55 protein-coding genes and 1 pseudogene (1 of these 56 running past the window's edge) are annotated in these 55,514 nt (G+C 71.8%); 18 read left to right on the top strand and 38 right to left on the bottom strand.

Annotation, left to right across the window (positions count from 1 at the left end):
• On the bottom strand, nt 1-70 hold the 5' end (the start) of the coding sequence (locus tag ACWEK3_RS20070) for a ferritin-like fold-containing protein (RefSeq protein ID WP_376396737.1). 677 nt of this gene lie to the left of the window's left edge; only the first 70 of its 747 coding nucleotides appear in the window; the start codon lies at nt 68-70; the stop codon falls past the left edge of the window.
• Between the two features lie 490 nt (nt 71-560).
• On the opposite strand from ACWEK3_RS20070, the gene ACWEK3_RS20065 reads away from it, so the two are divergent.
• Both ACWEK3_RS20065 and ACWEK3_RS20060 read left to right on the top strand, forming a co-directional pair.
• Nucleotides 561-3,068, top strand: a complete 2,508-nt coding sequence (locus ACWEK3_RS20065) for a DEAD/DEAH box helicase (protein ID WP_453250239.1) — start codon at nt 561-563, stop codon at nt 3,066-3,068.
• Nucleotides 3,069-3,236: 168 nt separating this feature from the next.
• A complete protein-coding gene (locus ACWEK3_RS20060; RefSeq protein ID WP_453250238.1) occupies nt 3,237-4,124 on the top strand; it encodes an alpha/beta fold hydrolase in 888 nt (295 codons plus the stop codon).
• Here the strand turns inward: ACWEK3_RS20060 and ACWEK3_RS20055 are convergent.
• Nucleotides 4,121-5,017: an NYN domain-containing protein gene (locus ACWEK3_RS20055; RefSeq protein ID WP_450543282.1), complete on the bottom strand. Its 897-nt coding sequence runs from the start codon at nt 5,015-5,017 to the stop codon at nt 4,121-4,123. The two genes, ACWEK3_RS20060 and ACWEK3_RS20055, sit on opposite strands and share 4 nt — an antisense overlap.
• 195 nt (nt 5,018-5,212) lie before the next feature.
• Between ACWEK3_RS20055 and ACWEK3_RS20050 the strand changes: the two genes are divergently transcribed.
• Complete coding sequence (locus ACWEK3_RS20050) at nt 5,213-5,365, top strand: hypothetical protein (RefSeq protein ID WP_100568199.1); 153 nt, start codon at nt 5,213-5,215, stop codon at nt 5,363-5,365.
• Between the two features lie 99 nt (nt 5,366-5,464).
• Here ACWEK3_RS20050 and ACWEK3_RS20045 read toward each other — a convergent pair whose 3' ends face one another.
• The 3 genes from ACWEK3_RS20045 to ACWEK3_RS20035 form a co-directional block, all read right to left on the bottom strand.
• Nucleotides 5,465-6,070 (bottom strand): MarC family protein, encoded by a 606-nt coding sequence (locus tag ACWEK3_RS20045; protein WP_365424524.1) that lies wholly within the window; start codon nt 6,068-6,070, stop codon nt 5,465-5,467.
• 54 nt (nt 6,071-6,124) lie between these two features.
• A complete protein-coding gene (locus ACWEK3_RS20040) occupies nt 6,125-6,982 on the bottom strand; it encodes a PHP domain-containing protein (RefSeq protein ID WP_453250237.1) in 858 nt (285 codons plus the stop codon).
• Between the two features lie 166 nt (nt 6,983-7,148).
• Nucleotides 7,149-7,790: a DUF6758 family protein gene (locus tag ACWEK3_RS20035; protein WP_225075451.1), complete on the bottom strand. Its 642-nt coding sequence runs from the start codon at nt 7,788-7,790 to the stop codon at nt 7,149-7,151.
• Between the two features lie 149 nt (nt 7,791-7,939).
• Here ACWEK3_RS20035 and ACWEK3_RS20030 point away from each other — a divergent pair, with 149 nt between their 5' ends.
• Entirely contained in the window at nt 7,940-9,196 is a 1,257-nt protein-coding gene (locus tag ACWEK3_RS20030; RefSeq protein WP_450543278.1) for an MFS transporter, read from the top strand.
• Nucleotides 9,197-9,226: 30 nt separating this feature from the next.
• Here ACWEK3_RS20030 and ACWEK3_RS20025 read toward each other — a convergent pair whose 3' ends face one another.
• Complete coding sequence (locus ACWEK3_RS20025) at nt 9,227-9,811, bottom strand: suppressor of fused domain protein (RefSeq protein ID WP_453250236.1); 585 nt, start codon at nt 9,809-9,811, stop codon at nt 9,227-9,229.
• Between the two features lie 490 nt (nt 9,812-10,301).
• Here ACWEK3_RS20025 and ACWEK3_RS20020 point away from each other — a divergent pair, with 490 nt between their 5' ends.
• A complete protein-coding gene (locus ACWEK3_RS20020; protein WP_450543274.1) occupies nt 10,302-11,417 on the top strand; it encodes a magnesium and cobalt transport protein CorA in 1,116 nt (371 codons plus the stop codon).
• A 22-nt stretch (nt 11,418-11,439) separates the two neighbouring features.
• Nucleotides 11,440-11,952, top strand: coding sequence for a hypothetical protein (locus ACWEK3_RS20015; protein WP_390873909.1), 513 nt, complete (start codon nt 11,440-11,442; stop codon nt 11,950-11,952).
• A 33-nt stretch (nt 11,953-11,985) separates the two neighbouring features.
• Here ACWEK3_RS20015 and ACWEK3_RS20010 read toward each other — a convergent pair whose 3' ends face one another.
• Nucleotides 11,986-12,732: a hypothetical protein gene (locus ACWEK3_RS20010; protein WP_450543272.1), complete on the bottom strand. Its 747-nt coding sequence runs from the start codon at nt 12,730-12,732 to the stop codon at nt 11,986-11,988.
• Nucleotides 12,733-12,951: 219 nt separating this feature from the next.
• Here ACWEK3_RS20010 and ACWEK3_RS20005 point away from each other — a divergent pair, with 219 nt between their 5' ends.
• Genes ACWEK3_RS20005 through ACWEK3_RS19995 form a run of 3 tightly spaced genes read left to right on the top strand, consistent with a single transcriptional unit; the run spans nt 12,952 to nt 15,997 of the window.
• Entirely contained in the window at nt 12,952-14,235 is a 1,284-nt protein-coding gene (locus ACWEK3_RS20005) for a magnesium transporter MgtE N-terminal domain-containing protein (protein ID WP_361414356.1), read from the top strand.
• Nucleotides 14,225-14,821, top strand: a complete 597-nt coding sequence (locus tag ACWEK3_RS20000) for a DUF1003 domain-containing protein (protein WP_376545666.1) — start codon at nt 14,225-14,227, stop codon at nt 14,819-14,821. The genes ACWEK3_RS20005 and ACWEK3_RS20000 overlap by 11 nt, the downstream gene beginning before the upstream one ends.
• 42 nt (nt 14,822-14,863) lie before the next feature.
• Nucleotides 14,864-15,997: an Mrp/NBP35 family ATP-binding protein gene (locus ACWEK3_RS19995; protein ID WP_450543270.1), complete on the top strand. Its 1,134-nt coding sequence runs from the start codon at nt 14,864-14,866 to the stop codon at nt 15,995-15,997.
• A gap of 114 nt (nt 15,998-16,111) precedes the next feature.
• Here the strand turns inward: ACWEK3_RS19995 and ACWEK3_RS19990 are convergent, their stop codons facing one another.
• The 5 genes from ACWEK3_RS19990 to sigE all read right to left on the bottom strand — a co-directional run bounded on the left by ACWEK3_RS19990 (nt 16,112) and on the right by sigE (nt 21,901).
• Nucleotides 16,112-16,783: a hypothetical protein gene (locus tag ACWEK3_RS19990; RefSeq protein ID WP_390727597.1), complete on the bottom strand. Its 672-nt coding sequence runs from the start codon at nt 16,781-16,783 to the stop codon at nt 16,112-16,114.
• Between the two features lie 203 nt (nt 16,784-16,986).
• Nucleotides 16,987-17,460 (bottom strand): sec-independent translocase, encoded by a 474-nt coding sequence (locus ACWEK3_RS19985; protein WP_450543268.1) that lies wholly within the window; start codon nt 17,458-17,460, stop codon nt 16,987-16,989.
• Between the two features lie 177 nt (nt 17,461-17,637).
• Nucleotides 17,638-19,350: a trypsin-like peptidase domain-containing protein gene (locus tag ACWEK3_RS19980; RefSeq protein ID WP_453250235.1), complete on the bottom strand. Its 1,713-nt coding sequence runs from the start codon at nt 19,348-19,350 to the stop codon at nt 17,638-17,640.
• An 899-nt stretch (nt 19,351-20,249) separates the two neighbouring features.
• Complete coding sequence (locus ACWEK3_RS19975) at nt 20,250-21,203, bottom strand: zf-HC2 domain-containing protein (protein ID WP_453250234.1); 954 nt, start codon at nt 21,201-21,203, stop codon at nt 20,250-20,252.
• The gene (gene sigE / locus ACWEK3_RS19970) at nt 21,200-21,901 is read right to left on the bottom strand and encodes an RNA polymerase sigma factor SigE (protein WP_453250233.1); all 702 of its coding nucleotides are present in this window, start codon (nt 21,899-21,901) and stop codon (nt 21,200-21,202) included. Before sigE ends, ACWEK3_RS19975 begins: the two co-directional genes overlap by 4 nt.
• A gap of 245 nt (nt 21,902-22,146) precedes the next feature.
• Here sigE and ACWEK3_RS19965 point away from each other — a divergent pair, with 245 nt between their 5' ends.
• The gene (locus ACWEK3_RS19965) at nt 22,147-22,845 is read left to right on the top strand and encodes an O-methyltransferase (RefSeq protein WP_361427233.1); all 699 of its coding nucleotides are present in this window, start codon (nt 22,147-22,149) and stop codon (nt 22,843-22,845) included.
• A 99-nt stretch (nt 22,846-22,944) separates the two neighbouring features.
• Here the strand turns inward: ACWEK3_RS19965 and ACWEK3_RS19960 are convergent, their stop codons facing one another.
• The gene (locus tag ACWEK3_RS19960; RefSeq protein ID WP_003966491.1) at nt 22,945-23,112 is read right to left on the bottom strand and encodes a DUF3117 domain-containing protein; all 168 of its coding nucleotides are present in this window, start codon (nt 23,110-23,112) and stop codon (nt 22,945-22,947) included.
• 400 nt (nt 23,113-23,512) lie between these two features.
• Here ACWEK3_RS19960 and chcB point away from each other — a divergent pair, with 400 nt between their 5' ends.
• Complete coding sequence (chcB, locus tag ACWEK3_RS19955) at nt 23,513-24,316, top strand: 2-cyclohexenylcarbonyl CoA isomerase (protein WP_450543260.1); 804 nt, start codon at nt 23,513-23,515, stop codon at nt 24,314-24,316.
• 38 nt (nt 24,317-24,354) lie between these two features.
• Here the strand turns inward: chcB and ACWEK3_RS19950 are convergent, their stop codons facing one another.
• On the bottom strand, nt 24,355-24,939 hold the full coding sequence (locus ACWEK3_RS19950; protein ID WP_390727627.1) for a DNA-3-methyladenine glycosylase I: 585 nt from the start codon (nt 24,937-24,939) through the stop codon (nt 24,355-24,357).
• An 11-nt stretch (nt 24,940-24,950) separates the two neighbouring features.
• Complete coding sequence (locus ACWEK3_RS19945; protein ID WP_453250232.1) at nt 24,951-25,304, bottom strand: DivIVA domain-containing protein; 354 nt, start codon at nt 25,302-25,304, stop codon at nt 24,951-24,953.
• A gap of 193 nt (nt 25,305-25,497) precedes the next feature.
• Between ACWEK3_RS19945 and folP the strand changes: the two genes are divergently transcribed.
• Nucleotides 25,498-26,358 carry a dihydropteroate synthase gene (gene folP, locus ACWEK3_RS19940; protein ID WP_365774112.1) on the top strand — a complete coding sequence of 287 codons (861 nt, stop codon included), beginning with the start codon at nt 25,498-25,500 and terminating at the stop codon, nt 26,356-26,358.
• 82 nt (nt 26,359-26,440) lie between these two features.
• Here the strand turns inward: folP and ACWEK3_RS19935 are convergent, their stop codons facing one another.
• Together ACWEK3_RS19935 and dapE are read right to left on the bottom strand one after the other, a co-directional pair.
• Complete coding sequence (locus ACWEK3_RS19935; protein WP_361426326.1) at nt 26,441-27,199, bottom strand: LOG family protein; 759 nt, start codon at nt 27,197-27,199, stop codon at nt 26,441-26,443.
• Between the two features lie 154 nt (nt 27,200-27,353).
• A complete protein-coding gene (dapE, locus tag ACWEK3_RS19930) occupies nt 27,354-28,433 on the bottom strand; it encodes a succinyl-diaminopimelate desuccinylase (RefSeq protein ID WP_453250231.1) in 1,080 nt (359 codons plus the stop codon).
• 94 nt (nt 28,434-28,527) lie between these two features.
• Between dapE and ACWEK3_RS19925 the strand changes: the two genes are divergently transcribed.
• Nucleotides 28,528-29,511: a heavy metal transporter gene (locus ACWEK3_RS19925; protein WP_453250230.1), complete on the top strand. Its 984-nt coding sequence runs from the start codon at nt 28,528-28,530 to the stop codon at nt 29,509-29,511.
• Between the two features lie 222 nt (nt 29,512-29,733).
• Nucleotides 29,734-30,105, top strand: coding sequence for an ATP-binding protein (locus tag ACWEK3_RS19920; protein ID WP_453250229.1), 372 nt, complete (start codon nt 29,734-29,736; stop codon nt 30,103-30,105).
• Between the two features lie 98 nt (nt 30,106-30,203).
• Here the strand turns inward: ACWEK3_RS19920 and ACWEK3_RS19915 are convergent, their stop codons facing one another.
• Both ACWEK3_RS19915 and fdxA read right to left on the bottom strand, forming a co-directional pair.
• Entirely contained in the window at nt 30,204-31,325 is a 1,122-nt protein-coding gene (locus tag ACWEK3_RS19915) for a bifunctional succinyldiaminopimelate transaminase/glutamate-prephenate aminotransferase (RefSeq protein WP_453250228.1), read from the bottom strand.
• Nucleotides 31,326-31,437: 112 nt separating this feature from the next.
• Entirely contained in the window at nt 31,438-31,758 is a 321-nt protein-coding gene (gene fdxA, locus ACWEK3_RS19910) for a ferredoxin (RefSeq protein ID WP_100568222.1), read from the bottom strand.
• A 140-nt stretch (nt 31,759-31,898) separates the two neighbouring features.
• On the opposite strand from fdxA, the gene ACWEK3_RS19905 reads away from it, so the two are divergent.
• Nucleotides 31,899-33,038 carry a GNAT family N-acetyltransferase gene (locus ACWEK3_RS19905; protein WP_453250264.1) on the top strand — a complete coding sequence of 380 codons (1,140 nt, stop codon included), beginning with the start codon at nt 31,899-31,901 and terminating at the stop codon, nt 33,036-33,038.
• 29 nt (nt 33,039-33,067) lie between these two features.
• The gene (locus ACWEK3_RS19900; RefSeq protein WP_450543248.1) at nt 33,068-33,919 is read left to right on the top strand and encodes a SirB1 family protein; all 852 of its coding nucleotides are present in this window, start codon (nt 33,068-33,070) and stop codon (nt 33,917-33,919) included.
• Between the two features lie 45 nt (nt 33,920-33,964).
• Here ACWEK3_RS19900 and ACWEK3_RS19895 read toward each other — a convergent pair whose 3' ends face one another.
• The 7 genes from ACWEK3_RS19895 to mshB form a co-directional block, all read right to left on the bottom strand.
• A complete protein-coding gene (locus tag ACWEK3_RS19895; RefSeq protein WP_225075431.1) occupies nt 33,965-34,579 on the bottom strand; it encodes a response regulator transcription factor in 615 nt (204 codons plus the stop codon).
• Entirely contained in the window at nt 34,576-35,787 is a 1,212-nt protein-coding gene (locus tag ACWEK3_RS19890; protein WP_450543246.1) for a sensor histidine kinase, read from the bottom strand. The genes ACWEK3_RS19895 and ACWEK3_RS19890 overlap by 4 nt, the downstream gene beginning before the upstream one ends.
• The gene (locus ACWEK3_RS19885) at nt 35,784-36,524 is read right to left on the bottom strand and encodes an ABC transporter permease (RefSeq protein ID WP_453250227.1); all 741 of its coding nucleotides are present in this window, start codon (nt 36,522-36,524) and stop codon (nt 35,784-35,786) included. The genes ACWEK3_RS19890 and ACWEK3_RS19885 overlap by 4 nt, the downstream gene beginning before the upstream one ends.
• Entirely contained in the window at nt 36,521-37,450 is a 930-nt protein-coding gene (locus ACWEK3_RS19880) for an ABC transporter ATP-binding protein (protein WP_453250226.1), read from the bottom strand. The genes ACWEK3_RS19885 and ACWEK3_RS19880 overlap by 4 nt, the downstream gene beginning before the upstream one ends.
• Before the next feature lie 147 nt (nt 37,451-37,597).
• Nucleotides 37,598-39,829, bottom strand: coding sequence for a hypothetical protein (locus ACWEK3_RS19875; protein WP_453250225.1), 2,232 nt, complete (start codon nt 39,827-39,829; stop codon nt 37,598-37,600).
• A gap of 159 nt (nt 39,830-39,988) precedes the next feature.
• Nucleotides 39,989-40,381 (bottom strand): DUF6113 family protein, encoded by a 393-nt coding sequence (locus ACWEK3_RS19870; protein ID WP_453250224.1) that lies wholly within the window; start codon nt 40,379-40,381, stop codon nt 39,989-39,991.
• 20 nt (nt 40,382-40,401) lie between these two features.
• Nucleotides 40,402-41,301: an N-acetyl-1-D-myo-inositol-2-amino-2-deoxy-alpha-D-glucopyranoside deacetylase gene (mshB, locus tag ACWEK3_RS19865; protein WP_450543237.1), complete on the bottom strand. Its 900-nt coding sequence runs from the start codon at nt 41,299-41,301 to the stop codon at nt 40,402-40,404.
• Nucleotides 41,302-41,385: 84 nt separating this feature from the next.
• Between mshB and ACWEK3_RS19860 the strand changes: the two genes are divergently transcribed.
• A complete protein-coding gene (locus tag ACWEK3_RS19860) occupies nt 41,386-41,835 on the top strand; it encodes a hypothetical protein (RefSeq protein ID WP_453250223.1) in 450 nt (149 codons plus the stop codon).
• A 66-nt stretch (nt 41,836-41,901) separates the two neighbouring features.
• Here the strand turns inward: ACWEK3_RS19860 and ACWEK3_RS19855 are convergent, their stop codons facing one another.
• The gene (locus ACWEK3_RS19855) at nt 41,902-42,096 is read right to left on the bottom strand and encodes a hypothetical protein (protein ID WP_361413222.1); all 195 of its coding nucleotides are present in this window, start codon (nt 42,094-42,096) and stop codon (nt 41,902-41,904) included.
• A 198-nt stretch (nt 42,097-42,294) separates the two neighbouring features.
• On the opposite strand from ACWEK3_RS19855, the gene ACWEK3_RS19850 reads away from it, so the two are divergent.
• On the top strand, nt 42,295-44,424 hold the full coding sequence (locus ACWEK3_RS19850; RefSeq protein ID WP_453250222.1) for an alpha/beta fold hydrolase: 2,130 nt from the start codon (nt 42,295-42,297) through the stop codon (nt 44,422-44,424).
• Between the two features lie 99 nt (nt 44,425-44,523).
• On the opposite strand, the gene ACWEK3_RS19845 is transcribed toward ACWEK3_RS19850, so the two are convergent.
• The 11 genes and pseudogenes from ACWEK3_RS19845 to ACWEK3_RS19795 all read right to left on the bottom strand — a co-directional run.
• The gene (locus tag ACWEK3_RS19845) at nt 44,524-45,618 is read right to left on the bottom strand and encodes an ABC transporter ATP-binding protein (protein ID WP_450543230.1); all 1,095 of its coding nucleotides are present in this window, start codon (nt 45,616-45,618) and stop codon (nt 44,524-44,526) included.
• Nucleotides 45,599-46,585 carry an ABC transporter ATP-binding protein gene (locus ACWEK3_RS19840; RefSeq protein WP_450543228.1) on the bottom strand — a complete coding sequence of 329 codons (987 nt, stop codon included), beginning with the start codon at nt 46,583-46,585 and terminating at the stop codon, nt 45,599-45,601. Before ACWEK3_RS19840 ends, ACWEK3_RS19845 begins: the two co-directional genes overlap by 20 nt.
• 7 nt (nt 46,586-46,592) lie before the next feature.
• On the bottom strand, nt 46,593-47,558 hold the full coding sequence (locus ACWEK3_RS19835; protein WP_450543226.1) for an ABC transporter permease: 966 nt from the start codon (nt 47,556-47,558) through the stop codon (nt 46,593-46,595).
• Nucleotides 47,551-48,474 carry an ABC transporter permease gene (locus ACWEK3_RS19830; protein WP_365426275.1) on the bottom strand — a complete coding sequence of 308 codons (924 nt, stop codon included), beginning with the start codon at nt 48,472-48,474 and terminating at the stop codon, nt 47,551-47,553. Before ACWEK3_RS19830 ends, ACWEK3_RS19835 begins: the two co-directional genes overlap by 8 nt.
• Nucleotides 48,475-48,480: 6 nt before the next feature.
• Nucleotides 48,481-50,094 carry a peptide ABC transporter substrate-binding protein gene (locus ACWEK3_RS19825; protein ID WP_453250221.1) on the bottom strand — a complete coding sequence of 538 codons (1,614 nt, stop codon included), beginning with the start codon at nt 50,092-50,094 and terminating at the stop codon, nt 48,481-48,483.
• 122 nt (nt 50,095-50,216) lie between these two features.
• The gene (locus tag ACWEK3_RS19820; RefSeq protein ID WP_450543222.1) at nt 50,217-50,618 is read right to left on the bottom strand and encodes a VOC family protein; all 402 of its coding nucleotides are present in this window, start codon (nt 50,616-50,618) and stop codon (nt 50,217-50,219) included.
• Nucleotides 50,619-50,702: 84 nt separating this feature from the next.
• Nucleotides 50,703-51,863, bottom strand: a complete 1,161-nt coding sequence (locus ACWEK3_RS19815; RefSeq protein ID WP_384440958.1) for an ABC transporter ATP-binding protein — start codon at nt 51,861-51,863, stop codon at nt 50,703-50,705.
• A complete protein-coding gene (locus ACWEK3_RS19810) occupies nt 51,856-52,914 on the bottom strand; it encodes an ABC transporter ATP-binding protein (protein ID WP_384440955.1) in 1,059 nt (352 codons plus the stop codon). The genes ACWEK3_RS19815 and ACWEK3_RS19810 overlap by 8 nt, the downstream gene beginning before the upstream one ends.
• 11 nt (nt 52,915-52,925) lie before the next feature.
• Nucleotides 52,926-53,876: an ABC transporter permease gene (locus tag ACWEK3_RS19805; RefSeq protein WP_450543219.1), complete on the bottom strand. Its 951-nt coding sequence runs from the start codon at nt 53,874-53,876 to the stop codon at nt 52,926-52,928.
• Entirely contained in the window at nt 53,869-54,801 is a 933-nt protein-coding gene (locus ACWEK3_RS19800; protein ID WP_384440949.1) for an ABC transporter permease, read from the bottom strand. The genes ACWEK3_RS19805 and ACWEK3_RS19800 overlap by 8 nt, the downstream gene beginning before the upstream one ends.
• Nucleotides 54,802-54,946: 145 nt before the next feature.
• Nucleotides 54,947-55,514, bottom strand: a pseudogene (locus ACWEK3_RS19795) (ABC transporter substrate-binding protein); the annotation flags it as partial.

Below are 55,514 nucleotides of genomic sequence, written 5' to 3'. Positions count from 1 at the left end.
CCTGGGCGGCGATGCCGGTGGGTTCGGCGGGCGCGTCGGAGGCGTTGTCAGACTTGTCAGAGCTCGTCATGAAGCGCACAATAGCCCGCTCTCCTCGCCTGCGAAGGACCTGCTCAACCAGTGTGACGACGGCTACGTGACCGAATCGGCCATCACGTGTGCGCGTTTCCGGGGTATGGTGGTAATGCGCCTGCTGAGTACGCCGACGTGTTTCGGCGTATGTCGACAGGCCGCACGCATGAGGATGCCCGGTCGGTGGCCCGATCGGCTCCGACCCGACAGCCCTCCCTGACCGTACGGCACTGTGCGTACGACGATCGGAGGGACCTCCAAGCGGTTCGAGCGCTAGAGCGTCGGCTGTGGTCCCGTGCCACACGGCCCGCCCGCGTGGGCGGCCGACGTCCCCGGCCCGGTCAGACACGACCCCCGCGCTCGCCTCGCACCGCGCACACAGAAGAGGCAGCACCCTGACTACGACGTTCCGAGCACTCGGGATCCTCCCCGAGACCGCCGAGGCCCTGGAAGCCGTCGGCATCACCACTCCCTTCCCCATCCAGGAGATGACGCTGCCCGTGGCCCTGACGGGCACGGACGTCATCGGCCAGGCCAAGACCGGCACCGGCAAGACGCTCGGCTTCGGCCTTCCGCTCCTCGAGCGCGTCACGGTCCCCGTCGACGTCGAGGCGGGCCGCGCGCAGCCCGAGGCCCTCACCGACACCCCGCAGGCGCTCGTCGTCGTCCCCACGCGCGAGCTGTGCGTCCAGGTCACCAACGACCTGCTGACCGCGGGCAAGGTGCGCAACGTACGCGTCACCGCGATCTACGGCGGCCGGGCCTACGAGCCCCAGGTGGAGGCCCTGAAGAAGGGCGTCGACGTGGTCGTCGGCACCCCGGGCCGCCTGCTGGACCTCGCCGGCCAGAAGAAGCTGAACCTGAAGCACGTCAAGTGCCTGGTGCTCGACGAGGCCGACGAGATGCTCGACCTGGGCTTCCTGCCCGACGTCGAGAAGATCATCAACATGCTGCCGGCCAGGCGGCAGACCATGCTGTTCTCGGCCACCATGCCGGGCGCGGTCATTGGTCTGGCCCGCCGCTACATGTCGCAGCCGACGCACATCCGCGCCACCGCGCCGGACGACGAGGGCGCGACGGTCGCGAACATCAAGCAGTTCGTCTACCGCGCGCACTCGCTCGACAAGCCGGAGATGGTCGCCCGCATCCTCCAGGCCGACGGCCGCGGGCTGGCGATGATCTTCTGCCGGACGAAGCGCACGGCCGCCGACATCGCCGAGCAGCTCCAGCGCCGCGGCTTCGCCTCCGGCTCGGTCCACGGCGACCTCGGTCAGGGCGCCCGCGAGCAGGCGCTGCGCGCCTTCCGCAACGGCAAGGTCGACGTGCTCGTCTGCACCGACGTCGCCGCCCGCGGCATCGACGTCGAGGGCGTCACACACGTCGTCAACTACCAGTCGCCCGAGGACGAGAAAACGTACCTGCACCGCATCGGCCGTACGGGCCGCGCGGGCGCGAAGGGTACGGCGATCACGCTCGTCGACTGGGACGACATCCCGCGCTGGCAGCTCATCAACAAGGCGCTGGAGCTGGACTTCAACGACCCGATCGAGACGTACTCCACCTCGCCGCACCTCTTCGCCGAGCAGGGCATCCCCGAGGGCACCAAGGGCGTCCTGCCGCGCTCGGAGCGCACCCGTGCCGGACTGGAGGCGGAGGAGCTGGAGGACCTCGGCGAGACCGGCGGTCGCGGTGCACGCGGTCGCGGTGGCCGGGGTGGCCGGAGCGAGGCCCACCCGGCGGACCGTGAGCGTTCGGCGGAGCGCGAGCGCCCGGCACGTACGCCGCGCCGCCGTCGCCGCACCCGTGGCGGCGCTGCGTTGGACCCGGCAGCGGTCACGCCTGCCGACGGCACGTCGGCCGACGCCGTGCCGGTCGAGTCCACGGTCGCGGAGGAGGCATCCGCCACACGCACCCCGCGCCGCCGGCGCCGTCTGCGCGGCGGTGCGCCGGCGCAGCCGGTGACGGCCGGCGAGCCGACGGGACCGTCCGAGCCCGCTGAGCCCGTCGAGTCCGCTGCGTCCGCCGAGTCCGCGGTGACGACGGCCGAGGGCCCCGCCCTCGACGCCACCGAGGCGCCCGCGAAGTCGCGCCGCCGCCGCACCCGCGAGTCGGCGGAGCAGGCGGTCACGACGGCCCCGGCCGAGACCGTGACCGAGGCCGCCCCGGAACCGGCGGCTCCGGCCGAGACCGGCGCCGAGACGGCCCTGGCCACGTCGGAGTCCACCGCCGACGAGGCGAAGGTCAAGCCGCGCCGCCGGACCCGCAAGGCCGCGGCCACCGCACCGGAAGCCGCCGTGGACACCGCCGAGGGCACCGCCGACGAGGCAGAGACCAAGCCCCGTCGCCGTACCCGCAAGGCCACGGCCGCCACGGACGCGCCGGAAGCCGCTGCCGAGGCCAAGCCGCGCCGCACCCGCAAGGCCGCCGACACGGTCGGCGCGGAGATCCCGGCTCAGGTGGCCGACGGGCCCGACAGCGCCGCCGAGGTGGCGGTCGGCGTCGCCGAGGCTACGGAGGCCAAGCCGCGCCGCCGCACCCGCAAGGCCGCGGCCACCGCGCCCGAGACCGTGACGGACACCGCCGAGGGCACCACCGGCGAGGCGGAGACCAAGCCGCGCCGGCGGACCCGCAAGGCCGCCGACACGGTCGCCGCACCCGTCACCGACGAGGCCACGGCAGTCAAGCCCCGCCGCACCCGCAAGGCCGCGGCCACCGCGGACGCGCCGGAAGCCGCCGTGGACACCGCCGAGGCCAAGCCCCGCCGCACCCGGAAGGCGGTCACGGCGACGGCGGAGGCAGAGGCAGAGGTCAAGCCGCGCCGCCGGACCCGCAAGGCCGCCGAGGCCCCCGCGGAGGCCGTCGACACGGCCGCCGAGCCGAAGCCGCGCCGTACGCGCAAGACGGCGGCCGCCGCCAAGGCAGCGGTGGACGCCGCCGAGATCCCGGCGCAGACCACCGGGAAGACGGCCACCGCGGTGGAGTCCACGGAGGCCTGATCCAGCGCTCCAGGCGCCCGTACAACCCGGCGGCCCGGCCCACTCCGTGTGGGACCGGGCCGCCGGCGTACACGGCAGGACACGGCCGGTCCACCCCGACCGCCGACCGGTTCACCCGAACTGCCATCCCCACGCCCCCGAGGGCGCCGTGCCCGATAGCCTCGGCGCATGAGCAGGCCTCCTACGTTCGTCCCGCCGCCGGGGGCGCGCGCCTACCGGCTGCGCACCGCGCGCGGCGAGTTCGCCGTGGTCGACGCGCCCGTCGCGGCCGGTGCCGAGCCGCGGGGCACCGCGCTGCTGCTGCCGGGGTTCACCGGGAGCAAGGAGGACTTCAACCCGCTGCACGAGCCGCTCGCGGCGCGCGGGTACCGCACGGTGGCCGTGGACGGCCGCGGGCAGTTCGAGTCGGACGGGCCGGTGGACGACGACTCCGCGTACGCCCAGAGGGAACTCGCCCGGGACGTCCTCGCGCAGGCGGAGGCGCTCGGCACGCCGCTGCATCTGCTCGGGCACTCGCTGGGCGGGCAGATCGCACGCGCGGCCGTGCTCCTCGACCACTCCCCCTTCGCCTCGCTCACCCTGATGGCCTCCGGCCCGGCGCAGATCTCCGCCTCCCAGCAGCAGCGCGTGAAACTGCTGCGGGACGCGCTCGGCGTGATGTCGATGGCCGAGGTGTGGGAGGTCATCCAGGCGATGGAACCGCCCGAGGAGACCGACACCGGCGCCGGACTCGACGCGGGCCTCGACGACCGCGCGGACCTGCGCCGCCGCTGGCTGGGCCACAAACCCGCCCAACTGCTGGCGACCGGGCTCCAGTTGTGCACCGAGCCGGACCGCGTCGCCGAACTCGCCGCCCTGTCGCTGCCGTTCCACGTGCTCTCGGGCGCGCGGGACGACACCTGGCCGGTGCCCCTCCTGGACGACATGGCCCGGCGGCTGGGCGCCCGGCGCACGGTCGTCGAGGGGGCCGAGCACTCCCCCAACTGCGACCAGCCGCTCGCCACCGCCCACGCCCTCGCCGGCTTCTGGGACACGGAGGACCGGACGGCCGGCTAGAACTGCGTCTGAAGGTGCTCCCAGAAGCCGTCCCGCAGCGCGCGTCGCAGGTCCGCCTGGCCGCGCAGGGAGTACTGGAGGATGCCCTCGGCCTCGACCAGCAGGTCCTGGTCCACCGACCCCGGCAGATACGGATGCCCGGGGAGCAGTTCCGCCAGGGTTTCGCGGCCGCGCGCCGCGAGCCACTTGGCGGCGATCTGCGCGCCCACGAAGCGGACGTTCTCGCGGGTCGGGCGGGCCGTCTGAGCGGGGTCGTACGCGGGGGCGGTGCGCCGGGAGACGTACGGCTTGAAGAACTCGAGGTCGAGGGTGCGCTGGCTGTCGACCTCCCAGAGCAGCGGCTCGGCCTGGTTGCGGGCGTCGGGGGCCTCGATGCCCCACAGGTGCACCCGGGCGCCGTAGCCCTGGGCGGCCTCCACCGCCGACACCAGGTCCTCGTCGCCGCCGAGCAGCGCGGCGTCGCTGATGGCACGGTGGCGGGCCAGTGACTCCAGGTCCGTGCGTATGAGGGAGTCCACGCCCTTCTGCTGGTTGTTGGCGTTGAGGTTGCCCAGGCGGACCTTGACGTCCGGCAGTTCGGCGATCGACTGCTGCTCGGCTGTGTGGATGCGGCGCCGGGCGCCGTCGTACCAGTAGACGCGCAGCAGGCGGCTGTCGGCGAAGATGGTGCGGGCCCGGTCGATGAGCGCGTCGATCAGCCCCTCGGCGTCCAGGTCGAAGGCGCGGCGGTCCTCCGTCCCGGCCACCAGCCGCCCCGCCGCCGCGTAGAGGTACCCGGCGTCGACGAAGATCGCATGGGTCGAGGGCGTCTTCGCCACCTCGGCGAGCATGCGTTCCAGCAACTCGTTCGTGCGGTCGATGCGGGCGGACAGCCCCGCGAGGTCATCGTTCATCGCCTTCCATTGTCCCGGCGGTCACGCTGCGAACACAACCGGTCCCGGTCGGTCAATTGAAGCTGTCTTACCGGTCACTGATTAGACATTCGAAAAATTTCCTTAGCGTAGGGAATGTTTGCATCGTGCAGGTCGTTGAACCCGGGTGAAGCCAGTAGTTCTCCTCAGGAGGATGACCAGACGAAGGGAGAGGCAATGCGCTTCGAAATCATGCGACTCGACGAGGTCGACGGCACGCCCGTGGACTGCACCGTCGTGGACGCCGCCTCCGTCAACCGGATCGTTCAGCAGGCCGCCGCTGTCGGGCAGCGACTGTGGATCCGCCCGGCCGAGACCACGGCCTCGTGACAGAGGCCGAGACCCCGGCCTCATAACAGACGCGGACCACCGCAGAAGCTTCGAAGCCCCCGTACGGCTGCCGTACGGGGGCTTCGCGCATGTACGCGCTCAGGTGCCCTGGATCACCTGCGTGACCCCGTTGATGATCTGCTGCACCGCGATCGCGGAGAGCATCATGCCCGCCAGCCGTGTCACCAGGACCACACCGCCGTCCTTGATGACCCGGATGATCAGCAGCGAGTAGCGCATGACCAGCCACAGCACCACATGGATCGCGAGGATCGCCGACCACACCGAGACCTGGCCGGCCACGCTGTCGGCCTTCTCCACAGCGAGGATCACGGACACGATCGCGCCGGGACCGGCAAGGAGCGGCATGCCGAGCGGGACCAGCGCGACGTTGACGTCCTTGGTCTGCTTGGGTTCGTCGGTCTTGCCGGTGAGCAGGTCGAGCGCGATCAGCAGCAGGAGCAGCCCGCCGGCGATCATCAGCGCCGGGACGGACACGTGCAGGTAGCCCAGGATCTGGTTGCCGAGCACGCCGAAGACGGCGATGACCCCGCCGGCCACGCAGACGGCCTGGAAAGCCATCCGCTTCTGCGTCTTGGCCGGTCGTCCGGCGGTCAGCGCGAGGAAGATCGGGGTGATCCCGGGGGGATCCATGATGACGAAAAGGGTGAGGAACAGGGAACCGAAAACGGCAGCGTCGAACATCGGTGAGAGGCCTTGAGGAAGAGAGAGGTGACGTGAGGGCGGGGGAGGCGGGCCTCAGACCCCGCCGGTCCCCGGGACCGGGAAGGCGCCGGTGGCCCGCCGCGTGATCTCCCCGTACACGTCGGGATGCGTCGTGAACTCACCGAGCGGGACGGTCTTGCGGCTGCCGTGGTAGTCGCTGGAGCCGGTCGCGAGCAGACCCAGTTCGCCGGCCAGCCCGCGCAGCCGCGCACGGGCGTCGGGGTCGTGGTCCATGTGGTCGACCTCGAGACCGTCCAGCCCCGCCGCGGCCATCTCGGCGATACGGGGCTCCGGCACCGTACGGCCCCGCTTGGCCGCCGCCGGGTGGGCGAAGACACACACTCCGCCCGCGCCCTTGACCAGCCGGATCGCCTCGAAGGGGTCCGTCTCGTGCTTCTCGACCCAGGCGCGGCCGCCGTCGGCCAGCCAGTCCAGGGTGAAAGCGTCGCTCACGGTGGGTACGACGCCGAGCTCCACCAGCGCCGAGGCGACGTGCGGCCGCCCGACCGAGCCGTCGCCGGCGATCCGCGCGACCTGCTCCCAGGTGACCGGCACGCCCAGCGCGTTCAGCTTGGCGATCATGGCCTTGGCCCGCGGGACCCGGTCGTCGCGGACCAGCTCGCGCTCGGCGAGCAGCGCGGGCTCCGCGGGGTCGAAGAGGTAGGCCAGCAGGTGCATGCTGATGCCGTCGACACGGCAGGAGAGCTCGGCACCGGTGACGAGGGTGAGCCCCTCGGGGAGCGCGGTGATCGCCTCGGCGTACCCACGAGTGGTGTCGTGGTCGGTCAGCGCGACGACGTCCAGACCCGCCGCGGCGGCGTTGCGCACCAGCTCGGCAGGGGTGTCCGTGCCGTCGGACGCGTTGGAGTGGGTGTGCAGGTCGATGCGCACGACACGGACTCCAGGCTCTGACGGGACGGAAGGGGACACCTCAGGATAACGGGCGCCCAGGGGTGCCGTGTCACACCCGCGAGAGCTGTGCGCCCCCTACGACTCACGCACTCCTGCGGCTCACGCACCCCCGCGCTCACGCACTCCCTGCGGCTCCCGGCGGCCCCTACGGATGGAGAAGTCGCGGCGACAGCGCCCCGCACGGGACCAGTTCGAGTTCGGCGCCCGCGTCCCGCAGGTCGGCCAGTACCAGCTCGTCGTACATCAGCAGCCCGGACTGCTCGGGCCACACCACCGCCCACAGCCACAGCCCGAGCGCCTCGCCCGCGAAGACCGCACGGTCGTCCGGGGCGCCGGACACGTGCCACAGCGGGGTGGGGCGGCCGCCGGCCAGGACCTTGGCGTCGGGCGGCTTCTCCACGTCCAGGTAGGTGCCGGGGTCCGGACCGTCGATGCCGGCGTAGCGCGCGCCGAGGCCGACGCCGAGTTCCTCGGCGACCAGGATGAGTTCCCCCATGCCGCCGAGCGGACCGGGTCCGGAACAGGCCACGGCCGTGGCCCGGCCGCCGCTGCGGTCGTCCCCGGCATAGACCACGCCCGTGAACAGCCAGCCGACCGGCAGGGGCCACGGCATCCACACGGGCACCTGGGTGCGCCGCACCACGACACCGAGGGCCTCGACGCTGGGCGGGATCACGGGCTGCAGCGGATACACGGTCCCGTGCACGTCGCACTGCCAGGAATCGCTGAAGAGTCCGGGAGCCCTGACCCGGCCACCGCACTTCGGGCAACTGGGTTCGCCCCTCATAGGGCCCCACGGTCCTACCCCGGCAGCGCCACGTCAAGGACGATCACCCGTCCGGCCCGGGCACCCGGCCACGCTCAACTAGATGCATGTTGCATCAATTAGGGTAGCTAACTTATTATGTGTAAACAGCAACGATCGGAGGGAGCAGCATGCACAGCAGCACAGGAGGTCCCGCGGAGGGCGACGACCCGTTCGACGCGGGCGCGGGAAGCATCCTGCGACAGCCCAGGGCGGTCTGGGCGACGGCCGGCGCGTCCGTCGTCGCCTTCATGGGCATCGGGCTCGTCGACCCGATCCTGCCCTCCATCGCCAAGGGACTGAACGCCACCGCGAGCCAGGTCTCCCTGCTCTTCACCTCGTACTTCCTGATCACCGCCTTCGCGATGCTGGTGACGGGCTTCGTCTCCAGCCGCATCGGCGGCCGCAAGACCCTGCTGCTCGGCCTCGCCTTCGTGGTGGTCTTCGCCGGACTCGCCGGCACCTCGGGCTCCGTCGCCCAGCTCGTCGGCTTCCGGGCCGGCTGGGGCCTCGGCAACGCGCTCTTCGTCTCCACCGCCCTCGCGGTGATCGTCGGCGCGGCGGCGGGCGGCAGCGCGGCGGCGATCCTGCTCTACGAGTCGGCGCTCGGCCTCGGCATGGCCTGCGGCCCGCTGCTCGGCGCGCTGCTCGGCAACGCCAGCTGGCGCTATCCGTTCTTCGGCACCGCGTTCCTGATGGCCGTCGGCTTCCTGTGCATCACGGCGTTCCTGAAGGAGCAGCCGAAGCCGGCCCGCAAGACCTCCCTGCTGGACCCGGTCAAGGCGCTCGGCCACGGCGGCCTGGCCTCGGCTGCGGTCTCGGCGTTCTTCTACAACTACACGTTCTTCACCGTGCTGGCCTTCACGCCGTTCGTGCTGAACATGACCCCGTACAAGTCGGGTGCGGTGTTCTTCGCCTGGGGTGTGCTGCTCGCGCTGTTCTCGGTGGTGGTGGCGCCGCGCATGCAGGCGCGGTTCGGTTCGCTGAAGGTGCTCGGCGGCTCGCTGGTGCTGCTGGCCGCCGACGTGGTCGTCCTCGGCTACGGCGACCACACCACCGCCGTCGTCTGCACCATCCTGTCCGGCGCCTTCATCGGCGTGAACAACACCGTCTACACCGAGCTGGCCCTCGGAGTGTCGGAGGCCCCCCGTCCGGTGGCGAGCGCGGGCTACAACTTCGTGCGCTGGTTCGCGGCCGCGGCCGCGCCCTTCTTCGCGCCGAAGATCGCGGAGTGGACGGACATCCACGTGCCGTTCGTGGTCGCGGGAGCGACCGCGGTGGCGGGCGCGGTGGTGGTCGCCGTCCGACGGCGAGCCCTCGACCACGAGGCGGAGGAGCTCCAGCCGCGGCACGCCACCGAGGACAGCGTCACGGTCTTCGCCAACTGACGCCGACCGGCGGCCTGTTGGTGAGCTTGCTCACTCCAGCGGGACGGAACCGCGGGCGGGGTCCCGCAGGTCCGTCCCGTGGCTCAGCCAGCGCTCGCGCAGGGCCTGCGCGCCGTGCACCCGCTTCCAGGCGGCCTCGTTCGGGGTCATCGGCAGCAGCGGCAGGAACCGTACGGGGTCCAGCGGCTCGTCGAGTTCCAGGTCCTCCACCAGGCCGCCCGGCTCGGCCACCAGGACCGAGGTGAAGGACGCGCCGGGCCACAGCGGCTCGCCCACGTCGAGCGAGGCACCCGGCGCCACGACCACGCCCTCGACCTGCGGAGACGCTCCCAGCACGGCAAGCGGGCGGAGCACCTTGTCGGTGTCGGCGAGTCCGGCGCGGACGGAGAGGACCAGTTCCACGCGCGGCCCCTTGACCGGGTCGGCGAGCAGCGCGGTGGGGTCGGACATGGGCCGCGTGGACATGCCGAGGGTGGCGTACCGGACGATGTCCCCCTCGTGGAAGCGCAGCACCTCGAGCCGGTCCGTGCCGAGGAAGGTGACCGCGGCGCGGGCGTCCGGTTCACCCAGCGCGGAACACAACCGGGCCTCTACCAAAGGAAGAACATCAGCCATGCGGCGAGCATAGAACTCGTCAGCGGCAGGCAAAGCGGCACCTTGACACACCGGGCTGCTGATACTCTTGGCCGGTCGTCCGGGGCAGCGCGCAGCGGGATGCCCCCCAGGTGTTCAGCCCTGGGAGGTCTCGATCCGGCCCTGACGCCGAAGGGACTCCCTTACGAGGGACCGGCCGGAGGAGGTGGGGCTGTCATGGATCGAAGTCGACCGTGCAGTAGCACCCGCTCTTCCCGCCGCTGATGTCGTCGCTCTGACTCCGGTCGGCCGCCACCTCTCGCGTTCGTGCCCTCGCGCACGTCATACGGAAGAGCACTTCGTTTCGTTTGATCTGTCTGATCTGAACCAGTGACGAAGCTCGCCACCGCGACGGTGCGGTGCTCCCCGCTTTGTGGACGTGCCAAACATCCTTGAGGCCACCACGTCCTCATTCCGGGCAGTTCCAACCGCCGTCGGCGGCCCTCGTCGCTCACTGCGAAGGAGCCCCGCCATGTCGATGATCCGCGACCTGCGTTCCGTGGTCCGCCCCTCCCGCACGGCCGCGCGCCAGGACGACGGCGCGTACGACACCACGCGCGACCCGGCCACGCCCTCGGCCATCGTGGACTGCGCCGTCTACCGCGACGGCTCCCGTGTCCCGACCGACCGCCCGCTCACCCCGCAGGAGGCGATGCGCCAGGTGCGGCGCGACGGGGGCTTCGTGTGGATCGGCCTGCACGAGCCGAACGAGGCCGAGTTCGCCGGTATCGCCGGGGAGTTCGGGCTGCACCCGCTGGCCGTGGAGGACGCGGTCACGGCCCATCAGCGGCCCAAGCTGGAGCGCTACGACGACACGCTCTTCACGGTCTTCAAGACCATCCACTACGTGGACCACGACGAGCTGACCGCCAACAGCGAGATCGTGGAGACCGGCGAGGTGATGTGCTTCACCGGCCGGGACTTCTTCATCACCGTCCGGCACGGCGGGCAGGGCTCGCTGCGCGCGCTGCGGCACCGGCTGCAGGACGACCCCGAGCTGCTGGCCAAGGGCCCCTCCGCGGTGCTGCACGCCATCGCCGACCACGTCGTCGACGGGTACATGGCGGTCGCGGACGCGTTGCAGGAGGACGTCGACGAGGTCGAGACGGAGGTGTTCTCGCCGGGCCGGGGCGGCACCCCGCGCGGCACCGACGCCGGCCGGATCTACCAACTCAAGCGCGAGGTACTGGCGTTCAAGCGGGCGGTGTCGCCGCTGCTGCGGCCCATGCAGCTGCTGAGTGAGCGTCCGATGCGGCTGATCGACCCGGACATCCAGAAGTACTTCCGGGACGTGGCCGACCACGTGGCCCGTGTGCAGGAGCAGGTCATCGGCTTCGACGAGCTGCTCAACTCCATCCTCCAGGCCAACCTGGCGCAGGCGTCCGTCGCCCAGAACGAGGACATGCGGAAGATCACGGCCTGGGCCGCGATCATCGCCGTACCGACGATGGTCTGCGGGGTCTACGGCATGAACTTCAAGTACATGCCCGAGCTGCACCTGAAGTTCGGCTACCCGCTGATCGTGGCGGTCACCGCCGCGATCTGCCTGGGCATCCACCGCACGCTCAAGCGCAACGGCTGGCTGTGAGCGGGCTCGTTACTCTTCTGCCATGAACACCGAGCTGCTCGACCAGGCCCTCGTCGAGGAGGCCACGAAGAAGTCCGGCCTCATCTGGGTCAAGGGCCCCGGCGTCCCGGCGCGTGCCCTGTGGCACGTCTGGCACGAGGGCGCCGCGTGCGTGGTGGGCGACGGGCCCGGCGAGCAGCCGCTGCCCGGACTGGCCGACGGGGCCGCCGCCGAGGTGACGGTGCGCAGCAAGGACAAGGGCGGCCGCCTGGTCACCTGGGCCGCGCGGGTCGTGGAGGTCGCGCCGGACACCCCGCGGTGGCAGGAGGTCGTGGCCGAGCTGAAGGGGAAGCGGCTCAACGCGCCCGACGGCGAGGCCATGACGGCGCGCTGGGCCCGCGAGTGCCGGGTACTGCGCCTGGAGCCCACGGGGACGACCGCGCCGCTGCCGGAGGGCTCGCTGGCCGACGCACCGCTGCCGACCCCGGCGACGACCCGCCGGCCGGTCCCGGCCGGGCTGCCGAGGCTGCTGGTGAAGCGACGGCGCCGGAAGTAGCCTCCTCCAAAAAACCGGGGAGGGGCACGGAGGTCAGGACGTCGGCAACTGCTTGCCGTAGTCGACCGTCTCGTCCTTCGCCGGCTGGGCCACGGCGAAGTCCTTGCCCCAGTCCGAGAAACTCAGCGTCCCCGCGTCGCCCGCGCGCACCAGGCGCAGCGGATAGGGCGTGCCCTCCAGGGAGACGTCCAGGGTGCCGCCGGAACCCTTGCCGCCGGTGATGCGGATCGTGCGGACGCCCGCCTGCGCGTGGTGCCCGTCGGTCGCCAGCGCGCCGTGCAGTGTCAGCAGCCCGTCGAGGAGGACGTCCTTGTCCGTGAAGCCGCTGAACCGCTTGTACGCGGGGTCGCCCTGCGGCACCTTCACGTACTTGCCGTCCAGCTTGTCGGCGGCCCCGGTGGCCTTGCCGCTGCCGTCGACCTTCCCCCAGAACTCGGCGTCCGCCTTCAGGTACAGCTGTTCCCCGACCCGCAGCAGCCCGAAGGTCACCCCCTCCGAGGTGACCGAACCGGAGCCGCCGTCGTCCTTCAGACGCATGTCGAGCCGGTACGTACGGCCGTTGCTGACCACGTTCCCGGACAGGTGCACGGTATCCGCGGTGGCGGCCGCCGCCTTCGTCCTGGCCTGGATCTTGTCGGCCGGGAGTCTGCCCACCCCGTTGGTGCCCGCGTTCGGATCGTCCCCGGAACACCCCGTCAGACCCGCGCCCGCGACGACCAGAGCACACAGCGCGCTCGTCAGCGCGGCCCGGCGGGTACGGCCCTGGGGAATCACGGTCACAGGTGGAGCTGCCTTTCTGACGGGTGTCCTGAGCGGCGTACGGCAGCGTACCGGGGCCGAGGGCGCCCGGCGGACCCGGCTCGTCCGGACCCTCACCAGGGCGTATCCGAGGTGGACGGGCTAGCCTGAAGCGCACCTGAGCGGGCATTTGGGAAAAGAAACCCGGCACACACGACACGCAACACACGCACCACACAGCAGTGCAAAGGAGGCGCAGCCATGGCAGCGGGCGCCCCCCGGATCTTCGTATCGCATCTCTCCGGAGTCGCCGTCTTCGACCCGACGGGCGACCAGGTGGGCCGCGTCCGCGATCTGGTCGTCATGCTGCGCGTCGGGCGCCGGCCGCCCCGTCTGCTCGGGCTGGTCGTCGAACTCGCCACCCGGCGCCGCATCTTCCTGCCCATGACCCGGGTGACCGGCATCGAGTCGGGCCAGGTCATCACCACAGGCGTGCTCAACGTCCGGCGCTTCGAGCAGCGCCCCACCGAACGTCTCGTCTTCGGCGAACTGCTCGACCGGCGGGTGACGCTCGTGGAGACCGGCGAGGAGGTCACGGTCCTGGACATGTCGGTGCGGCAGCTGTCCGCGCGCCGGGACTGGGAGGTCGACCGTGTCTTCGTGCGCAAGGGCAGGAAGGGCGGCGCGTTCCGGCGCAACCGGGGAGAAGCCCTGACCGTGGAGTGGTCCGCGGTCACCGGCTTCTCGCTGGAGGAGCACGGGCAGGGCGCGGAGAGCCTGCTCGCCACCTTCGAGCAGCTGCGCCCCGCCGACCTGGCCAACGTGCTGCACCACCTGTCCTCCAAGCGGCGTGCCGAGGTCGCCGCCGCGCTGGACGACGACCGGCTCGCGGACGTCCTCGAAGAGCTCCCGGAGGACGACCAGATCGAGATCCTCGGCAAGCTGAAGGGCGAGCGCGCGGCCGACGTGCTGGAGGCGATGGACCCGGACGACGCCGCCGACCTGCTCGCCGAGCTGCCGCAGGAGGAGCAGGAGCGGCTGCTGGGGCTGATGGAGCCCGCCGACGCGGCCGACATGCGCCGGCTGATGTCGTACGAGGAGCACACCGCGGGCGGCCTGATGACGACCGAACCGATCGTGCTGCGCCCGGACGCGACCGTCGCCGACGCCCTGGCCCGCGTCCGCAACCGCGACCGCTCCCCCGCGCTGGCCGCCCAGGTCTACGTGTGCCGCCCGCCCGACGAGACCCCGACCGGGAAGTACCTGGGCACGGTGCACTTCCAGCGGCTGCTGCGCGACCCGCCCTACACCCTCGTCGGCTCGATCCTCGACGACGACCTGCAACCCCTCGCGCCCGACGCCACGCTGCCGGTCGTCGCCGGGTTCTTCGCGACCTACGACATGGTGGCGGCGCCCGTCGTCGACGAGTCCGGCTCGCTGCTCGGCGCGGTCACCGTGGACGACGTCCTGGACCACATGCTGCCGGACGACTGGCGGGAGACGGAGTACGACCTGGACGAGGGGGCGGCGACGCATGGCGGCTGAGCGAGAGGTCATCCGCGAGCGGCCGGTGGGGGCCACCGCCGCCGGGCGGCCGCGGGCCGGTCGGCTGGACCAGCCGCGCCCGCCCCGGCGCCGGCTGCTGCCGGAGTGGGACCCGGATGCCTTCGGGCGGCTGTCCGAGCGCATCGCGCGGTTCCTGGGCACCGGGCGGTTCATCGTCTGGATGACGGTGGTGATCATCGTCTGGGTGCTGTGGAACGTGGCCGCGCCCCGGCATCTGCGGTTCGACGAGTACCCGTTCATCTTCCTGACCCTGGCCCTGTCCCTTCAGGCCTCCTACGCCGCCCCGCTGATCCTGCTGGCGCAGAACCGGCAGGACGACCGGGACCGGGTCAACCTCGAACAGGACCGCAAGCAGAACGAGCGGTCGATCGCCGACACCGAGTACCTGACGCGCGAGATCGCCGCGCTGCGCATGGGCCTGGGCGAGGTGGCGACCCGCGACTGGATGCGCTCGGAGCTCCAGGACCTGGTCAAGGAGCTGGAGGAGCGGACCGTCGACGGTCACCGCCGGCACGGGGTATTCCCGGCGGATCACCCGCACGCACGTGACATGGACGACCGGTGACGGGGTCCCGGGGCCCGCACGGAGCGCCGTACCATCGTCCTTATGGCTACGGAAGACGCGGTGCGCGCAGCTCTGGCGACGGTTGACGATCCCGAGATCCACCGGCCCATCACCGAGCTCGGCATGGTCAAATCGGTCGAGATCGGCACGGACGGAGCGGTCGCGGTCACCGTCTACCTGACGGTCTCCGGCTGCCCGATGCGCGAGACGATCACCCAGCGGGTGACCGACGCCGTCTCCCGCGTCGAGGGCGTCACCCGGGTCGACGTCACGCTCGACGTGATGAGCGACGAGCAGCGCCGGGAGCTGACGACCGCGCTGCGCGGCGGCCAGGCCGAGCGCGAGGTCCCCTTCGCCAAGCCCGGCAGCCTCACCCGCGTCTACGCCGTCGCCTCCGGCAAGGGCGGCGTCGGCAAGTCCTCGGTGACGGTGAACCTGGCGGCGGCGCTGGCGGCCGACGGTCTGAAGGTGGGCGTGGTCGACGCCGACATCTACGGCCACAGCGTGCCGCGGATGCTGGGCGCGGACGGCCGACCGACCCAGGTCGAGAACATGATCATGCCGCCGTCGGCGAACGGCGTGAAGGTCATCTCCATCGGCATGTTCACCCCGGGCAACGCGCCGGTCGTCTGGCGCGGGCCGATGCTGCACCGCGCGCTCCAGCAGTTCCTGGCGGACGTGTACTGGGGCGACCTGGACGTCCTCCTGCTGGACCTGCCGCCCGGCACCGGCGACATCGCGATCTCCGTGGCCCAACTGGTGCCGAACGCCGAGATCCTGGTGGTGACGACGCCTCAGCAGGCGGCGGCCGAGGTGGCCGAGCGGGCGGGCTCCATCGCCGTGCAGACCCACCAGAAGATCGTCGGCGTGGTCGAGAACATGTCCGGCCTGCCCTGCCCGCACTGCGACGAGATGGTCGACGTCTTCGGCACGGGCGGCGGCCAGGCGGTCGCCGAGGGTCTGACCCGCACCACCGGTGCCACGGTCCCGGTACTCGGCTCCATCCCGATCGACGTCCGCCTGCGCGAAGGCGGCGACGAGGGCAAGCCGGTCGTCCTGACCGACCCGGACTCCCCCGCGGGCTCGGCCCTGCGGGCGATCGCCGACAAGCTCGCGGGCCGGCAGCGGGGCCTCGCGGGACTGTCGCTGGGGATCACCCCGAGGAACAAGTTCTAGGCCGTACGAGGGCCGTGGCGGCCCGTACCGCCCGTACGGCGACAGGGGCGCCGTCCCGCGTGGACGGCGCCCCTTCGTGCCGTGTCCGCCGTGTACGCCGAGTGCCGTGTGAGGTCAGGCGTACGCGTTGATGTCCTTGATCATGGCGAAGCCGAGCCCGTACGCGCTCATGCCCCTGCCGTACGCCCCCACGTGGACGCCCTGGGAGGTGGAACCGGCGAGCACCCAGCCGAACTCCGACTCCCGGTAGTAGAACGGCGTCGGGACGCCGTCCACGGGCAGGGAGAGCGTGGACCACTCCGGGCCGGACAGGTCGTCGGCCAGCTCCCACGCGGTCTCCGTCTGCTGCTCCAGCCAGTCGTCCCGCAGGGTGTGGTCCACCTGCCCGGGCCAGGTGAAGGACAGCAGGCCCACCGCGGCCAACCAGGCCGCCGAGGAGACCGAGGTGGCCTCCAGCTGGCCCGTGCCGTCGGCGAGGCGCCGTACGGGTTGGGCTGCGACGGTGACGACGACCGCGAACCTCTCCTTGGGCTCGTCCGGCGATCCGGACACGGACTCGTTGCGTACGGACGGCTCGTCGCCGTGCCCGGTCGAACCGTGTTCCACGGAACCGTCGGCCGAAGTGCCGACCTGCATCAGCCAGCGCGGCCCCGTGAAGGCCTCGTCGAGGCCGTACCAGGGAAAGGGCGCCAGCAGGTAACCGTCGGCCGTGCGCCGGGCGAAGGGTGACTGTTGTCCGCCCTCCGCGGCCGGCGCCTGCGCGCCTGCCCGACTTGTCGTCTCCATGTGCCCGGTGGCCTCCTCGCTCTCGTCGAACCGGGGTGTCCCGCCCCCCTTCGGGCGTACTCGTCCGGTCCGCACAACAACTCGGCAGCATATCCATCCCGCTTCGGGCAGCCGGGAAACCTCTCGGCGCGTGGGTCGCGGGTACCGCCGTTTCACGCCGCGCACGGGCCGTGCGCGGCGTGAAACGCGTCACATGGGACGGGTCAGGTGGCGTCCGCGTCGAAGGGCGGGCGCTCCTCCTGAGCGGCGGCCTCGGGCTTCTTGGTCATGTCGATCCGGCCGCCGGCCGAACCCGAGGACCCCGAAGAGCCCGCGGACCCCGAAGAGGACGTGGAGGACGCCGAGGAGTCGTACTCGTTGCCGTTCACCGCGTCCGTGACCTCGGCCATCTCCTTCTTCAGGTCGAAGCCGTTGCGGATCTCCTTGAGCCCCAGGTCGTCGTTGTCCAGCTGCTTGCGGATGAACGTCTTGGGATTGAGGTCCTCGAACTCGAAGTCCTTGAATTCCGGGCCGAGTTCGCTGCGGATGTCCTGCTTGGCGCTCTCCGAGAACTCACGGATCTTCCGGATCGTGCGTGTCACGTCCTGGATGACCTTCGGGAGCTTTTCGGGACCGAACACGAGCACGGCCACGATGATGATCGTCAGCAGCTCGAGCGGTCCTATGTCATTGAACACCTGAAGCTCCTTGCGATGTCCTCGGTCCTCGGCCCTCGGGTGGTCCGGTCTGTGTGGGGCTGTCCGTGGTCCGGGCCGGATCCACGGTACCCGGCCAACGTGCCCGACCGGTACTGCCCCGAGGTGTCGGACTGCGTGTACACGACGGGTTTTCCGGCTTGTTGCGCACGTTTTGTGTCAGTTGCTGTTCGAGGACCCGAGTACCAGGGAGACCTTCCGTGCCTTTCCGTCGCGTTCGACGGTCAGCTCCAGACGGTCGCCGGGGCGGTGGGCGCGTGTCTTCACGATCAACTCCTCGCCCGAGTGGACGCGCTGGCCGTCCACCGCGGTGATGACGTCTCCGGCCCTGATGCCCGCCTTGGCACCGGGACCGCCGGAAGTGACCGGCGGTCGGCCGTCCCGGCCCTTGGCGCCGACCCTGGCTCCGTCGCCGGGGTAGTTCATGTCCAGGGTCACCCCGATCACCGGGTGGCTGGCCTTGCCGTGGTTGATCAGCTCCTCGGCGACGCGCCTGGCCTGGTTGACGGGGATGGCGAAGCCCAGGCCGATGGAACCGGCCTGGCCGGTCTGCAGGTCGGAGCCAGTGTCCGCGGAGCGGATGGCGGAGTTGATGCCGACGACCCGGCCGCGGGCGTCGAGGAGGGGGCCGCCGGAGTTACCCGGGTTGATCGGGGCGTCGGTCTGGAGGGCGTCGACGTAGGACACGTCGCTGCCGTCGCCCTTCTCGCCGCCGGCCGTGATGGGGCGCTCCTTGGCGCTGATGATGCCGGAGGTGACGGTGTTGGCCAGGTCGAACGGCGCGCCGATGGCGACGACCGGGTCTCCCACCTGCACGTTGTCGGAGTTGCCGAGCGGGATCGGGGTCAGGCCGCGCACGCCGCGGACCTGAACGACGGCGAGGTCGTATCCGGCGTCCCGGCCGATGATCCTGGCCTTGGCAGTCTGGCCGCCGCTGAAGGTCACCGATATGTCGCCGCCGGAGGCGGCGTTCTCCACGACGTGGTTGTTGGTGAGGACGTGGCCGAGGCGGTCGAGCACGAACCCGGTGCCGGTGCCCTGCTCGCCGGAGCCGCTGACGTGCAGCGTCACCACGCTGGGCAGGGCCCGCGCGGCGATCCCGGCCACACTGTCCGGGGCGCGTCCGGCGGGCTCCTTCCCGGCCTGCGGCAGCTCCACGGTGCCCACGCCGCCGTTGCGCTCGAGGTACGCCCCGGCCAGCCCGCCAAGCGCTCCGGACACCAGCGCGAGCACCACGGCCCCGCTCACCAGCGCCCGTGTGACCCGCCGGTGCCGCTGCTCGACGCTGAGCACACCGACCCCGCTCTGCTGCAACGGCGCGGCGACCTGGCCACCGGCCCAGGGGTCGTAACGCCCCCAGGGGTCGGCGGGGCCGGCCCCGGGGTGGGTCTCCGCAGCGCCGGAGGCGGGCATGCCGTGCCCGTCACCCACTGCCTGGGCGGGCACACCGTGCGACGGGTCGCCCCCGAGCGGGGTTCCTTGCGGCACGCCCGCCGGCATCGCGTCCGCGGGCGGCGCCTCCTGCGGTGCGGCGGCCGGGGCCTGCGGCTGCGAGGGGAGGCCGGAGGGCGCGGGGTGCGTGGGAGCCGGAGCGCCCGGCTGGGGCACCGTGGGCGCCCCGTACGGCTGGGCGTCCACGGCGGGCGAGCCCTGGGGGGCGGGTGCAGGGGTGCCGGAGGAGAGGGCGGGTGCGCCCTGGGCGGGCGTCACCGCCGGGTGCTGCACGGGCGGGGCGGGAGCCCAGGGACCGGGCTCACCGTACGGAGGGGTGCTGTAGGGATCGGGATCGTGCAACGGCCTGGGCCGCTCGCCGGAGACGACGGAGGCGTCAACGGCCCCGGACGCCCCCTCCACGGGCCGGTTGGCACCCATCTCGGCGGACACCCCGGGAACACCGGGCCCGACCGGAGTCACCGGCGCGGCAGGTACGGCGGGCGCAGCGGGCGCAGCAGGCTCGCCGGGCGCCGCGGGCACGGCAGGCACAGCGGGTGCGGCAAGCTCGCCGGGCACCCCAGGCTCGGCAGCTGCGGCGGGCGCCGCAGTAGGTGCGGCAGGCTCGCCGTGCGCCGCAGCCTCACCAGGCGCCGCAGACACGCCAGGTGCGCCGGGCACACCACGCTTGGCGAGTACGGCAGGCTCACTATGCGCCGCAGGCTCGGCAGGCACGGCAGGTGCGGCGGGTGCGGCGAGCTCGCCGGGCACCCCAGGCATGGCAGGCGCAGCAGGTACGGCAGGCTCGCCGGGCGCCGCGGGCACGGCAGGTGCGGCGGGCGCAGCCGACGCTGCCGGTGCCGCCGATGCGTGGTCCGTTTCGGCGGCAAGGGCGGACAGGGCGTCCTCCGCCCCGGTGGATGCCGGGCGGGGCCGAGCGAGTTCGAAGTCGCCCGTGTCGGGGGCGGCGCCGGAGGCCTGGAGCGGGCGGTCCAGTTCGTAGTCACCGTCTGCGTCGGTGCGTGCGGGGGCCGCGCCCTGCTCCTCATCGACCACGGACCCACCGGCTGCCACACTCTGGGCGGACGTCCCGGCCGCGTCGGCGGCCGAGGCGGGACCGGACGTGCCCTCCGGCCGGTCGTCCGGAGGGACTGCGCGGCTCCACCACTTCGGGCGGGCGGACTTCGTGGGCTTGCCCTCGTTCATGTTCTCCCCACAGCGGGTCGCGGCACGGCTCGTCGTTCGGTGGCCGTGCGTCGTCGACTCCGCGCCCCGACAGGTGTCATGGGCGCGACCACTGTGGATTCAACCAGGTTCCCGGGCCGGGGCGCAGGGACCGGTCAGTGCGCGGTGTAGGAGGAAGCGGTGGGAGAGGGCGCGGTGAGCAGGCCCGGGGTCGTGAGTCCCGGGTCGGCGGACCACGAGGTCAGGGAGATCGGCGGGGTCGCGGTGAGCGGACGTATCAACGGCGACATGACGGCCGCGCCCGCGACCACCGGGGTGGTCAGCGGATGCATCACGTTCTGCGTCTGCCCGCCGGGAGGCACGGCCCCCGGCAGCAGCGGTGCGGCCGGCGGCGCTGAGACAGCCTGCGCCGAGCCCGACGACCGCTGCCCCTGGCCCGACTGCGGCGCGGCCGACTGGCGGCGCCGCGCGGTGTCGGAGGCCGACGCCGCGCCCGCACCCGCCGTGCGCGCCGGAGTCACGTTGCTGCCGGTCCCGGAGCCGCGCGCCTCCGTCGCGGTGTCACCCGCCGAGCCGGTGGTCACCCCGCCCAGGGCGACCGCGGCCAGCGACACGGCCCCGGCGGCGACGAACGCGAACCGCAGCCCTCGCGAGGCGGACCGCTCGCTGTCGGGACGGCTGACGGGGTGGATCCGGAAGCCGCGATCCTCGGCAGGGACGGCGGGATGCGGCCGGGCCGGCACATACCCGAACTCGAACTGCTCGCCGCGCTCCACCCCGAACACCCCGGAGCCTGAGGACAGCCCTCCGGGCAGCCCTCCGCCGCCCAGCGGCGAACCACCACCACCGCCGCCGGTACCACCCCCCGGGAGGCCCTGGAGGCGGGCCAGGAAGCTCTCGGAGGGAGGCGGTGGGGCCGCCTGGGCGAAGACGTTCTTCAAACGGCGCTGTGCGTCGACCTCCGCCTTGCACTTCGGGCAGGTGGCCACGTGCGCCAGGACACGCTCACGCGTGTCGTGACCGAGCTCGCCGTCCACGAGGGCGGCGAGCCGGTCTCCCAGATGCTGTTCCGCGAGGCGCCCCGCGGGGTCCGGTCGTGATCCACTCACGCGGTCGCGCCCCCTCCCCCCAACACGGGGACCGGGGCCACGAAGCCGCGGCGCTCGGCCCGGGCCTGCGGCGAGCGGTGCGCAAGGGCCTTGCGCAGCTGCGAACGGCCGCGGTGGATGCGGGAGCGCACCGTACCGAGCTTGACGCCCAGGGTCGCGGCGATCTCCTCGTACGACAGTCCTTCGATGTCGCACAGGACGACGGCGGCACGGAACTCGGGCGCGAGGGTGTCCAGGGCCTGCTGGACGTCCGCGTCGAAGTGCGCGTCGTTGAAGAGCTGCTGCGGAGTGGGCTCCTTACTGGGCAGCCGCTCGGCCGCGTCGTCGCCGAGGGCGTCGAAGCGGATGCGCTGCTTGCGGCGGACCATGTCCAGGAAGAGGTTCGTGGTGATGCGGTGCAGCCAGCCCTCGAACGTGCCCGGCGTGTAGGTCGACAGGGAGCGGAAGACGCGGACGAAGACCTCCTGGGTGAGATCCTCGGCGTCGTGCTGGTTGCCGGTGAGGCGGTAGGCCAGGCGGTAGACACGGCCGCTGTGCGTGCTGACGATCTCCTCCCAGGTGGGCGGAGTCCACGCCTGCCCGTCCGCGTCGGTCGAGAAGGTCGCGGTATGGGTGGATTCGGCGGTGTGGCTCACGTCAGCAGCGGTGTTGGTCACGGATTTCGGCCTGCCCGCCGATCCGAGAAAGCGCCGTAGCACTCTTCCCCGATCTGCAGGCGCAGCCGCACCTCCCCTGTCGGCTCTGGTGGTGTCCAGTGGAGCCCCTACCATAGCCACCTCGCCCGTTAGCTCCGGATAAGCAGTTTTACGAGAATTTGACACGTGCTGGCACGGCTGGTGCGACTGCGTCAGCACTTGCTCGGTGTCCCGATCCATCCCATACCCCCCGTCCACGCCTTCCTCGCGCCCCGTGTCACTTCCTCACCCTTCAAACGACCGGTCCCATCTGCGGGTTCCCGGCCCCAACGGATACAGTCACGCCCAGGCAACCACGGGGACAGGAGAGGGTCATTACCGGCAACCGGCAGACGAGCTGGGCGTTCGCCGACGCCTATGTCGCCGAGGACGACGCGCTGCGCTGGGCCCGTGAGCGGGCCCGCGATGCAGGGCTGCGCTCGGTGTCGCCCGGCGCGGGCGCCGCGCTGCGGTTGCTGGCCGCCACCGTGGACGCCAAGGCGGTCGCGGAGATCGGCACCGGCACCGGGGTCTCCGGGATCCACCTGCTGCACGGCATGCGGCCGGACGGGGTGCTGACCACCGTCGATCCCGAGCCGGAGCACCAGCAGTTCGCCCGCCAGGCGTTCCGCGCCGCGGGCTTCGCCGGCAACCGCGCCCGCTTCATCCCCGGCCGCGCCCTGGACGTGCTGCCCCGGCTCGCGGACGCGGGATACGACCTCGTGTTCTGCGACGGCGACCGGCAGGAGTTCCCCGAGTACCTCGCTGAATCGTTGCGCCTGCTGCGCCCGGGAGGCCTCGTCGCCTTCGAGGGTGTCTTCGCGCACGGGCGGACGGTGGACTCCGGACCGCAGCCGACGGAGGTCGTGCGGCTGCGGGAGCTGCTGCGCACGGTGCGCGAGAGCCCCGACCTGACGCCTTCCCTGCTGCCGGTGGGCGACGGACTGCTGTGCGCCGTCAAACGCTGAGCGCTCGCGTCACCCGCGTGTCGCGCGGCCCCGCACAAACAGCGACCCCGACACCGCGTACGATGCCGGGGCTACTGAAAGGGTATGGTCGCTTCCGCGTCAGCCGACGACCTTCTTGAGGGCGTCGCCGAGCGCGTCGGCCTCGTCAGGGGTCAACTCGACGACGAGCCGACCGCCGCCTTCGAGCGGAACGCGCATGACGATGCCCCGCCCCTCCTTGGTCACCTCGAGCGGGCCATCACCCGTCCGCGGCTTCATGGCCGCCATGCTCGTTCCCCTTCCTGAAACCCAGCTCATCGTCAAAGCCGACGGCCCACCGAAAGGGCACGCGCGCGATCCCTGCCCAGAACGGCACAGGACACGCGACACCGGCATCGAACACATTGCTTCCAAGCCATTATCCCGCATCCCAGGACCCGATGACCAACATCAGTTGGCATCGCTTGGGCAACGCGCGCGAGCAAAACCACTCAATTCGGCGATGTGGCTGCGATACTGCGCCCCGCGCCTTCGTGCGCCCGCCGCGGACGCCCCGGAATTCTTTGACGCAGGTCACATGCCGGGTCCGCGCCCCGGCCGGTGATCTCCGTCATGCTGTCCTCGGACCAGGACCGACCATGACGTACCGAGCGGTACGTCATCGAGGCGACACCGGAGGGGATGCCCCATGGCCGACACCGTGCTCTACGAGGTGAGCGACGGGCTCGCGACGATCACGCTGAACCGCCCCGAGGCGATGAACGCGCTGAACGTCGCCGCCAAGGTGGCTCTCCGGGACGCGGCCCGGGAGGCGGCGGACGACGGCGCCGTGCGGGCGGTCCTGCTCACCGCCGCCGGGGACCGGGCGTTCTGCGTGGGCCAGGACCTCAAGGAGCACATCGGGCTGCTGGCCGCCGACCGGGAGTCCGGGTCGGGGCAGACCATGAGCACCGTGCGGGAGCACTACAACCCGATCGTGCGGGCGCTGGCGGGGGCGCGGAAGCCGGTGGTCGCCGCCGTGAACGGGGTCGCCGCCGGGGCGGGCTTCGGCTTCGCGCTCGCCGCCGACTACCGGATCGTGGCGGACACGGCGTCCTTCAACACCTCGTTCGCGGGCGTCGCGCTCACCGGGGACTCGGGGATCTCGTGGGCCCTGCCTCGGGTGGTGGGGCCGTCCCGCGCCACCGACCTGCTGCTCTTCCCGCGCCGCATCACCGCCCAGGAGGCGCACGAACTGGGCATCGCGAACCGGATCGTGCCGGCCGCCGAACTGCGGGCCGAGGCCGAGAGGACGGCGCGGGCGCTGGCCGAGGGGCCGACGGCGGCGTACGCGGCGCTGAAGGAGGCGGTGGCCTTCGGACTGACGCACTCCCTGGAGGAGACCCTCCAGAAGGAGGACGAACTCCAGACCCGGGCAGGGCAGTCCGAGGACCACGCGATCGCCGTCCAGGCGTTCGTCGACAAAGAGAAGCCGAAGTACCTGGGCCGCTGACCGCGGCGTAGCGTGGCGCGCCGCTCTGACCGGCCGGGTCAGGGGCGGCGTGCCACGCAGTCCGCGAGGTGGTCGTCGACCAGGCCGCACGCCTGCATCAGGGCGTACGCGGTCGTCGGGCCGACGAAGCGCAGACCGCGCTTCTTCAGGGCCTTGGACAGGGCCGTGGACTCGGGGGTGACGGCCGGGACGTCGGAGAGGGTCCTGGGTACCGGACGGGTGGCGGGGTCCGGGGCGTGGGACCAGATGAGGGCGTCCAGCTCGCCCGGGGACCAGCCGGCGATCACACGCGCGTTGGCCAGCGTCGCGTCGATCTTGGCGCGGTTGCGGATGATGCCCGGGTCGGCGAGCAGCCGCTCGCGGTCGGCGTCGGTGAAGTCCGCCACCGCCGCGATCTTGAAGTCGGCGAAGGCGGAGCGGAAGCCGACGCGGCGGCGCAGGATGGTGATCCAGGACAGGCCGGACTGGAAGGCCTCCAGGGCGAGGCGTTCGTAGAGCGCGTCGTCGCCGTGGACCGGGCGGCCCCACTCCTCGTCGTGGTAGGCCACGTAATCCGCCGTGGACAGGGCCCACGGGCAGCGCAGGGCGCCGTCCGGGCCGGCGATCGCTGCACCCGGCGTCATGGTCTCGTCCGTCACCGCTGGTCCTCCCGATCGGGCTTGGTCAGGTGGACGTGGGCGGCGGCGCGGGCACCGGCCAGCGCGGACTCCAGGTCGGCGATCCGCGCGTCGCGCTCGGCGAGTTCGGCGCCGAGACGGCCGAGGGCGTCGTCGACGTCCGCCATGCGGTAGCCCCGGACGGTCAGCGGGAAGCGGAGGCTCTCCACGTCCGCGCGGTCCACCGGGCGGTCCGGTGGCAGCGGGTCCAGGAGCCGCTCGGGCGCCGCCTCGGGCAGCGGTCCGGTTCCCTCGCCTCCGCCCACCACCGCGAGGGTCACCGCGGCGACCACGACGGCGAGCGCGACGACCAGGAAGAAGAACATAACCATCGCTGGGGTCCCCACGGAGTCTGTCGTAAGTGTCAGGGTCCGATCGTGCCATGCGAGGCTGACGGTTAGGGTCGCAGACGGCCGAAGACCGGGAACGGCCGGGGAAGACCGGCAGGACCGGGGAAGACCGGGAAGACCGGGGAAGACCGGGAAGACCGGGGAAGACCGGGAAGAAGAGGAGAGGTCACAGGGGATGCTCAGGCTGGGCAGGCGCGCATTCGACGCGCACGAGCCGGTGATCATGGCGATCGTCAACCGGACCCCGGACTCCTTCTACGACCAGGGGTCGACGTTCCGTGACGAGCCGGCCCTCGCGCGCGTGGAGCAGGCGGTCGCCGAGGGGGCCGCGATCATCGACATCGGCGGGGTGAAGGCCGGGCCCGGCGACGAGGTGACGGCCGAGGAGGAGGCCCGGCGGACGGTCGGTTTCGTGGCCGAGGTGCGGCGGCGGTTCCCGGACGTGGTCATCAGCGTCGACACCTGGCGGGCCGACGTCGGCGAGGCCGTGTGCGAGGCGGGTGCCGACCTGCTGAACGACGCCTGGGGCGGGGTGGACCCGCGGCTCGCCGAGGTCGCGGCGCGCTACGGCACCGGCCTGGTCTGCACGCACGCCGGCGGCGCGGAGCCGCGGACACGGCCGCACCGGGTGACGTACGACGACGTCATGGCCGACATCCTCCGGGTGACCGTGGGGCTGGCCGAGCGGGCGGTGGCGCTCGGCGTGCCCCGGGAGTCGGTGATCATCGACCCCGGGCACGACTTCGGCAAGAACACGCGGCACAGCCTGGAGGCGACCCGGCGGCTGGGCGAGATGGTCGCGACCGGGTGGCCGGTGCTGGTGTCGCTGTCCAACAAGGACTTCGTGGGCGAGACGCTGGACAAGCCGGTGAAGGAGCGGCTGGTGGGGACGCTGGCGACGACGGCTGTCTCGGCGTGGCTGGGAGCCCAGGTGTACCGGGTGCACGAGGTCGCCGAGACGCGGCAGGTGCTGGACATGGTGGCGTCCATCGCGGGGCACCGGCCGCCGGCGGTGGCCCGGCGCGGGCTGGCGTAGAGCGCAGGGCTTTCCCGCCGGCAGCGGCCCGGCGGGGCCGGTGGGGCCGGGCGCACGGTGCCCCGCCCCGCCGTACGGGCCGCTAGCGGCCCGCCTCCTTCGACATCAGGGCCACCGCCTCCGTCACGTCGTCCGTGACGTGGAACAGGGTGAGGTCGGCCTGGGCCGCCTTGCCCTGGGCGATCAGGGTGTTCTGCAGCCAGTCGACCAGTCCGCCCCAGTACGCGGTGCCGAACAGGACGATCGGGAAGCGGGTGACCTTCTGGGTCTGCACGAGGGTCAGGGCCTCGAAGAGCTCGTCCAGGGTGCCGAGGCCGCCGGGCAGGACGACGAAGCCCTCCGCGTACTTCACGAACATCATCTTGCGGACGAAGAAGTAGCGGAAGTTGAGGCCGATGTCGACATAGGCGTTCAGGCCCTGCTCGAAGGGCAGTTCGATGCCCAGGCCCACCGAGACGCCGCCGGCCTCCAGCGCGCCCTTGTTCGCCGCCTCCATCGCACCCGGGCCGCCGCCCGTGATCACCGCGAAGCCCGCCTCGACCAGGCCCCGGCCGAGGCGCACCCCCGCGTCGTACTCCGGCGAGTCCACCGCCGTCCGTGCGGAGCCGAACACGCTGATGGCGGGCGGGAGTTCGGCGAGCGTGCCGAAGCCCTCGATGAACTCCGACTGGATGCGCAGGACGCGCCAGGGGTCCGTGTGGACCCAGTCCGTGGGAGCGCGCTCGTCCAGCAACCGCTGATCCGTGGTGCTCGCCTGGACCTGGCCACGCCGCCGGAGGACCGGTCCGAGGCGCTGCTCCTCCGGTGGCTGCTTCTTGCCCTCGGGGTTGCCTGTTGGCATGTGCGCTCCCTCCGTGTGCGTGACATTCCACCTCAGCGTAGATCCACGGGGGTTACGAGAGGGGGACGTCGGTATGTCCGCCGTGAAGCGCCGTGCGGACGCTCGTGGCGGCGGTCGGACACCCGTGACGGCGGTCCGACGTTCGTGACGGCGGTCAGTCCGTCAGCCAGGCCCGCAGCCGCTCCTCGCCCGCGAGGATCTTGGCCGTCTCCACCCGCTCGTCACGCTTGTGCGCCAAGTGGGGGTTGCCGGGGCCGTAGTTGACGGCGGGGATGCCCAGCGCCGAGAAGCGCGAGACGTCCGTCCAGCCGTACTTCGGGCGCGCGGTGCCGCCGACCGCCTCGATGAACGCGGCCGCGGCCGGGTGGTTCAGCCCCGGCAGGGCGCCGCCGCTGTGGTCGTCGATCACGAACTCCTCCACCCCGCAGTCCGCGAACACCTCGCGGACGTGGGCGACGGCCTCCTCCTCGGTGCGGTCCGGGGCGTAGCGGAAGTTGACCGTGACCACGCACTCGTCGGGGATGACGTTGCCCGCCACCCCGCCGGAGACGCCGACCGCGTTGAGGCCCTCGCGGTACTCCAGGCCGTCGATGACCGGATAGCGCGGCTGGTACTCGGCGAGCCGCCGCAGGATCGGCGCGGCGGCGTGGATGGCGTTGGAGCCCATCCAGCCGCGCGCCGAGTGGGCCCGCTCGCCCTTGGTCCTCAGCAGCACCCGCAGGGTGCCCTGGCAGCCGCCCTCGACCTCTCCGTCGGAGGGCTCGAGCAGCACGGCGAAGTCGCCGGCCAGCCACTCCGGGTGCGCCTCGGCGACGTGCTTGAGGCCGTTCAGCTCGGCGGCGACCTCCTCGTTGTCGTAGAAGACGAAGGTCAGGTCGCGGTTGGGGGCGGGGACCGTGGCCGCGATGCGCAGCTGGACCGCCACGCCGGACTTCATGTCGCAGGTGCCGCAGCCCCACAGGACGCCGTCCTCATCGAGCCGCGAGGGGACGTTTCCGGCGATCGGGACCGTGTCGATGTGGCCGGCCAGGATCACCCGCTGCGCGCGCCCGAGGTTCGTGCGGGCCACGACGTTGTTGCCGAAGCGGTCGACCGTCAGGTGCGGCAGGGCGCGCAGGGCGCCCTCGATCGCGTCGGCGAGCGGCTTCTCGGTGCCGCTCTCCGAGGAGAAGTCGACGAGTCGCGCGGTCAGGCGCGCGGCGTCCAGCGTGAGGTCAAGCGGGTTATCGGCCATGCGGTCGACCCTAACGCGGTGAACCGCTCGTACGTCCTCGCACGTTGTCCACACCTGCCTCATGCGCCCCGGCAGCCTCCAGTACCTTGTAGGCGTGCCGCACCCTCCCCCCTCTTCCAAGCGTCGTGGCCGCCTCCTCCGGTTCGGGGCGGCTGTCGTGGTCCTGCTCGGGCTCGCCGGCTACCTCTCGGTGCAGTACCTCACCGGAGGCACCGGAGGCCCGGGCTGCGAGGTCGTCTCCGGCAAGGGCGACGGCGCGTCGTACCGGTTCACGCCGGAACAGGCGGTGAACGCGGCGACGATCGCGGCCGTCGGCACCGGGCGCGGCATGCCCGAGCGGGCGGTGACCATCGCGCTGGCCACCGCCCTCCAGGAGTCCGCGCTGCGCAACATCGACTACGGCGACCGGGACTCCCTCGGCCTGTTCCAGCAGCGGCCCTCGCAGGGCTGGGGCTCGCCGGAGGAGATCATGGACCCGGCCTACTCGGCGGGGATCTTCTACGAGCACCTGAACAAGGTCCCCGGCTACACGCGGCTGCCGCTGACCGTGGCCGCGCAGCGCGTGCAGCGCAGTGGCTTCCCACAGGCGTACGCCAAGCACGAGCCGGACGCGACGCTGCTCGCCGCCGCGCTCACCGGGCGCTCCGGGGCCACGCTGGCCTGCCGGGGCCGCCCGGGTCCCACCCGGACCAGCGGCCCGGACGCGGTGCGTGCCGCGCTCGTCCGGGACTTCGGCCGGGACGTCGTGCAGGAGGCGGGCGCGGAGGTCGGCGGCAAACCGTCGCCGACGCCCACCCCGAGCCCGGCGGCGAGCGCGAGCGGGGACGGGCGGACCGTGACGGTGCCCGTGCCCGACGACACGGCCGACGCCGGGCGCGGCGCGCGGCAGCGCGGCTGGCAGCTGGCGCACTGGGCGGTGGCCAACGCCTCCGCGCTGCACATCGAGCAGGTCTCCTACGGCGGCTGGCAGTGGACGGCCGGGATGACCGAGAGCCGGTGGCGGACGGCGCAGACGCGGGGCGCCGCCGGAGCGGAGCGGGCGACGGGCTCGGTCCTCATCACCACGACCGGGCGTTAGTACGGGTCCTCACCCTGAGGGATCACCCCTGCCAAAGGCACCGAAGCCCTTGGCAGCACAGGGCTGCACGGGGTTTTACGACCTTTGAAGAGGTGTCTTTCGTCCGGTTTTACGCGTACCCGATAATGCGACGCGTTACCAATTCTTTACGTTGGCCCGCCGCAACCTTCGCGGACTTCGAGCGGTAGTCAGAGCGTCCGTTCCCTCCGTCGAAGGAGCACCATGTCCCTCCCCCTGACCCGCCGGATCGCCCGTGCCGCGCTGCTCGTCGCCGCGGGAGCGGCCGCCGGGGTCGGTGCGGCCGGAGCCGCGAGCGCTGCCCCCGAGCTGCCGGCCGCCCCGAACCTCGGCGGGCTGACCGCCCTGGACGGGGCGAGCGTCGGCAACACCGTGGACGGTGCCGCGCAGCACGTCACCGGGGTCGCGGGCGGCACCGGCGGCAAGGTCGTGAAGCAGGCGGCGCCGACGGCGCGAAAGGCGGCGGGCGACGCGGCGGGGTCCGCCGGAGGGCTCCTCGGCGGCGCCGCGAACACGGCGGCCAAGGGCGGGCTGCCGACGCAGTCCCTGCCGGTCTCCGGTCTGCCTCTCGGCTGAGCGCCCCTCGAACGACCGACGGGGTCCGGGTCTCTTCCCCGGACCCCGTCGGCGTGCGGAGCCCGTCCGCGCGTGGGCGCGGGTACGGCCGTGGCGGACTACCCGGCCAGGCGCTCCACCGCGGCGCCGACCCGCTCGTCCGTCGCCGTCAGCGCGACGCGTACGAAGTCCGCGCCCGCCGGACCGTAGAAGTCGCCGGGGGCGACCAGGATGCCCCGTTCGGCGAGGTGGGCGACCGTGGTCCAGCAGGACTCGTCACGGGTGGCCCACAGGTAGAGGCTCGCCTCGCTGTGCTCGATGCGGAAACCGTGGGCGAGGAGGGCCCGGCGCAGGTCCGTGCGGCGGGCGGCATAGCGTTCGCGCTGCTCGCGGACGTGGGTGTCGTCGCCGAGGGCGGCCGCGACCGCCGCCTGCGTCGGCGCCGAGGTCATCATCCCGCCGTGCTTGCGGATCTCCAGCAGGGGGCCGAGGACGGCCGGGTCGCCGGCCAGGAAGGCGGCGCGGTAGCCGGCCAGGTTCGAGCGCTTGGACAGCGAGTGGACCGCGACGATGCCCTCGTACGAGCCGCCGTTCACGTCCGGGTGCAGGACCGAGACCGGGTCCGCCTCCCAGCCCAGCTCCAGGTAGCACTCGTCGGAGAACACCAGCACACCGTGCTCGCGGGCCCAGGCGACGATCCTCTTCAGCTCCTCCTTGGGCAGCACCTGGCCCGTGGGGTTGGAGGGCGAGTTCAGCCACAGCAGCTTCAGGCCCGCCGGGTCCAGCTCCGTGGGTCCCGGCACGCCGGCGCCCGGTGTCGCCGAGTAGACGAGGTGCTCGGCGCCGGCCAGGCGGGCGCCGACCTCGTAGGTCGGGTAGGCCAGGCGCGGGTACGCGACCTTGTCGCCGGGGCCGAGGCCCAGTTGGGTGGGGAGCCAGGCGACCAGTTCCTTGGAGCCGACGATCGGCAGGACGTGCCGGTGGGTGACGTCCCGCGCGCCGAGGCGGCGCTCGACCCAGCCGGTGATCGCGTCACGCAGTTCGGGCGTGCCCCACACGGTCGGGTAGCCCGGGGAGTCCGCGGCCGCGATCAGCGCCTTCTGGATCAGGTCGGGGACCGGGTCCACCGGGGTGCCGACCGACAGGTCGACGATGCCGTCCGGATGGGCTGCGGCCGTCTTCTTGTACGGCTCCAGCTTGTCCCAGGGAAAGGCGGGGAGCCGGTCGGAGAGTGCGGACACGGGGATCAGGCTCACTTTCTGGTCCAAAAACGCCTCGGTCCCGTGCGGCGGGCGGAGCGCTGGAGTGCGATCAGGCCGTACGGGACCCAGGCGGCGCGAAGGCGGGCCGCTCTTACTGGTTCTGCGGCGGCAGCGCGGCGATAATGGGGTGGTCGCGCTCGATCAGCCCCAGCTTGCTGGCGCCACCGGGAGAGCCGAGCTCGTCGAAGAACTCGACGTTGGCCTTGTAGTAGTCCTTCCACTCCTCGGGAGTGTCGTCCTCGTAGAAGATCGCCTCGACCGGGCAGACCGGTTCACAGGCTCCGCAGTCGACGCATTCGTCCGGGTGGATGTACAAGGACCGCTGGCCCTCGTAGATGCAGTCGACCGGGCACTCCTCGATGCACGCCTTGTCCTTGACGTCGACACAAGGCTGCGCGATGACGTAGGTCACGCTGTCGTTCCTCCTCGATAGGGCGCTGGCGGGCCTCCACAGGCTCCGCCGCCTGGCGCGCGGGAGCGCGGCGTCGTCGATGCCCGCCCCTAGTATCTCCGTTCCGGGGCATGATCCGAACAGGAGGGGTGAACAGACCTGTGGAAATATCGGCGACAGGACGCCTCGAGGTCCGAATCAGCGCTGCTGACGTGGGCAAACGGGTCTCAATACGGCGCTTGAGCGAACCTGGCGCGCCGGGTGAGAAGTTCACCGACACGGTCGGAGTTCTCACATCATGGGACCACGGTGTGCTGCTGATCACACGAAAGAGTGGCGAGACCGTGCGGATCGCGGAGTCCTCCCTGGTCGCGGGCAAGGTCGTACCGACCGCACCGGCCCGGCGGCGGGGCCCGGCGGCCACGTACGAGGAGCTCGCGCGCGCGGCGGCGCGAGCCTGGCGGCCGGTGGAGAGCGAGCGGCTGGGCGAGTGGGAACTGCGGGCGGCAGTCGAGCAGGTGCCGCGCGAAGCGCGCCGACGCGGGGTGGTGGTCGGGCGACGGGTGGGCTTCACCCGCCGCGCCAACTCGGTGCTGCCGCTCGGCGATCCCGGACTTCCGCTCGACGCGGCCCTGGCCGCCGTACGACGCTGGTACGGCGAGCGCGGCCTGCCCGCGTACATCCAGACCGCCACCGGCGCCGACGGCACGCAGGAACTGCTGTGCGCGGAGCTGGAGCGGCGGGGCTGGGTGCGCGAGGTGACCGCCGAGCTGTGGATCGGGGCGCTCGCGCCGGTCGCCGACCGGGCCGAGGGCTCCGGGGTCGTGCTGTCCCGCACGGCCGACGAGGCGTGGCTTGCGCGGTACCAGCGCAAGGGGGTGAGCGAGGTGGCCCTGAAGGTGCTCGGCAGCGGGCCGTCGGTGTGGTTCGCGACGGTGCCCGGTGAGGGCGGTGTCCCCGCGGCGATCGGACGGTGCGTCGTCGACGGCCGCTGGGCGTCCTTCGCCGCCGTCGAGGTGGATCCGGCGCTGCAGCGACGCGGGCTCGCCACCACCGTGCTCGCCGCGCTCGCCGGCAGGGCCCTCGACGAGGGCGCGTCGGCGGCCTGGCTCCAGGTCGAGAGCGACAACGCCGCGGCGCGGGCGCTGTACGCCGGAATGGGCTTCGGCGCGCACCACGCGTACCACCACTACCGCGCCCCGGAATCCGGCGGCCACGGCCACCCGCGGCCGTCGCGGGCGGAGTCCACGCCGGGGCCCACGTCGGGGCCCCAGCAAAACTCCGGCGCTCGTCCGTCGTAGGGATCGTCGTGGAAGGGCACGAGCCTGCTATGCGTCCCCTGCATCCGCCGTCCCCGGAACGGTCCGCCGCGGTGCGGCGGTGGTTCTGCGAGGAGGTGCGGTCCGAGCGGCCGGACCTCGCGATGCTGTGCCTGCTGGTGGGCGCGGCGGCCGACGGGACGCTTGACGAGGCCGGCATGGACGCGGCGCAGCTGGAGCTGGACCGGCTCGCGGGACAGCTGCCGTACCGGCCGGGCGGGCCGCGGGACTGGGCGCAGGCCCTGTGCGGACTGCTCGGCGAGCGGTACGGCTTCCACGGTTCGACGGCGGACTACCAGCGCCTGGAATCGTCCCTGCTGCACGAGGTGCTGGTGCGGCGGCGCGGGCTGCCCATCCTGCTGTCGGTGGTGTGGATGGAGGTCGCGCGGCGGGCCGGGGCGCCGGTGTACGGGGTCGCGCTGCCGGGGCACTTCGTCGTGGGGTTCGGGGCGGCCGGGGAACAGGTGCTCGCGGACCCGTTCGACGGGGGCCGGGTGCTCACGGGGGCGGACGCCGAACTGCTGGTAGTCGGGGCGACGGGCGCGCCGCTGCACCCGTCGATGCTGGTGCCCGCCTCGCCCTTGGAGGTCGTGTCCCGGATCCTGAACAACATCCGGGCCTGGGCGGCCATACGGCCCGAGCGGTCGGACGTGTCGCTGTGGGCGGTGGAGCTGTCGCTGCTGCTGCCGTCGCATCCGGCGCGGCTGCGCTACGAGCGGGCGCAGTTGCTGGTGCAGCGCGGGGACTTCGTGGGCGGGGCCCGGGAGCTGGAGGCGTACGCCGATGTGCTGGGCGCGGTGGACGAGCCCGCGGCCGAGCAGGTGCGGGAGCAGGCGCGGGCCGCGCGGGCCCTGCTGAACTGAAGCCGGGCCGAAGCCGCGGCCGCCCGGCATGCCCGGCGAGCGCTGCTACAGCCAGCCCTTCTCCCGTGCGATGCGGACCGCCTCCGTCCTGTTGCGCACCGCGAGTTTCTGGATCGCGGTCGACAGGTAATTACGGACCGTGCCCTGGGACAGGTGGAGGGCGGCGGCCAGCTCGGCGTTGGTGGAGCCGTCGGCCGCGGCGCGCAGGACCTCGCGTTCCCGGTCGGTCAGCGGGTTGGCGCCCTCGGCCAGCGCCGCCGCGGCCAGCGTGGGGTCGATGACCCGCTCGCCGCCGAGCACCTTCCGCACCGCCGCGGCGAGTTGCGCGGCAGGGGCGTCCTTGACCAGGAACGCGTCCGCGCCCGCCTCCATGGCGCTGCGCAGATAGCCTGGGCGGCCGAAGGTGGTGAGCACGACCAGTTTCACCGCGGGCAGTTCCTTGTGGAGCCGGGCGGCCGCCTCGATGCCGGTGCAGCCGGGCATCTCGATGTCGAGCAGGGCCACGTCGACGCCGTGGGCGTGCGCAGCCGCCACGACCTCGTCCCCGCGCGCCACCTGGGCGACGACCTCGATGTCCTCCTCGAGGCCGAGCAGGGCGGCCAGTGCCTCGCGGACCATCGACTGGTCCTCGGCCAGGAGGACCTTGATCGTTCGGCTCATGCCGGGGATCCTACGTCCGCGGGGGAGGCGAGAGGCACCCGGGCGACGAGCCGGAAGCCGCGCTTGGCGCGCCCCGCCTCCAGTTGCCCGCCCGCCTTCTCCAGGCGCTCGGCCAGGCCCGTCAGACCGTTGCCGGGGCCCTTGCCCACGCCGGCGGAGCCGCCCGAGCCGTTGTCCTCGACGCACAGTTCGAGGAACGGCCCGTCCAGGGTCTGGCGGCGCACCAGGTCGACGGTGCACCGGGTCGCGCCGCTGTGCCGTACGACGTTGGTGATCGCCTCGCGCAGCGCCCAGGCGAGCGCGGACTCGCTCTCCTCGGGGACGCCGTGCAGGTCGGGCTCGGCGGGCACGTCGGCGGTGACGTCGGCGGCGGTCAGCGCCACCTGGGCGCCCGCCAGTTCGGCGTGCAGGCGGGGGCGGCGGTAGCCGGTGACGGCCTCGCGGACGTCGACCAGGGCCTGGCGGCTGACCTGTTCGATGTCGGCGACCTGCTGGGCCGCCTTGTCCGGGTGGTCCGGCAGCATCCGGCCGGCCAGCTCGCTCTTCAGCGTGATCAGCGAGAGCGAGTGGCCGAGCAGGTCGTGCAGGTCGCGGGCGAGCCGCAGCCGCTCCTCGTTGGCGGCGAGCTGGGCCACGGTGGCACGAGCCTTGCGCAGGTCGATCGTGGTGCGCACGAGTTGCCGTACGCCGGTCATCGCGAAGCCGACGAGCATCACCAGCAGGAACAGGGTCCACTCGCCCTCGGCGCCCGTGTGCCGGGCGACGAGCAGCATCACGGCCGTGGTCAGTGGGATCGTCCAGTAGGCGATCCGCAGCGGGTTCGTCGCGCCGCAGGCCACGGAGACGTACACGAACAGGCCGATCCATGGCGAGCCGAGGGTCAGGCACAGCACGACGGCGAGCACGCCGAGCACGGCGACGAGCCAGCCGACGACCGCGCCGGAGAACGACCGGCCCATGTTCCGGTAGACCAGCGTCAGATAGGTCCCGGTGAAGGCCGCGAGGCCCGCCCAGCCGGCCACGGTGGCCGCGGCCGTGTGGGCGCCCGAGACCAGGTCGTGCACCGGCGAGCTGAGGAAGATCAGCCAGGGCAGGATCCACACCAGTTTGCGCAGCGCCTCGCCCCCGTTCCGGGGCGGCTCCCCCATGCGCATCAGCCGGTCCGCCCGGGCTTCGCCGGGCCGCGGGTCTTCCGTCATGACGCTCACGCCTTCAGCATGTCCTTCCGGTACAGCCAGGCCGCGCCGCCCGCGAACAGGGCGAAGAAGGCGACGAGGATGGCGAGGTCCTTCGCGTGCGGAGCCTGGCTCTCCTCGATCGCCCGCCCCAGTGCAGCGTACGCGTGCGTGGGCAGCCACTCGGCGATGTTCTGCAGCCAGCGCGGGAAGGTGGTCGACGGCATCCACAGACCGCCGAGCATGGACAGGCCGAAGTAGATGATCATCGTGATCGGGCGGACCGCGTCCCCGGTGGCGAGGTAACCGATGGCGACGCCGAGCGCGGCGAAGACCAGGCTGCCGGCCCAGATCGCGCCGGTGAGGGCGAGCCACTGCCAGGCCTCCAGGCGGACCTGCCTGACGGCGGCGGCGACCACGAAGACGACGACGATGGACGGCAGGCTGACCACGGCGGCGCCGGCGGTCTTGGCGAGGACGTAGCCGCGCCCGGGCAGGGGGGTGAGCCGCAGCTGCCGTACCCAGCCGCTCTCGCGCTCCTTGGCGATGCGCTCGCTGTTGCCCATGAGCACGGCGGTGAGTGCGCCGAAGGAGGCCATGGAGACCATCATGTACGTCGGGACGGTCAGGCCGGTGCCGTCGACCTCGGTGACGCCGTCCGCCTTGCCCGCGATGATCAGGAACAGGATCGAGGGGTAGAGCACCGAGAAGAACAGGAACTTGCGGTTGCGCAGGGCGCGGGCGAGCTCCAGCCTGATCAGACTGTTCACGACTGCTTGGCCTCCTCGGCCTCGGTGATGGCGACGAAGGCCTGCTCGAGCCCGAGCCCGGCGACTTCGAGGTTGCGGGGGTAGACGCCGAGCCCGTACAGGGCGTGCACGGTCGCGTCGGCGTCGGAGGACTGGATGCGGACGGTCTGGCCGCTCACGGCCATCGAGGTCAGGAAGGGCAGATCGCGCAGGGCGGCCTCGTCGACGGGGCCCTGAAGGTCGAAGGAGACCCGTCGCGCCCCCGCCTTCGCCTTGATCTCGGCGGCGGTGCCGTCGGCCAGCAGCCGCCCTCGGTGCAGCACCAGCACCCGGTCGGCGATGGCGTCGGCCTCCTCCAGGTAGTGCGTGGCGAACAGGACCGCGCGGCCCTGGTCGGCCTGTTCGCGCATGGTGGCCCAGAAGGCCTGGCGGGCGGAGACGTCCATGCCGGTGGTCGGCTCGTCCAGGACGATCAGGTCGCTGTCGCCGGCGGTGGCCAGGGCGAAGCGGACGCGCTGGGCCTGACCGCCGGAGAGCTTGTTCACCTTGCGGTCGGCGATCTGGGAGATACCGGCCCGGGCCAGCACGTCGGCGGTCTTGTACCGCTTGGGGTGCAGGTCGCAGGCGAGCCGCACCAGTTCGGCGACGGTGACGTCCTCCATCAGCCCGCCGCTCTGCAGCATGGCGCCCACGCGCCCGGCGACGATCGCCTCGCGCGGGCTGGCGCCGAAGACGCTGACGGTGCCGCTGTCGGGCTGCCGGAGGCCGAGAAGCAGGTCGAGGGTGGTCGACTTGCCGGCGCCGTTCGGACCGAGCAGGGCCACGGTCTCGCTCGGACGCAGGGCGAGGGTCAGCCCGTCCACGGCCCGTACGTCCCCGTAGCTCTTGGTCACCTGGTCGAACCCCACCACCGTGGTGGTGGCGGCTCGCTCCGCTGTTGTCGTCATGGCCGCCATGCTGGCCGACGGGCGGGGGCGCCGGGCAGTGTCGCGGGTCCTGACTGCGAGATGACAGATGTCATACGGCCCCTGCAGCAGAAAAGGGCACCCGGTGTCCGTACGGACCGGGTGCCCTCTACCGCCGCTGTGAGGCTTCTAGCTGGGGTTGGTGTCGATGACTCCGACCCGCTCCGCCGTCGTCTTGCCGCGCAGGGCCTTGCGCAGCGCGGAGGCGACGTCCTGGGGGGTGACGGCCGTCTTCTGTCCGGTGGCCCGGGTGATCAGCACACCGTCGAAGGTGCCGCCGTACGCCTTCTTGAGCGCCTCGAGGTCGTACGTCTCCGAGAGCTTGCCGCCGACGGCCTTGACACCGAGGATCTTCGGCAGGGACAGGGAGCCGAACGGGATGCTGTGCACCGGATCGGTCTGAACGATGACGTTCTTGGACATCGCGGGCTCCGCGAACTCCTTCATCATCCGGTCGACCTCGGCGTTGGGAACCGTCGGCTGCCGGGTGACCGTGGGCAGCTGGACCGGCGTGGCCGCGCCCGTCTCCACCTGGGCGCGGTACGCCCGCTGGACCAGCTGGGTCGAGCCGCCGACGTCGATGCCCTTGCCCGGCTTGCCGTAGACGGCGACGGCCTTGCCGGACTGGAACTTGATCCCGCCCTCGGTCACCGACCCCTCGCCGCCCGAGACGCTCTGCAGGGCGACCTGGAGCTTCTCCTCGTCGACCGGCATCTGCGGCTCGATCACCCGGTGGTTGCCGAACAGCGAGCCGATCACCGACACGGGGTTGTAGTCGCTCGTCGCGGCCGAGCTGGCCGTGGCCTGGGTGTCGAACTGGAGCCCGGCCTGGTCCGGCTTGAGGGTGACGGCCCTGCCCTCGACCGACAGCTTCAGCGGCTGGTTCACCCGGCTGCCGAAGGCGTCGTCGAGCTTCTTGACCGCGTCGTCGCGGGTGCCGCCGCCGATGTCGACGCCGAGCACGGTGGTGCCCTTGGGCACGTCGGAGTGGTTCATCAGCAGCCCGGCGCCGTAGGCGACACCGGCGACGACGATCACGGCGCCGCAGAGCAGGACGAGCTTGTTGCGGCCCTTCTTCTTGGCCTTGGGCGCGGCGGGGGCCGCGGCGGCGCTCTGCGGGGCCGGCTCGGGCAGCCGCGGCGGCGTGTGCGCCGCCGGCCCGTTCCCGCCGGCTCCGGGCCCGAACGGCGAGTTGGCACCGGGCTGGATGACAGGCATACCGCTGGTGACGGTGTGCCCGGAGACGTTCTCCGGCCGGGCGCCATAACCGGGGGTGCCCGGCTCCGGAACGTGCTGCTGCGGGGTGAGGACCGCGGTGTCGTCGCTCAGACCGCCGCCGGGGCGTGCCGTGTGCGCGCCGGGGGTACCGCCCGGGCGTCCCGCGCCCGCGGCGGGTCCCGCGGGCGCGCCGACCCCGGGCGGCCGCAGCGGTCCGTCGCCGGTGACGGGGCCGCCCGTCGGGCCCGTGGGGCCCTGCGGACCGCCCGGCACGCCGGGAGCGCCCGGACCGCCCAGGCCGCCGGTGCCGCTCGGGCCGCCCTGGCCGTCGCGGGCGCCGTGCCCGTTGTCGGAGAAGTACGGAAGGTCGTCGCGGCGCGGCTCGTCGCCGGGGCGGGGGCCGCCGGAGAGCGGGCCCGCGGCCAGCGCCTCGGTGACGTCGAAGGACCCGGTACCGCCGCCGTGGCCGGGGGCGACGGGGCCGCCGGTGGCGCCGGGCAGCCCGGCGCCCTTGGTGGAGCCGGGGCGGGAGCCGTTGGCCACCCCGGGCACGTTCATGGCGCCGACCACGCCGCCAGGGCGGGCCCCGCCGGAAGAGCCCGGGACGGAGGAGCCGACGCCCGAGGGCCCGGGGACGGAGGTTCCCGGACCGGAAGCGCCGGGGCCGGACCCGTTCGCCGCGGGCGCGCCCGAACCACCCGGCATTCCCGCTCCGTTGGTGGAGCCGCCGCCCTGACCGCCTTTGTTCGCCTGGGGCTTGCGGGGCGCGAACCAGTCGCTGGTCGCCTTCTCCGCGGCCGGTGCCGCGGGTTCGGCGGGCGGCTCCGCGGCGGCCTCGGGCGCCGGGGCGGCCGGCTGCGGAGCCTCGCCGCCGGTGTCCTGGGCGCTGTTCTCGGATCCCTCCGAGGAGACGGGCGTACGCACGACGACCGGCGGGATCGGCCGGGATCCGGGGATGTTGATCCGGATCCGGGTCGTCAGCGTGGTCTCGGTCTTGCGTTCCTCGGACTGCGTGGCCGAACGGCCCGCGTCCGCACGGTCGTCGGAGACCGCCGGGATTCCGTACGGCGGGGTCCCCGAGGGGTAGGCGGCTCCGCCGTGCCCGTTGGGCCCGGACGACGGAGTGTCAGTTTCACGACTCAAGGCAGGTTCTCCCGGTTGGCTCCGCCGCCCGTTACGACCTCAGTGCGGGCGGCTCGGCGGCGCGCGCACCACCATACTGGCCACTTCCGGCCCTTATCCCGGGACTGCTGGGTAAACCCCCACCGGACCCGCACCGGCCCCACGGGAAGAAGTGGTACGTCACTTGCCAAGTCGGGCGTCGCCGTCGTGCCGTTGGCGCCCCGGCGCCAGGGTGGCGCAGATCACAGCAACGGCCATGCCGCCGAGCAGGAAGAGATAGGAGCCGCTCTCGGCCGCGAAGAAGAAGTCCCCTTCGGGGCGGCTGGTGGTGAGCACGAAGACGGTGACGATCCAGCCGGCCGCGCCCGCCACGGCCCCGCCCCGGCTGCGCGCGGCCCGTGCCCCGCCCAGGAACAGCCCGGCGGCGCCCGCGAGCGCGAGCAGCAGCCCGCCGGGGAACCAGGCGGCCTGCACCAGAGCGCCCGCGACCGCGACCACCGCGCCGAGCAGGAAGAGCCCGAGATACGCGGCGGCCCGCCCGGCGGAAGGCGGCTTGAGGGGCTGCGCGAGCATGGGACCCCCTCCCCCTGTACTCATGACGCTCTACCTTTCTCGACCCCGGCGAACAGGTCGGTCTCCCGCGCTCCCTCCCCGGCACCGGGTTCCCCGTGCACCAGCTCGTAGAACTCGGTGGTGAAGACCGGCTGGGCGAGCTGGTTGGAGAGGGCGAAGTACGGCTCGGCCATCTCGATCTGGGTGGCGTGCGCGGCCATCGCCGCGGTCTTGGCGGCGGCGTACGCGCTGCCGTCGACCGCCGCGGTGACGCGCTCGTCGCCGACGACTCCGGGAACGTCGCCGATCGCCGCCGGCTCGTCGAACGGCAGCCCGGGCAGGTCGTCCTTCAGCCGTGCGAAGGCGGCCTCGGCGACCGGACGCGGGACGCGGTTCCAGTACACCTTGGCGATCCGCCAGGGCCGGCCGAGGTCGGGGCGTACGGCAGGGTCGGCGGCCAGGTCCGCGGCGCGCATCGCGATCCGGTGGGCCTGGATGTGGTCGGGGTGGCCGTAGCCGCCGTTGTCGTCGTAGGTGACGAGGACCTGCGGGCGCACCTCGCGGATCACGGCGACGAGGTGCTCGGCGGCGGTGTCGAGGCCGGCCTGCCACAGGCAGTCCGGGTCGTCGTTGTCGGCGAGCCCCATCATCCCGGAGTCCCGGTACCGCCCGGCCCCGCCGAGCAGCCGGAAGTCCTCGACTCCGAGCTCCCGCATGGCCGCGGCCAGCTCCTGCCTCCGGTACGCGCCGAGCCCGGCCGACCCCTCCAGATGCCGCAGTTCCTCCGGGATGACCTCGCCCAGCTCCCCGAGCGTGCAGGTCACCAGCGTCACCAGGGCACCCTCGGCCGCGTACCGCGCCATGGTCGCGCCGTTGTTGATCGACTCGTCGTCGGGATGCGCGTGCACCAGCATCAGCCGCCGAGCGGCCCGTTCCGTCATGGGACCAACCCTACGAGGGGCCGGGCCCCGCCCCCGGCGCGGGCCACCGGAGTCCCGGCCGAACCTGTCATATACATGTCATGAGTGGTGGCATGTCGTCGCAGCCGCAGTACAGCGCTCCGGTCCCGCCCGCCTCGCCGGCACCCGCGCCTTCCCGGCGCCCCGGCGTCGCCCCGGCCGTCGCGCTGGTGGCGGGCCTCCTGGCCGGCGGGGGCGCCGTGGGCGCGGCATCTGAGCGATGACGGCCGGTCCACCGCGAACGCCCCGGCGGACGACGCACGCGACGCGTGCCGCGCCCTCAGCGGGTTCGACGAGTCGAAGTACGGCGCGAAGGGACCGGAGGGCGACATCGCGCTGAACCGGTTCGCCGCGGCCGGTGTGCTCTCGGCGTCGGCGGCCGCGGGCGACAAGCGGTACGAACCGCTCGCCGAAAGCGTCCGGCGAGCGCAGGCGCTCCATGCGCAGACCTTCGACTTCGGCAAGGAAGTGAAGGAGGAACTGGTGAAGGCACGGGACGCCTGCGGCGACCTCTGACCCGGAACCCGGTTCCGACCCGGAGCCGGCCCCGGCGGGGCCGGGCGAGCGGGGCGCCGGACGGCCTCAGAACTTGAAGCTGCCGATCATCCCCGCGATGTTCGTGGTGAGTTCGCTGATCGTGGGGGCGACCGTGGAGGACGCCAGATAGAAGCCCAGGAGCATGCACACGACCGCATGACCGGCCTTGAGGCCTGACTTCTTGATCAGCAAGAAGACGATGATCGCCAGCAGCACCACCGCCGAAATCGAGAGTGCCACGGCGGCTCACCTCCAAAGATCCCAGGACGCGGGGGGTGTCGGGGGTATCGGGGGTCGTCGGACTATGAGGGGCAGATAGATCCACACAGCGGGCAGCAGGTTCATACCCACTATGCGCTAACGATCATAACTATCCGCACGCGCGCATCGGTCGGCGCACGGCCGCACAAGGGGGCGCATGGCCAATATGGTCATGGCATGACGACCGAGCCTGTCTCCTTCCCCCGACGGCACGCGCGCACCCAGCGGTTCACGCTCGGCGCGCCGCGCGCGTTCACCGTGGCTCCCGACGCCTCCCGCGTCGTGTTCCTGCGCTCCGGATCCGGCACCGACCGGGCCAACTCCCTTTGGGTGCTCGACCTCGACGACGGCGCGGAGCGCATGGCAGCCGACCCGAGCGCCCTCCTGGGCGGCGCCTCCGAGCACCTCTCGGCCGAGGAACGGGCCCGCCGCGAACGCAGTCGCGAGGGTGGCGCGGGCATCGTCGGCTACGCCACCGACACCGCCGCGGAGTTGGCGTCTTTCGCCTTGTCAGGGCGGCTTTTCACGGCCGAGTTGAGGGCGGGTACGGCACGCGAACTGCCCGTCCCCGGGCCGGTGATCGACCCCCGTCCGTCCCCCGACGGACGGCACGTCGCCTACGTCACCGCCGGGGCCCTGCGGGTGGTGGGCGCCGAGGGCGACGGCGACCGGGCGCTCGCCGAACCGGAGTCCGAGGGCGTCGCCTACGGCCTCGCGGAGTTCATCGCGGCCGAGGAGATGCACCGTTCCCGCGGCTTCTGGTGGGCGCCGGAGTCGGACCGGCTACTCGTGGCGCGCGTGGACGACACGCCGGTGCGGCGGTGGTGGATCTCCGATCCGGCGCATCCCGGACGGGAGCCGAGCCGCGTCCCCTACCCGGCCGCCGGCACCCCCAACGCGGACGTACAGCTGTTCGTGTTCGGCCTGGACGGGACCCGCACGGAGGTCCTCTGGGACCGGCCCCGTTACCCGTATCTGGCTCATGTGCACTGGTCAGCGGCAGGGGCGCCGCTGCTCCTCGTGCAGGCGCGCGACCAGCGCAGCCAGCTGTACCTGGCGGTGGATCCGGAGTCCGGCGCGACCCGTATGGTGCACGCCGACGAAGATCCAGATTGGCTTGAACTTTTCCCCGGGGTGCCGTGCTGGTCCCCCTCCGGGCAGCTCGTGCGGATCGCCGAAGAGGGCGGCGCGCGGGTGCTGGCGGTCGGCGAACGACCGCTCACGGGAGCGCAGTTGCACGTGCGAGCCGTGCTGGACGTGTCGGACGACGACGTGCTCGTCTCCGCCTCGGCCGGCGAGGAGGCGGCCGAGCCGGAGACCGGTGAGGTGCACGTCTACCGCGTCAACGAACTGGGCGTGGAGCGCGTGAGCCAGGAACCCGGTGTGCACACCGCGGTGCGCGCCGGGGGCGTGGCCGTCCTCGTCTCCGCCACGCTCGACCGGCCGGGCGCCCGGGTGCGGGTGGTGCGCGAGGGCCGGACGGTGGCCACCATCCGCTCCCACGCCGAAGATCCTGGTTTGTCCCCGCGCGTGACCCTCACCCAGGGGGGCGCACGCCGAATCCCGTGCGCCGTGCTTATGCCTACGGACTACCCCCGTGACACTGCCGCCTCCGCCCCCCTGCCCGTCCTCCTCGACCCCTACGGCGGCCCGCACGGCTCCCGCGTGGTGGCCGCGCACAACGCGCACCTCACCTCCCAGTGGTTCGCCGACCAGGGCTTCGCGGTGGTCGTCGCCGACGGCCGCGGCACCCCGGGCCGCTCCCCCGCCTGGGAGAAGGCCGTCCACCACGACTTCACGGTCACCCTCGACGACCAGATCGAGTCCCTGCGGGACCTTGCCAAGACGTATCCGCTCGACCTCGGCCGGGTGGCGATCCGCGGCTGGTCCTACGGCGGCTACCTGGCCGCCCTGGCCGTGCTGCGCCGTCCGGACGTCTTCCACGCGGGCATCGCGGGCGCCCCGGTCACCGACTGGCGCCTGTACGACACCCACTACACCGAGCGGTATCTGGGCGACCCGGAGCAGGCGCCGGGGGTGTACGCCCACAGTTCCCTGGTCACCGACGACGGGCTGTCCTCGCCCGCCGAGCCGCACCGGCCGCTGATGATCGTGCACGGTCTGGCCGACGACAACGTGGTGGTCGCCCACGCCCTGCGGCTGTCCTCCGCCCTGCTCGCCGCCGGCCGCCCGCACGAGGTGCTGCCGCTGTCCGGGGTCACCCACATGACTCCGCAGGAGCAGGTCGCCGAGAACCTGCTGCTGCTCCAGGTGGACTTCCTCAAGCGTTCCCTCGGGCTCGGCTGAACGCCGCCAGGACACCGCACACGGGGCATGGGGACGGGGCGCGCGACACGCCGCCCCGGCCCCGTCCCGGGCCGTGCGGGCATCCGCGCGCCGGCGCGGTCACGGCGCCCTGGTGTCGCTGCCCTGTTCCCCGGTGTCCCGTTCCTCCGGCGGCACCACCTGGAGCTCCGCCGCGTAGTGGCATGCCGAGGGGTGCACCGCGGGCCCGGTGTCGTGCCGGAAGTCCGCGGGCACCGCCAGTTCCGGCACCTCCAGCGTGCAGCGCTCCCGCGCCTTCCAGCAGCGGGTGCGGAAGCGGCAGCCCGAGGGGATGTTCGTCGGGGACGGCACGTCTCCCGAGAGGATGATCCGCTCCCGGCGTTCCCGTGCCCCCGGGTCCGGCACGGGCACGGCGGACAGCAGCGCCTGGGTGTAGGGGTGCGTCGGATGGTCGTAGATCTGCTCGTCGGTGCCGATCTCGACGATCCGCCCGAGGTACATGACCCCCACCCGGTCGGAGATGTGCCGCACGATCGACAGGTCGTGCGCGATGAAGACGTAGGACAGGTCGAACTCGTCCTGAAGCCGCTCCATCAGGTTGATCACCTGGGCCTGCACCGAGACGTCGAGCGCGGATACCGGCTCGTCGGCGACGATGATCTCGGGACGCAGGGCCAACCCCCGTGCGATGCCGATACGTTGGCGCTGGCCGCCGGAGAACTGGTGCGGATAGCGGTTGACGTACTCCGGGTCGAGGCCGACCACGTCCAGCAGTTCCATCACCCTGCGGCGCCGGTCGCCCTTGGGGGCAGCCTCGGGGTGGATCTCGTACGGCTCGCCGATGATGTCGCCCACCGTCATACGGGGGTTGAGCGAGGTGTACGGGTCCTGGAACACCATCTGGATGTTCCGGCGCACCGCCTTCAGCGCCCGGCCGGACAGCCGGGTGATGTCCTCGCCCCGGTAGCGGATCTCGCCCGCGGTGGGCCGCTCCAGGTTGCACAGCATCTTCGCGACCGTGGACTTGCCGCAGCCGGACTCGCCCACGATGCCGAGCGTTTCGCCCCGGGCCAGGGTGAAGTCGACGCCGTCGACCGCCTTGACCACCCCGATCTGCTTCCTGAACAGGACGCCCCGGGTGAGCGGGTAGTGCTTGACCAGCCCGCTGACCTCCAGGATCGGCTCGGCCGTCCGCTCAGCCGTCTGCTCTGCCATCCAGGCACTCCCTCCAGAAGTGGCAGGCGCTCGCGCGGCTTTCGGAGACCTCGTACAGCGGCGGTACGTCCGTGCGGCACACGTCCCGGGCCATGGGGCAGCGCGGGTGGAAGGCGCAACCGGACGGGATCGCCTGGAGGTTGGGCGGCAGGCCCTTGATGGCGTAGAGCTCCCGGCCCTTGTGGCCCAGACGCGGGATCGAGTCCAGCAGGCCCCTGGTGTACGGGTGGGCGGGCGCCTTGTAGATGTCGTGCACCGGCGCGGACTCCACGATCCGGCCCGCGTACATCACCGCGATCCGGTCGGCGACGTCGGCGACCACGCCCAGGTCGTGGGTGATCAGGACGAGCCCCATGCGGTACTCACGCCGGAGTTCGGCGAGCAGATCCATCACCTGGGCCTGGACGGTGACGTCGAGGGCGGTGGTCGGCTCGTCGGCGATGATGAGCGCCGGTTCCAGGGCCAGCGCCATGGCGATCATGATGCGCTGGCGCATGCCGCCGGAGAACTGGTGCGGATAGTCGCGGACGCGCTGCCGGGCGGCCGGGATGCGCACCCGGTCCATCAGCTCCACGGCCCTGGCGCGCGCGTCCTTGCGGGACAGGCCCCGGTGCACGATGAACATCTCGCCGAGCTGGTCGCCGACGGTCAGCACCGGGTTCAGCGCGGACAGCGCGTCCTGGAAGATCATCGCCATCTCGGCGCCCCGGATCCGCCGCCGTTCGTCCTCCTTCAGTTTCAGCAGGTCCCTGCCGCGGAAGAGGATCCGCCCGCCACTGATCCGGCCGGGCGGCACGTCGAGGATGCCCATGACCGCCTGCGCGGTCACGGACTTGCCGGAGCCGGACTCCCCGAGCACGGCGAGCGTCTCCCCGGCGTCCACCTCGTAGCCGACTCCGTTGACGGCGTGGACGACCCCGTCCCGGGTGCGGAACTCCACGTGCAGATCACGGACTTCGAGCAGCACGGCGCCGTCACCTCAGCTTCGGGTCGAGGGCGTCGCGCACCGCGTCGCCGAGCATGATGAAGGCCAGGACCGTGATCGCCAGCGCCCCGGCGGGCCACAGCAGCGCGTGCGGGGCGTTGCGGACGTAGGGCGAGGCGGCGGAGATGTCGATGCCCCAGGAGACGCTGGGCGGCTTCAGCCCGACGCCGAGATAGGACAGGGTGGCCTCCAGCGCGATGTACGTGCCGAGCGCGATGGTGGCGACGACGATCACCGGGGCGACGGCGTTGGGCGCGATGTGCCGCAGCAGGATGCGGGAGTTGGAGGCGCCCAGGGCGCGGGCGGCCTGGACGTAGTCGAGCTGTTTGGCGGTGATGACCGCGCCGCGCGCGATCCGGGAGATCTGCGGCCAGCCGAGCAGCACGATGAACCCGACGACGGGCCAGACGGTGCTGCTCGGGACGACGGACAGCAGGACGAGACCGCCGAGGACGACGGGGATGGCGAAGAAGATGTCGGTGGCCCGGGACAGCACGGCGTCCCCGGCGCCGCCGAAGAATCCGGCGAGCCCGCCCAGCACCGAGCCGAAGAGCGCCACCCCGAGCGTGGCGCACATGCCGACCGTGACGGACGCGCGGGCGCCGTAGACGGTGCGCGTGTAGACGTCGCAGCCCTGGCCGTCGAAGCCGAAGGGGTGGCCGGGCGCGGGACCGTCCTGGGCCCTGGCCAGATCGCAGGTGAGGGGGTTGCCCGAGGCGATCAGGGACGGCCGGATCGCGATGACGACCAGGAAGCAGATCACCAGCGCGGAGAGGATGAAGACGGGGTTGCGGCGCAGATCGCGCCAGGCGTCGGACCACAGGGAGCGGGGCTTCCCCTCCGGCCCGCCCGGCGCCCGCTCCAGCGTCGTCGCCTCGCTCGCCGCCAGGTCCATCGCACCGCCCATGCCGGTCCCGGCGATGGCGCGCTCGGGCTCCTGCGACTGCTCAGGCATAGCGGATCCTCGGGTCGAGTACGGCGTACAGCAGGTCCACGAGCAGGTTGGCGACCAGGAAGACCAGGACGAGGACCGTCACGAACCCGACGACGGTCTGCGTGTTCTGCCGCAGGATGCCCTGGTAGAGCTGGTAGCCGACGCCGTGGATGTTGAAGATGCGCTCGGTGACGATGGCACCGCCCATCAGCGCGCCGATGTCGGTGCCGATGAAGGTGACCACGGGGATCAGGGAGTTGCGCAGCAGGTGCCGGACGACGATCCGGCGCCGGGGCAGTCCCTTGGCGACGGCCGTGCGCACATAGTCCGAGCGCCGGTTCTCGGCGATGGACGTACGGGTCAGTCGGGTCACGTAGGCGAGGGAGACGGAGGCGAGGACCAGGCCGGGCACGATCAGCTCGCCGAAGGCCGCCGCCGGGGACACCGAGGGTCTGATCCAGCCCCACTGGACGCCGAACAGCAGTTGCAGCAGCAGACCGGTGACGAAGGTGGGCACGGAGATGACGACGAGGGTGAGGACCAGGACCGAGGTGTCGACGGGCCGGCCGCGGCGCAGCCCGGTCAGCACGCCCAGGGTGATGCCGACGACGATCTCGAAGAGGATCGCGACGACGGTCAGCCGGATGGTGACGGGGAACGCCGACGCCATCAGCTGCGTGACGGGCTGGCCGTTGAACGCGGTGCCGAAGTCGCCGGTGAAGACGTTGCCCATGTAGGTCGCGTACTGCTGCCACAGCGGCTTGTCGAGGCCGAACTCCCGTCTGAGCTGGGCAGCCGTCGCGGTGTCGCAGGCGCGCTCCCCGCACAGTCCGGCGATGGGATCGCCCATCACGTTCACCATCAGGAAGATCAGCAGGGTGGCCCCGAAGAACACCGGGATCATCTGGAGCAGCCGCCTGGCGACATAGCGTCCCATGCCGGATCAGCCGACCCTGATCTCGTCGTAGACGGGGACGCTGAACGGGTTGAGCGCCACGTCGTGCAGCCGGTCGGAGTAGCCGGCGCTGCCGTTCTGGTACCACAGCGGGATGGCGGCCATGTTGTCCCGTACGACGCCCTCGGCCTGCTGGAAGAGCCCGATCGCCCGGGGCCTGTCGGACTCGGCGTTGGCCCGGTCGACGAGGCGGTCGAACCGCTTGTCGGACCACTTGCCGTCGTTGGAGGAGGCGTCCGTGTAGTACAGCGGCTGGAGGAAGTTCTGGATCAGCGGGTAGTCCATCTGCCAGCCGGCCCGGAAGGGTCCGGTCATCCGGTGCCGGCCGATCTGGTTGCGGAAGTCGGCGAAGGTGCCGACCGGGTTGCCGACGCACGCCCTGTCGTTGCCGAGCACGTTGTTGATGGAGTTGCACACGGCGTCCACCCACTGCTTGTGCGAGCCCGTGTCCGCGTTGTACGTGATCTTCACCTGGCCGCCGGGGAGTCCGCCGCCCTCCTGGACCAGCTTCCTGGCCGCGGCGGGGTCGTAGTCGCAGGCATGGCCGCACAGGCCCGGCTTGTGGCCGCCGGCCGTGCCGAGGACCGGGGAGGTCCAGTCGGTGGCCGGGGTGCGGGTGTTGCGGAAGATGGTCTCGGTGATCTGCTTGCGGTTGATGGCCATGGACAGGCCGGTGCGGACCTTGCGCGCCCCGCTGGTGTTCCACTTCGGGTCGTAGAACGGGAAGGCGAGGGTCTGCAGGATGCCGGCCGGGCTGTTGATGTAGCGGCCGGCCAGGTCGGCCCGCACGTTCTTGAGCTGGCCGGCGGGAATGTCGTCGACGAGGTCGAGGTTGCCGGCCAGCACGTCGGTGTACGCGGTGTTGCTGTCGGTGTAGACCACCAGGGTCACGCCGTCGTTCCGGGCCTTGTCCGGACCCGGGTAGCCGTCCCACTTCCTGAGGGTCATCTGCGCGCCCTTGGTGTACGACTCGATGGTGTACGGGCCATTGCCGACCGGCTTGTCCAGCCAGGCTGCGTGGTGCGTGAAGAAGGCGCGGGGCAGCGGGGCGAAGGCGGCGTAGCCGAGGGTGTCGGGGAAGGTGGAGAACTTCTGGTCGAGGGTGACGGTGAAGGTGCGCGGGCCGGTGACCTTCAGCCCGGAGAGGGTGTCGGCGCTCTGCTTTCCGCTCTCGGGGTGAACCTTGTCGTAGCCCTCGATGTAGCCGAAGAAGTAGGCGTTCTTCTGGTTGTTCCGCAGGCTCGCGCCGTAGTTCCAGGCGTCGACGAAGGACCTGGCGGTGATCGGCTCGCCGTTGCTGAACCGCCAGCCGTTCTTGACGGTGACGGCGAAGTGCCGCGAGTCGGTGGTGTCGATGCGCTCGGCGAGCATGTTCTCGGCCTTGGCGGTCTTCGGGTTGTACCGCTTCAGCCCGCGGAAGACCATGTCGAGCACCTTGCCGCCCTGCACCTCGTTGGTGTTGGACGGCTCCAGCGGGTTCTGCGGGTCTCCCCAGGACGCGGTCAGCGCCTTGGCACCGACGCCGGTTCCCCCGCCCCCGCAGGCGGCGAGAACGAGCACGGCCCCCACCGCCCCCGCGGTAGCGCGCGCGACTCGGCGCATGGGTGCCTCCTCGGGATGCGGTGACCTGAGACATATCAGCACATAAGCCGCATATCCAATGTTCGCCGCACCGACGGAGGCTCCACGCCACGCGGACGCGCCAACGCCGCCAGGCGCCCGCGTCAGCCGGCCGGCTCGACGCCGGAGGCCACCAGCTCCACCTCGAACCCGTCGGCGTCGGCGAGGTAGCCCGCGTAGTGGTCGGGGCCGCCGGCGTGCGGGTAGCGGTCAGTGAAGAGCGACGACCAGCCGTGTGCGGGCGCCTGGCGCATCAGCGCGTCGACCCGGCCCGGGGTGCCCGCGTGGAAGGCGAGGTGGTTGAGGCCGGGACGCGTCCGGTCGTGTCCGCCGTCGTCCCGCATCGCCGGTGACCGCTCGACCACCAGGTACGTCGGTCCCAGCCGCCAGCTGCGGCCGTGCTCCCACTCCTGGTAGGGGTGGTACCCGAGGCTGCTCAGCAGCCAGCCCCAGGAGCGGACCGCGCGGGGCAGGTCGGGAACCCAGAGTTCGACGTGGTGCAGCATCCGCCCGTCCTCGCATCCGCCGGAAAAACGCCGGTTCCCGGCGCCTGGAGGGGCGCCGGGAACCGGGAGTGTGCCATGAGAGGGTCAGGCCGCGCCGACGACGTCCTTCTCCTCGGCGAAGTGGCAGGCCGACTCGTGGGCCGCCAGGGAGTCCGAGCCCTTGAAGCGCTCGGGCACGGCGAGCAGCGGGACCTCCTCGGCGCACTTGTCCTGGGCCTTCCAGCAGCGGGTGCGGAAGCGGCAGCCCGAGGGCGGGTTGGCCGGGGACGGCACGTCGCCGGTGAGGATGATCCGCTCGCGGTGCTCGCGGGCCTCCGGGTCCGGCACCGGGACCGCCGACAGCAGCGCCTGGGTGTAGGGGTGCGTCGGGTGGTCGTAGATCTGCTCGTCGGTGCCGATCTCGGCCATCTTGCCGAGGTACATCACGCCCACGCGGTCCGAGATGTGCCGGACGATCGACAGGTCGTGCGCGATGAAGATGTAGGAGAGGTTGAACTCGTCCTGCAGTCGCTCCATCAGGTTGATGACCTGCGCCTGGACGGACACGTCCAGCGCCGAGACCGGCTCGTCGCAGATGATGACCTCGGGGTTGAGCGCGAGGCCGCGGGCGATGCCGATGCGCTGGCGCTGACCGCCGGAGAACTGGTGCGGGTAGCGGTTGATGTACTCCGGGTTGAGGCCGACGACGTCCAGCAGCTCCTGCACCTTGCGGCGCCGGTCGCCCTTGGGGGCCACCTCGGGGTGGATGTCGAAGGGCTCGCCGATGATGTCGCCCACCGTCATACGCGGGTTGAGCGAGGTGTACGGGTCCTGGAACACCATCTGGATGTTCCGGCGCACCGCCTTCAGCGCGCGCCCGGACAGCCGGGTGATGTCCTGGCCCTTGTAGAAGATCTCGCCGGCGGTCGCCTGCTCCAGGTTCATCAGCAGCTTGGCGACGGTGGACTTGCCGCAGCCGGACTCGCCCACGATGCCGAGGGTCTCGCCCTGGTAGAGGTCGAAGGAGATCCCGTCGACCGCCTTGACCGCGCCGATGCTCTTCTTGAACAGGATGCCCTGGGTCAGCGGGAAGTGCTTGACCAGGTTGCGGACCTGGAGGATCGGCTCGCCGCGCGCGACGTGCGCGTCGAGCGCCGCGACCGCCTCCTCCTCGGAGGCCGCCTCGACGGTTTCCACCTCGGAGACGTTCGGCGTGGCGTCGTCCGTCGGCTCGTCGTCCTTCGCGAGCTTCGTGGGCTCAGCCATGGATCGTCTCCTTCCAGAAGTGGCACGCCGAAGCACGGCCCGCCAGTTCGCCGCCGTCCTGCTCGGTGACCGGCAGCAGGTCCGGGATCTGCTCGCGGCAGATGTCCTGGGCCTTGGGGCAGCGCGGGTTGAACGCGCAACCGCTTGGAACGCGCAGCAGGTTGGGCGGCAGACCCTTGATCGCGTACAGCTCCCGGCCCTTCTGGTCCAGGCGCGGGATCGAGTCCAGCAGGCCTCGCGTGTACGGGTGCGCCGGGCGCTTGTACAGCTCGCGGACCGGTGCCTGCTCCACGATCCGGCCCGCGTACATCACGGCGATCTTGTCCGCGACGTCGGCGACGACGCCGAGGTCGTGGGTGATCAGGATCAGACCCATGTTGTACTCGCGCTGGAGCTCCGCGAGGAGGTCCATGACCTGGGCCTGGACCGTCACGTCGAGGGCCGTGGTCGGCTCGTCGGCGATGATCAGGTCCGGCTCCAGGGCCAGCGCCATGGCGATCATGATGCGCTGGCGCATACCGCCCGAGAACTGGTGCGGGTAGTCGTTCACACGGGCCGCGGCGGCCGGGATCTTCACCCGGTCCATCAGCTCGATCGCCTTGGCCTTGGCCTCCTTCTTGGACAGGCCCTGGTGCACGCGGAACATCTCGCCGAGCTGGTAGCCGACGGTCAGAACCGGGTTCAGCGAGCTGAGCGCGTCCTGGAAGATCATGGCGATGCGGCGGCCGCGGATCTTGCGGCGGTCCTCGGCGGACATCGTGAGCATGTCCTGGCCCCGGAAGAGGATCTCGCCCTGCGGGATCTTCGCCGGGGGCATGTCCAGGATGCCCATGATGGCCTGCGCCGTCACGGACTTGCCGGAGCCCGACTCACCGAGCACGGCGAGCGTCTCGCCCGCCGCCACGCTGTAGTTGACGCCGTTGACGGCTCTGACGACACCCTCACGGGTGTGGAACTCGACGTGCAGGTCGCGCACTTCGAGCAGTGGGCCGCCGTCCGCCCCGCCCTCGCGGGGCGAGGGCACGGGTACGACTTCTTCGATGGTGGTCACGTACGCCTCCCTCAGCGCGTCTTCGGGTCGAGGGCGTTACGGACCGCTTCACCGAGCATGATGAACGCCAACACCGTGATGATGAGCATGATCGACGGGTACAGCATGATGTGCTGCGCCACGCGGATCTGGTTACCGCCGTCGGAGATGTCGTTGCCCCACGACACACCGTTCAGGCCGAGGCCCAGGTACGACAGGGTCGCCTCGGCGACGATGTAGATGCCGAGCGAGATGGTGGCGACGACGATCACCGGGGCCATCGTGTTCGGCAGGATGTGCCGGAACAGGATGCGCGGGGTGCTCGCGCCCAGGGCCTTGGCGGCGTGCACGTAGTCGGACTGCTTGGTGGTGATCACCGCGCCGCGCATCACGCGGGCGATCTGCGTCCAGCCGAAGAAGCTCAGCGCGCCGATGACGACCCAGGTCGTGCGGGCCTGGAAGGAGTTGAGCACGACCATCGTGCCGAGCAGGAACGGGATGCCGAAGAACACGTCGGTCAGCCGCGAGATCACCGAGTCGACGATCCCGCCGAAGTAACCGGCGATCATGCCCATCAGGCCGCCCACGACCGTCACCGCGAGGGTGGTACCGAAGCCGACCGCCACCGAGGCCCGCGTGCCGTAGATGACACGGGCGTAGACGCTGCGGCCCTGCTGGTCGTAGCCCAGCCAGTCCGGGGCGAAGACGTTGCCCAGCTTCGGCTTCTGGAGGAAGTGCTTGGCCAGGTCGCCCGTGGCCGGGTTGACGCTGGTGAACAGCCCGGGGAAGAAGGTGATCGCCAGCAGGAAGAAGATCAGCACCGCCGAGACGATGAAGATCCAGCTGCGGCGCAGGTCCTGCCAGGCGTCGCCCCACAGGCCGCGGGCCTTCTCCGGCTTCGCCTCGGTCAGCGCCACCGCGGTCTCGGCGGCGGCGGGGTCGGCCGCACCGGACTTGAGATCGGTCTGGGTCACGTCAGGCATAGCGAATCCTCGGGTCAAGGACCGCGTAGAGCAGGTCGACGAGCAGGTTGGCGATGAGGTACACGAGCACCAGGATGGTCACGAGACCGACGAGTGTGGTGCCCTCGCGGCGCACGATCGACTGGTAGATCGTGCCACCGATGCCCTGGATGTTGAACAGGCCCTCGGTGACGACGGCACCGCCCATCAGGGCACCGATGTCGGCGCCGAGGTAGGTGACCACCGGGATCAGCGAGTTGCGCATGAGGTGGACGCCCACCACGCGGCGCTTGGGCAGACCCTTGGCGATGGCCGTGCGGATGTAGTCGGCGCGCAGGTTCTCGGCGATCGAGGTGCGGGTGAGCCGGGTCACGTAGGCCAGCGACGCGGTCGCCAGCACGATGGCCGGCATCAGCAACTCGTTGATGTTGGTGTCGTCGTTGACGTTCGGCGGCAGCCAGCCCAGGTTGAACGCGAAGACGACCTTGAGGATGTAGCCGAGGACGAACACCGGGACCGAGATCAGCAGCAGCGTGATCAGCAGGATGACGGTGTCCGTGGCGCGCCCGGCCCGCAGACCCGCCACGATGCCCAGGACGATGCCCAGGACGACCTCGATGGCGAAGGCCAGTCCGGCCAGGCGCAGGGTGACCGGGAACGCCTCGCCAAGCACCTCCGTGACGGCCCGCCCGCTCGAGATCTGGGTGCCGAAGTCGGCGTGCAGGACCATGTCCCGCATGTAGTGCCAGTACTGCACCAGGATCGGCTGGTCCAGGCCGTACTCATGTCTCAGTGCGGCGATCACCTGCGGGCTGCCGCCCTTGTCGCCGAACAGCCCTCGTACGGGGTCACCGGGCAGGGCATAGACCATGAGGAAGATCAGCAGAGTTGTCCCGATGAACACCGGGATCATCTGGAGCAGTCGTCGTGCGACGTAGCGCCCCATCGTGCCTCCATGTCAGTCACAGCGGCAGCCGACGAGGCCCCTTCCGCACGCACCGATGGACGGTACGTGCGGAAAGGGCCCCCCAGCCGCTGCCGTTCCCCGGGGTGCGGTATCGCGCACCCCGGGACGAACGGGCTGTTTGTGGTTACTTCTTGACCTGAACGCCAGTCAGGACCGGGTCACCCTGCTGGTCGTACTGGACTCCGGTCACCTTCTCCGAGTAGCCGGCGTTGACCTTGTAGTACCAGAGCGGGATGGTCGGCATGTAGTTGACCAGGTTCTTCTCGAGCTCCTGGTACTTCTTCTCCGACTCCTCCAGGGAGCTCGCGCTGTCGGCAGCGGCGATCTCCTTGTCGACCGTCTTGTTGGAGAAGCCACCCTGGTTGCCGTCCGAGTGGGTACCGAACAGGTCACGCAGGAAGTTGGCGTTGAACGGGTAGTCCAGCACCCAGCCCGAGCGGTACAGCGACTTGACCTGCTTGTTGTCGCGCGCGTTCAGGTCGGCCTGGAAGTCGGCCTTGGAGTCGCCCACGCACTTCACACCGGTGGCGTTGGTGATGGAGTTGCAGACCGCCTCCACCCACTCCTTGTGGCCGCCGTCGGCGTTGTACTGGATGGAGATGGCGTTGCCCGGAACACCACCGCCCTCCTTGATGAGCTCCTTGGCCTTGGCCGGGTCGTACTTGGTGACGTCGCCGGCGGCGTTCGGCTGG

The organism is Streptomyces sp. NPDC004721 (genome assembly GCF_053601495.1).
Note: the sequence above shows the minus strand (reverse complement) of the source record. Positions and strands in the feature narration are given on the sequence as shown.

Coding starts and splice junctions, on each gene's coding strand:
- ACWEK3_RS20065 (WP_453250239.1), top strand. CDS start 561: ATGACGCTGCCCGTGGCCCTGACGGGCACGGACGTCATCGGCCAGGCC.
- ACWEK3_RS20060 (WP_453250238.1), top strand. CDS start 3,237: ATGAGCAGGCCTCCTACGTTCGTCCCGCCGCCGGGGGCGCGCGCCTAC.
- ACWEK3_RS20055 (WP_450543282.1), bottom strand. CDS start 5,017: ATGAACGATGACCTCGCGGGGCTGTCCGCCCGCATCGACCGCACGAAC.
- ACWEK3_RS20050 (WP_100568199.1), top strand. CDS start 5,213: ATGCGCTTCGAAATCATGCGACTCGACGAGGTCGACGGCACGCCCGTG.
- ACWEK3_RS20045 (WP_365424524.1), bottom strand. CDS start 6,070: ATGTTCGACGCTGCCGTTTTCGGTTCCCTGTTCCTCACCCTTTTCGTC.
- ACWEK3_RS20035 (WP_225075451.1), bottom strand. CDS start 7,790: ATGAGGGGCGAACCCAGTTGCCCGAAGTGCGGTGGCCGGGTCAGGGCT.
- ACWEK3_RS20030 (WP_450543278.1), top strand. CDS start 7,940: ATGCACAGCAGCACAGGAGGTCCCGCGGAGGGCGACGACCCGTTCGAC.
- ACWEK3_RS20025 (WP_453250236.1), bottom strand. CDS start 9,811: ATGGCTGATGTTCTTCCTTTGGTAGAGGCCCGGTTGTGTTCCGCGCTG.
- ACWEK3_RS20020 (WP_450543274.1), top strand. CDS start 10,302: ATGTCGATGATCCGCGACCTGCGTTCCGTGGTCCGCCCCTCCCGCACG.
- ACWEK3_RS20015 (WP_390873909.1), top strand. CDS start 11,440: ATGAACACCGAGCTGCTCGACCAGGCCCTCGTCGAGGAGGCCACGAAG.
- ACWEK3_RS20005 (WP_361414356.1), top strand. CDS start 12,952: ATGGCAGCGGGCGCCCCCCGGATCTTCGTATCGCATCTCTCCGGAGTC.
- ACWEK3_RS20000 (WP_376545666.1), top strand. CDS start 14,225: ATGGCGGCTGAGCGAGAGGTCATCCGCGAGCGGCCGGTGGGGGCCACC.
- ACWEK3_RS19995 (WP_450543270.1), top strand. CDS start 14,864: ATGGCTACGGAAGACGCGGTGCGCGCAGCTCTGGCGACGGTTGACGAT.
- ACWEK3_RS19990 (WP_390727597.1), bottom strand. CDS start 16,783: ATGGAGACGACAAGTCGGGCAGGCGCGCAGGCGCCGGCCGCGGAGGGC.
- ACWEK3_RS19980 (WP_453250235.1), bottom strand. CDS start 19,350: ATGGGTGCCAACCGGCCCGTGGAGGGGGCGTCCGGGGCCGTTGACGCC.
- ACWEK3_RS19960 (WP_003966491.1), bottom strand. CDS start 23,112: ATGGCGGCCATGAAGCCGCGGACGGGTGATGGCCCGCTCGAGGTGACC.
- chcB (WP_450543260.1), top strand. CDS start 23,513: ATGGCCGACACCGTGCTCTACGAGGTGAGCGACGGGCTCGCGACGATC.
- ACWEK3_RS19950 (WP_390727627.1), bottom strand. CDS start 24,939: ATGACGCCGGGTGCAGCGATCGCCGGCCCGGACGGCGCCCTGCGCTGC.
- ACWEK3_RS19945 (WP_453250232.1), bottom strand. CDS start 25,304: ATGGTTATGTTCTTCTTCCTGGTCGTCGCGCTCGCCGTCGTGGTCGCC.
- folP (WP_365774112.1), top strand. CDS start 25,498: ATGCTCAGGCTGGGCAGGCGCGCATTCGACGCGCACGAGCCGGTGATC.
- ACWEK3_RS19935 (WP_361426326.1), bottom strand. CDS start 27,199: ATGCCAACAGGCAACCCCGAGGGCAAGAAGCAGCCACCGGAGGAGCAG.
- dapE (WP_453250231.1), bottom strand. CDS start 28,433: ATGGCCGATAACCCGCTTGACCTCACGCTGGACGCCGCGCGCCTGACC.
- ACWEK3_RS19920 (WP_453250229.1), top strand. CDS start 29,734: ATGTCCCTCCCCCTGACCCGCCGGATCGCCCGTGCCGCGCTGCTCGTC.
- ACWEK3_RS19900 (WP_450543248.1), top strand. CDS start 33,068: ATGCGTCCCCTGCATCCGCCGTCCCCGGAACGGTCCGCCGCGGTGCGG.
- ACWEK3_RS19895 (WP_225075431.1), bottom strand. CDS start 34,579: ATGAGCCGAACGATCAAGGTCCTCCTGGCCGAGGACCAGTCGATGGTC.
- ACWEK3_RS19880 (WP_453250226.1), bottom strand. CDS start 37,450: ATGACGACAACAGCGGAGCGAGCCGCCACCACCACGGTGGTGGGGTTC.
- ACWEK3_RS19870 (WP_453250224.1), bottom strand. CDS start 40,381: ATGCTCGCGCAGCCCCTCAAGCCGCCTTCCGCCGGGCGGGCCGCCGCG.
- mshB (WP_450543237.1), bottom strand. CDS start 41,301: ATGACGGAACGGGCCGCTCGGCGGCTGATGCTGGTGCACGCGCATCCC.
- ACWEK3_RS19850 (WP_453250222.1), top strand. CDS start 42,295: ATGACGACCGAGCCTGTCTCCTTCCCCCGACGGCACGCGCGCACCCAG.
- ACWEK3_RS19845 (WP_450543230.1), bottom strand. CDS start 45,618: ATGGCAGAGCAGACGGCTGAGCGGACGGCCGAGCCGATCCTGGAGGTC.
- ACWEK3_RS19835 (WP_450543226.1), bottom strand. CDS start 47,558: ATGCCTGAGCAGTCGCAGGAGCCCGAGCGCGCCATCGCCGGGACCGGC.
- ACWEK3_RS19830 (WP_365426275.1), bottom strand. CDS start 48,474: ATGGGACGCTATGTCGCCAGGCGGCTGCTCCAGATGATCCCGGTGTTC.
- ACWEK3_RS19825 (WP_453250221.1), bottom strand. CDS start 50,094: ATGCGCCGAGTCGCGCGCGCTACCGCGGGGGCGGTGGGGGCCGTGCTC.
- ACWEK3_RS19820 (WP_450543222.1), bottom strand. CDS start 50,618: ATGCTGCACCACGTCGAACTCTGGGTTCCCGACCTGCCCCGCGCGGTC.
- ACWEK3_RS19815 (WP_384440958.1), bottom strand. CDS start 51,863: ATGGCTGAGCCCACGAAGCTCGCGAAGGACGACGAGCCGACGGACGAC.
- ACWEK3_RS19805 (WP_450543219.1), bottom strand. CDS start 53,876: ATGCCTGACGTGACCCAGACCGATCTCAAGTCCGGTGCGGCCGACCCC.
- ACWEK3_RS19800 (WP_384440949.1), bottom strand. CDS start 54,801: ATGGGGCGCTACGTCGCACGACGACTGCTCCAGATGATCCCGGTGTTC.